The organism is Nonomuraea sp. NPDC049625 (genome assembly GCF_040675285.1).
Taxonomy (GTDB): domain Bacteria; phylum Actinomycetota; class Actinomycetes; order Streptosporangiales; family Streptosporangiaceae; genus Nonomuraea; species Nonomuraea angiospora_A.
Genome location: NZ_JBFAOQ010000003.1, coordinates 940,327 through 994,900 on the forward strand (window position 1 = coordinate 940,327; position 54,574 = coordinate 994,900).

Sequence of the window (54,574 nt, forward strand, 5' to 3'; positions counted from 1 at the left end):
GAGTGACCGGACCCGGAGTGAGTGACCGGACCCGGAGTGAGTGACCGGACCCGGAGTGAGTGACCGGACCCGGAGTGAGTGACCGGACCCGGAGTGGGCGGGCCGAGGGGTGGGCCGAGGGGTGGGCCGAGCCGAAGGCCCTGGGGGGTGAAGGCCCTGGGGGTGGAGGCGCTGGGGTGAAGGCTGGCCGAGAAGGCGCTGGCCGAGAAGGGATGAGGTGGGGGGCTATGAGACGGGGGGATCGGGTGGAAGTGAGGGTTATGAGGTGGGGGTCAGGTGGGCGCGGACCAGGAGGGCGGCGCCGGCTACGGCGGCGGGCATGGCGATGACCGCGACGAACGGCACCAGGAACAGCAGGAATCCCACCACCCCGAACCCCAACGCGCTGGCCTTGTTCGCGCGCAGCAGCGCGAAGCGTTGCTTGCGGGCCATCCCCCGCCGCTCCAGCGCCAGGGTGGTGAGCTCCACCGTCAGGAAGAAGCCCGAGACGAGCGCCCCGAGCACCGGCACCACCGTCTGGCCGACCACCGGCACAAAGCCCAGGAAGAACAGCGGGATCGTGAAAAGGAGCACGTAGAACAGCGTGATCAGGCTGTCTCTGAGCGAGCGCGGCAGGGTGCGCCACCACGGCTGCTCGTCGGCGTCCGGAAGGGGGTCCACCTCGGCCGACAGCCGCTCGTAGAACGGCTCCCCGATCGCCAGGGTGAGCGCGGTGAAGGTGAGTACGGCCAGCGCCAGCCCTCCGAGGAACAGCAGGATCCCCACCAGCGTCCGGAACAGGTCACGCCAGCCCCACGACTCCGCGAACGGCGTCAGGAACGCGGCCAGGTCGGTGGCGTGCGTGCCCAGCAAGATCAGCGCCGCGACGTACACCGCGAACGCGATCAGCGCCGGGATCAGCCCGAACAGCCACCACCGCCCATGTCTGGCGACCCACCCCAACCCCTGGAAGAAGAAGCCGACGCCGGACGTGAAGTCGCGCAGTGATCGCATGCCCGGCAGGCTAGCGCCAGAACGACGTCACCGCGTAGCCCAGCTCCGCGAACAGGTCGTGCAGCAGCGGCAGCGAGATGCCGATCACATTGCCGTGGTCGCCTTCGATGCCCTCGACGAACCAACCGCCGCGCCCGTCGATGCTGAAAGCCCCGGCCACGCTGAGCGGCTCCCCCGTGGCGATGTACGCGTCGATCTCCTCGTCGGACGGCCGGCCGAAGCGAACCACGGTGGTGGCGACCTGCGCCGCCTGCTTGCCCGCGGCAACGTCGATCACGCAGTGACCCGTCACCAGGCGTCCCGTGCGCCCGCGCATGAGCCGCCACCGCTCGGCGGCCTCCTCCGGCGTGGCGGGCTTGCCGTACGGGCGGCCGTCCAGCTCCAGGATCGAGTCGCAGCCGATGACCAGGCCCTCGTCGAGCTCGTTCGCGACCGCCTCCGCCTTGGCCTTGGCGAGCACGAGGCTGAGCGCCGCCGGGGTGTGCGCGGAGAACGAGTCTTCGTCGACGCCGCTGACGATCACCTTGGGGTCGAGCCCGGCGCTGCGGAGGAGGGCGAGTCGGGCGGGGGAGGCTGAGGCCAGAACGATCACCGCATAAGCCTACCGTTGACCTGCGCCGCGTCATTCACCAGTCGGGGTTGGAAGTGCCGGGGGCCACCTCGTGCGGGTCCCCCTCCTCATGACCGTCCGGGGCGCCGCGACGGCCCACGGTGCCGGCGTCGAGGCCGGTGTCACGGCCGGTGTCACGGCCGGTGTCACGGCCGGTGTCACGGCCGGTGTCGGAGCCGGTGTCACGGCCGGTGTCGGAGCCGGTGTCGGAGCCGGTGTCGGAGCCGGTGTCACGGCCGGTGCCGGTGCCGCGGCCGGTGTCAGGGCTGATGCCGGAGGGCGGGCGGGACTCGTACGGCCCGCCCTGCGCGGGCACCCCGCCGCCGAAGACGGCGTCCAGCAGCCCCTGGAGCAGCTCGCCCAGCTCCCCCGGGCAGGCCGGCTGCTCGCGGTCCAGGTCGTCGGCCAGAGCGCCCGCGTTCATGCCGCGGCTCTCGGCCCGGTTGGCGAGCAGGGACATGATCATGGGCGCGACGAGGGGCAGCAGCCTCATGATGATCCCCGAGTCGACTCCGGCGAACCGCGCCAGCGCGTCCGCGGCCTCCTCCGTTCCCCGGCCGCCCAGGACGTGGCCGAGGATGTTGTGCCCGTCGCGGGTCAGCGAGGCCACGTCGCCGGTGAACGGATCGGTGTCCACGTGGTCGTCCAGGGCCGCGCGCAGGGCGTCGGCGCCGTCCGGGTGACGGGCGTTGCGGGCCATGCCCCCGACGATGACGCCCGACACGGCCTCGACCACGTCGCGGGCCATGGTCGTGTCCGTGCCGAGCATCCCTGCGATCTGCTCCAGCCCTGAGTCTCCGAGCTCGGTGAGGAGCTCGTCCGTCAGTGTCACGACAGTCCCCCGATCGTTGTTCCGGGAGAGCTGCCCTGATCAGGGCCGGAGCAATGCCCGATTTGCGCTAATTCTCGGAAAAGCCGCTCACGGGGACGGGAGTGGCCGACGAGGCCAGGCCCGCAGCCGTGTAAGCGCCGGCCTCGTCGAGCGTCTCGTGTTCGAGCAGGGCCTTCACGATGGCGTCGAGCTTGTCGCGGTTGTCGGTGAGGATCTGGATCGCGCGCTCGTAGCACTCGTCCACGATCCGCCGCGCCTCCTCGTCGACGGTGGCGAGCGTCGCGGGCGAGGCCTGCGGCTGCTGTCCGTCGTTGGGGAGGATGGTCAGCGGGCCGACCTTCTCCGACATGCCCCAGCGCCCGACCATGCCACGGGCGATCATGGTGACCTGTTCCAGGTCGTTCTCGGCGCCCGTGGTGATGACCCCGTACACGACCTGCTCGGCCGCCATGCCGCCGAGCGCGCCGGTGATGCGCCCGCGCAGGTACTGCTCGTCGTAGGCGTACCGGTCGGTGTCGGGGGTGGACAGCGTGACCCCGAGCGCCCGCCCGCGCGGGATGATCGAGATCTTCCTGACCGGGTCGGCGCCCGGCTGGAGCATGCCGAGCAGCGCGTGACCGGCCTCGTGGAAGGCGGTCCTGGTGCGCTCCTCCTCCGGCATCACGATGCTGCGGGCCGCGCCGAGCTGCAGCTTCTCCAGCGCGTCGGCGAAGTCGGACATCGTGACCTTCTCCTTGCCGCGCTTGGCGGCCAGCAGGGCGGCCTCGTTGACCAGGTTGGCCAGGTCGGCGCCGGTCATGCCGGGGGTGGTCTTGGCGAGCTGGTCGGGGCTGACCTCGCCGTCCAGCGGCACGCCCCGCGTGTGCACCTGCAGGATGGCGGTGCGGCCGGCCGCGTCAGGCAGCCCCACCTGGACGGTGCGGTCGAAGCGTCCGGGACGCAGGAGCGCCGGGTCGAGCACCTCGGGACGGTTCGTGGCCCCGATGACGATCACGCCCTCGGCGCCGGAGAAGCCGTCCATCTCGGTGAGGATCTGGTTCAGCGTCTGCTCGCGCTCGTCGTGGCCGCCGAGGCCGCCGGCACCGCCGCGGGCCCGGCCGATGGCGTCGATCTCGTCGATGAACACGATCGACGGCGCCACCTTCCGCGCTTCCTCGAACAGGTCGCGCACCCGCGAGGCGCCCACGCCCACGATCATCTCGATGAACTCGGAGGCGCTGGCCGAGAAGAACGGCACCTTGGCCTCGCCCGCGACCGCCCTGGCCAGCAGCGTCTTACCGGTGCCGGGAGGACCGGCGAGCAGCACGCCCTTGGGCAGCTTCGCGCCGAGACGACGGTATTTCCCGGGGTCCTTGAGGTAGTCGACGATCTCGACGAGCTCGTTCTCGACCTCGTCGATGCCCGCGACGTCGTCGAACGTGACCCGCACCTGCCCGGCCTCGACCGGCTTGGCGGCCTTGGACCTGCCGAGCCCGCCCAGCCCGCCGCCCATCATGCTGGCGCCGCGGCGCATGACCCAGATCCACAGCCCGGCCAGCAGCAGCACAGGCAGCAGCGAGAGCAGCAGGTTGGAGAAGAAGCCACGGGTGATCGGCTTGGAGGTGATCTCGACCTGGCCGGTGGACAGCTGCTGGTCGAGCTGGTCGGTGTTGGCGAAGGCCGGGATCTCGGTCGCGAACTTCGTGTAGGACTCGTTGCTCTCGGGGTTCTTCGCCGCCGACCGCAGGTCGCCCTCGACGGACAGGCCCTGGGCGTAGATGTCCTTGACGTTCTTGGAGTTCACCTGCTTGGTGAACTCGGTGTACGAGATCGTCTCGACGGATCCGCTGTCGACGAACGACGACACGACGAAAAAGCCTGCGTACACCACGAGCAAGGTGACGACGAATCGCCACCAGTTGATCTTGGGCCGGCCTCCGGGCGTGCCGGGCAGGCCCTCCGAACGCCAGGGCGGCTTGCCCTTGCCGTTCTTCGGTGCCTGCGGCTGTCCCGAGCGTTCCACGGCGTCACTCCCCACATCGCCGCATACATGATCCTTTTAGCCTAGAACACGCACCCCGGCGACCACGCGGCTGATGTCACGCCACTGCTTGCGCTGCGAGTCAGGCACTGTGACGAACGCCAGCCCCGGCTTACTCATTCCCCCGTCCATCACGACGACGGCCGCCCGCGACTGATGCTTTCCGTATTTGACCCGATATACGAGCATCCAGCCGCGCTTGACCGGTTGCGAGGCAAGCCAGGTGATCCTGGAGCCTTCGGGGTGGTGGTTGAGCGTCCAGCGGGCCGCGAGCAGCGCCGTGTCACGAGGGGACTTCTGCCGCATGATCGGGAGCGGACATGTGACGAACATCCCACGCAGGCCGGCGCGCGTCTTGGGGAGCACCTGCTTGGAGGTGAACGGCGCCGCGCCGTACGACTTCCACGGCTTGGAGAGGTTCGGCACCGCCAGCCCGATGCGCTTGTCCTTGACGACCTTCCTGGACGGGGAGGCCAGGGACATCCGCTTGATCCGGCCCGTTAGCTTGGGGACGCGCGGGTCGGCGTACAGGGCCTGCATGGCCGTGTAACCGGGCGCGAGCGACGAGCCGGGCGAAGGCGTCGCCTCCGCTGCGGGGGTCACAGACGGAGGAGCCGCGGTGGAAGGCGCGGTGGAAGGCGCGGGGCCGGACGAGGACGGTGCGGCCGGCGGCGCGGTTACCGGCCCCGCCGCGACCTCGTCCGGCCCTGACGGGAGCACCACGACCAGCGTCGCAGCCGCGGCCACGACCAGGCCGATCGCGGCGAGCCCCCGGTACACCACCCGCATCCGGATATCTCCGATACGGGAGCGTTTGGGCGGAGAAGCAGGGGTTCCGGGCCTCGCCGCGGTCCTCACTTGGGAACCCTTGATCTCTTCTTCCCCATCGAGCACGAGCGGAGCGTACGACATATCCAGCCATTGCGCGTCGGAAGCTACCGAAGTGCAATCATGGACGGCGTGGAACAGGTTGAGCTGCGATTCGACCACGCCGCGCGAGCGGCCCAAACGCACACGAACCTCTCAGCGATCCGGCAGGGCTCCGCCGGGCTCTGGGTGGCCGGCGACGAGACCGCGACCTTCGAGCACCTGACCTGGCTGGGCGACCATTTCGGCGACCAGCGCACGTTCCCGCTGGCCGACTACGTCGAGCTGCCCGCGGGCCCCGAGGACGAGGCCGACATCGAGGGGCTGGCCCGCGCGAACGGCTACCTCTGGCTGGTCGGCTCCCACAGCCTCAAGCGCAAGAAGGTCAAGTCGAAGGACCCGGAGAAGGCCGCCGACCGGCTGGCCACGGTGGTCAGGGAGGAGAACCGGTTCATCCTGACCCGGCTGCCGCTCCACGACGAGACTCCCGGCCCTGGAACGATCCTCGCCGGCAGGGACAACCTGACCACGCATCTGCGCGACGACCGGCACCTGGCGCCGTTTCTGGAGCTGCCCGGCAAGGACAACGGGCTCGACGTCGAGGGCATCGCCGTCGTGTCCGAGCGGATCTACCTCGGGCTGCGCGGCCCCGTGCTGCGGGGCTGGGCGGTGCTGCTGGAGCTGCGGCTCGAGGAGGCGGGCAGGTCACGGCTGCGGCTGCGGGAGCCGTACCGCAAGCACTTCCTGGACCTGGGCGGGCTGGGCGTGCGGGACCTCTGCCCGGACGGGGACTCGCTGCTGATCCTCGCCGGCCCGACCATGGACCTCGACGGTCCCGTACGGATCGTGCGCTGGCGGCCCGGCACCAGGCAGGGGGTCGTCCCCGAGGGCGAGCTGGAGACGGTGATCGAGCTGCCCCACGGCGTGAAGTGCGACCACCCCGAAGGGCTGGCGCTGCTGGCCGACGGCAGGCTCATGGTCGTGTACGACAGCCCGTCGCCCGCGCGGTTCACCCCGGCGGGCGGCGTGCTGGCGGACGTCTTCACGATCTAGCGACGCGTCCGCGCAACCAGGGCGCCTTCACGATCTAGCGACGCGTCCGCGCAACCAGGACGCCTCGGCCACGAACGTGCACGAGCCCGGCTCGATCTCCGTGAACCCGGCATCGCGCACCACGGGGAGCCCCGCGGCGGCCATGGCGTCGAAGTCGCCCTGGGAGGCCGCGGTGCGCACGGACACCGCGAGCCCGCGGGCGCGCCAGGCCTCCCGCTCGGCCGCGTCACTGGCCCACCAGGCGAGCTGGGCGGCATGCCCGGCCTGCGCCATGGCCTTGCCCGCGGACATGGCCAGGCCCGGATTGGCCCACAGGACCGGCGGCTCCGCGGGCGGCGGATCGGCGGTGTCGCTCAGCTCGGTGCCGCCCACCTGCAGCCGCGCGAGGTCCCGCGGCCAGCCGTCGAGCGGCACGGGCGGATGTACGCGCACCTCGGCCGTACGGTGCTCGACGGTGCGTCCCGGCAGCGCGACCGCCCTGCGCCACTCGGCGCCCCTGGCCCGGCGGACCACCTTGCGGATCTTGCCGGTGGACTCCCAGGAGTGCAGCTCGGCGGCCCACTCGCCGGGGTCGTCCAGCAGGCTCAGCACGGCCATGGCGGCCGCTTCCAGCGCGTCGGTGCGTTCGGGAGGCGCGGCTCTCTCGATCCTGACGACCAGCGGCAGGACATAAAGCTCAGAATTCATCGCCCTCTAGCATGCACGATGGCCATGGACATGCCGGCGGCGAGGAGGCACAAGGCGCCGGCGCCGTACCAGGCGAGGTCGTAATTGCCCAGGTGGTCGCGGGTGAGCCCGGCGGCGACGGCGGCGAACGCGGCCCCCACCTGGTGCGAGCCGAACACCCACCCGAACACCACGGCTCCGTCGGCCCCGTAGATCCGCCGGCACAGCGCCACCGTGGGCGGCACGGTCGCCACCCAGTCCAGCCCGTAGAACACGATGAAGATCAGCATGCTGGGCTCGGTCGTGGCCGCGAACAGGCTCGGCAGCACCATCAGGGAGAGCCCGCGCAGCGCGTAGTAGACGCCGAGCAGCACCTTGGGGTCGACCCGGTCGCTGAGCCAGCCGGACGCGATCGTGCCCGCGATGTCGAAGATCCCGATGACCGCCAGCAGGCCGGCGGCCACGGGCTCGGCCATGCCGTGGTCGTGCGCGGCGGGGATGAAGTGGGTGCCGACCAGGCCGTTCGTGCTGGCGCCGCAGATCGCGAAGCCGCCGGCGAGCAGCCAGAACGGCCGGGTCCTGGCCGCCGAGGCCAGCACGGTGACCGCCCTGACCGCGGCGTTCACCTTGCTCGGGGGCGCGGCGCGGACCGCGTCAGGCTCCGCGCCGAGCGCCGTCGTGCCCACGTCGGCGGGGTGGTCACGCAGCAGCCACCACACGAACGGCACCACCGCCAGCGCCGCACCGGACACGGTCAGCGAGGCGAAGCGCCACCCCGGCCCCTCGGCGAGCTGGGCCAGCACGGGCAGGAAGATCAGCTGCCCGGTGGCGCCGGCCGCGGTGAGCACGCCCGTGACCAGTCCGCGGTGCCGGACGAACCAGCGGTCCACCACCGTCGCGGCGAACACCAGCGCCATCGAGCCCGTCCCGAGCCCGACGAGCACGCCCCAGAACAGCAGGAGCTGCCAGCTCGCCGTCATCAGCACGGTCAGGCCGCTGCCCGCGGCGATCAGCAGCAGCGCGAGGGAGACCACGCGGCGCATGCCGAAGCGGTCCATCAGGGCGGCGGCGAAGGGCGCGGTCAGGCCGTAGAGCACCAGGTTGATGGAGACCGCGAGGGAGATCGTGCCGGCCGACCAGCCGAACTCCTCCTGCAAGGGGGTGATCAGTACGCCGGGGGTGGCGCGGAACCCGGCCGCGCCCAGGATCGCCACGAAGGCGACGGCCGCCACGAACCAGGCCCGGTGCAGGCGGCGCGTGGGGGCGGTGGTGCTCAACGTCATGCGCCAATCCTGCTTTATCCCCTTACAAGGTCACGAGTGGCCGGATGGTCAATATGTGAAAGAATTCGGCCATGACACATCGCGTGGCAGTCGTCGTGCTCAACCACTTCGCCACGATCGACCTCGGCGTGCCCGGCCAGGTGTTCGGGACGGCCGAGACGGCGGACGGCGAGAAGTTGTACGAGGTGGTGACCTGCTCGGAGGGGCGGATGCCGGTCCGCTGTTCGGCGGGCTACAGCGTGCTGCCCGACCACGACCTCGACGTCCTCGACACCGCCGACACGGTCGTGGTGCCCGGCATCCACGCGGGCCGGGCGCTGCTCGACGGGACGATCTCGGACACGCTGGCCGCGGCCCTCCAAGGGCGGCGCAGGATCCTGTCGATCTGCACGGGGGCGTTCGTGCTGGCGGCGGCGGGCCTGCTCGACGGGCGCCCGGCCACCACCCACTGGCGCGAGGCCGACCGGTTCGCCCGGCTCTTCCCGCAGGTCAAGCTCGACCCCGACGTGCTGTACGTGGACGACGGCGACGTGCTGACCTCGGCGGGCGTGGCGGCCGGGCTCGACCTGTGCTTCCACGTGATCAGGAACGACCACGGCAGCGAGGTGGCCAACCGCGCGGCCCGCCGCTGCGTCATGCCGCCGTGGCGGGACGGCGGCCAGGCCCAGTACATCGACCGGCACCTGCCGGAGGCGGGCGGCGGCACGGCGGCCACCCGCGACTGGATGCTGGCCCACCTGGAGCGCCCGCTCGACCTGACCGCGCTGGCCGAGCACGCCAGGATGAGCGTGCGGACGTTCACCAGGCGCTTCCGCGACGAGACCGGCGTGAGTCCGGCCAGGTGGCTGAACGGCCAGCGGGTCCAGCACGCCAGGCACCTGCTGGAGACGACCGAGCTGGGCGTGGAGGAGGTGGCCAGGAAGGCGGGGTTCGGGACGGCGGTCTCGCTCCGTCAGCATCTGCACGCGGCCGTGGGGGTTTCGCCGCTGGCGTACCGGCACACGTTCCGGCGACTCTGAGTTCCTCCGGCAAAAGCCACATTTCGGCCCTACAATCGGCCCCAGGAAGATCGACTAGAAAGGGTCGTCACATGGCCGAGGCGGATCGCGTACCCGCCGGGATCAACCCGAACGTGCCCAGCGTCGCCCGCATGTACGACTACTACCTCGGGGGCCGCGACAATTTCGCCGCCGACCGCGAGGCGGCCGAGAAGATGATGGAGATCGGCCGGCGGATGGGCAACGACGCCCGCGAGATCGCCCTGGCCAACCGCGCCTTCATCGGTCATGCCGTACGCATGCTCGCCGAGGCCGGAGTGCGCCAGTTCGTCGACATCGGCGCGGGCCTGCCCACCCAGGACAACGTGCACCAGGTGGCCCAGCGGCACGCCCCCGGCTCCCGCGTCGTCTACGTCGACAACGACCCCATCGTTCTGGTCCACGCCCGCGCGCTGCTGGCCAGGGACCCGGACGTCCTGGCGATCGAGGGCGATCTCAAGGATCCCGACGCCATCCTGGACGACCCGCGCGTCGCGGAGCACCTCGACCTCTCCCAGCCGTACGCCGTGCTGCTGGTCGCGGTGCTGCACTTCATCCACGACGACGCCGAGGCCGATCGGATCGCCGCGCGCATCCGCGAGCGCCTGCGGCCCGGGGGCCACCTGGTGCTGTCGCACCTGCTGTACGCGGGCCACGACATGGACGACGTCGCGACGGCCGGCCAGCAGGTCTACTCCAGCACCACCTCGGGCGGCCTGGCGCGGCGCGGCTACGACGAGATCGCCTCCTACTTCGACGGGCTGGAGCTGCTCGGGCCGGGTGTCGTGCCGGTGGCCGACTGGACGCCCGAGGGCTCCCCCGGCGGCTCGTACGACCTCTCCAAGGGCGGCATCCTGGCCGGCGTGGGCCGCCGCCCGGCCTAGGCCGCCACCTCCAGGCCCTCGCCGAACCAGGTCCTCAGCGCCTCGTCGAGGGTCTCGTCGGGCTCGCCGGCCCAGGCGACGTAGCCGTCGGGGCGTACCAGGACGGCGCCGTCGCCCTCGAAGGGCACCACGTGCACGCGCCCGTGCCGCACCCGCAGGCCGCCCGTCCCGTCGAGCAGCACGGGCCACGCGCGCGCGGCCGGCTCGGCCGGCAGGTCGGCCAGGAACCGGCCCGCCAGCGGATGCGCCGGCGCGGGCACCGGGTAGGCCAGGTCCGCTCCGGCCATCATGGCGGCGATGCGGCGGCGGGCGCCGTCGTCGCCCAGCAGCTCGCCGAACACCTCACGCAGGGCCGTGATCTCGGGCCCCGGCGCGGCCAGCGCGAGCTGCGCCTGGGTGTGCACGGCGACGCGCAGGGCGGCCGGGCGGCGCTCGGCGTCGTAGGTGTCGAGCAGCCCAGGCGGCGCCCAGCCCCGCACCTCGGCGGCCAGCTTCCAGGCCAGGTTGGCGGCGTCCTGCAGGCCGAGGTTGAGGCCGGGCGCACCCATGGCCGAGTGGACGTGCGCGGCGTCGCCCACCACGAAGACCCTGCCCTCCCGGTAGCGGTCGGCGACGCGGGTGTTGCGGCCCTTGAGCCGCCTGAGCAGGTGCGGGCCCTCGCCGGTGGGCTCGGCGAGCGGCAGGTCGGCGCCGAGCACGCGGGCCAGGCCGGCGCGCAGCTCGCCGACGGTCATCGGCTCGTCGTCGTCGGGCGCGGAGGCGTCCCACTCCATGGCGCTGACCAGCAGGGTCCCGTGGTCCGCGGGGAGGATCGCGTACGCGCCGCGCTCTGTCCTGTGCCAGGCGTACATCACGTACGTGCCCAGCCCCGGCACCTCCAGCTCCACCATGCCGGGCCGGATCACCGCACCCGGCAGGGTGACGTGGGCGCTGCGGCTCACGACGTCGGTCGAGGTGACGCCGGGGAAGCCGATGCCCGCGAGCTTCCTGACCGTGCTGTGCGCGCCGTCGCAGCCCACCAGGTAGCGGGTGCGCAGCTCGTACGCGCCCTCGGGCCCCCGGAGCTCCACCGAGACGCCGTGGGGGTCCTGGGTGAAGCCGAGCAGCTCGTGCCCGCGCCTGATCTCCACACCCAGCTCGACCGCCCGCCGCTCGATCAGCTCCTCCAGGGCGGGCTGCTTGATCCCCATCCCGTACAGCGGGTTGTCCTCCAGCCCGGCCAGGTTCAGCGGCAGCGCGCCGAACACGAACCCCGGCATCGGCGCGTCCCCCACGGCGAGGCCGCGCTGGTGGAGCAGCCTGACGACCTGGCCGACAATCCCGTTGGCCTTGGGCTGGTCGCTGCGCCGGGGCAGGCGCTCGACGACGGTCGGGCGGACTCCGGCCAGGGCCAGCTCGCAGGCCAGCATCAGCCCGTTGGGGCCGCCGCCGATGATCACGATGTCCATGCGTTCTCCTCAGAGGGAAGGATCGGGCAGCCCCGCGGCCAGCGCGCCCAGGGCCTCGCGCAGCAGGGGCACGAGCGGGACCGGCGGGTCGGAGCGCAGCCAGTGGGCGACGGCCGCCTGCACGGCGGAGCCCACGGCGACGGCCACGAGGTGGGGGTAGAGGTCGCGGGCGGCGTCGGTGCCGGTGCGCTCGGCCACGGCCGCGGCCAGCTCGTTGTTCCCGGCGAACACCATCTGCAGCGACTCGGCCCGCAGCGCGGGCTCTTCCGCCAGCATCCTGATGCTCGCCAGCACTTCGGGATCGGGCGCCACCTCCGTGCGGGCCAGCGCCCAGGGCTCGACCATGGCCTCGGTCAGCGCCTCCCACAGCGGCTCCGCCAGCGGCCGGGACCGCAGCGCCGCCACCGAACGCGTGATGCGGTCGGTGTGGCGGGCGGCGATCGCCTCGTACTTGCTGGAGAAGTAGTTGTTGAACGTGCGGGGCGAGACGCCGACCTCGGCGGCGATGTCCTCGACGCGTACGCGCTCCAGCCCGCGCTCGTGAGCCAGCCGGAGGGCGGCCGTCATCAGCGCCTCGCGCGTGGCCTGCTTCTTCCGCTCTCTCAGCCCGCTCATGGGCTCACCGTATCGAAAAAAGTGCGGAGTCAGCAAATTTTCGGACCACGCATGTTTTTGACTAACGGATGACAGAGGCGAGGCGCGTTAGATTGGGAGCATGTCCCTGACCCTCGAATTCGTCAGCACGATCAGGGCCGAGCGGTCCGGATCGGTCGACAGGCTGGCCGACACGGACGGCATGACGGCGTGGGTGCGGACGCACGCGCCCGACCTCGGCGACCTCACCGTCACGGAGGAGCTGCGCCAGGAGACGGTGCGCCTGCGCCAGGCCGTACGCGCCCTGTTCGCCAAGGCCGTGGCGCCGGGCCCGCCGAGCCGGGCGGACGCGGCGGACCTGCCCGGGTTCGAGGAGTCGCTGGCCCTGGTCAACGCCACCGCCCTGGCCGCCCCCACCGCACCCCAACTGCACTGGAACGGCGAGCCGTCCCTCGCCACCGCGCCCGCGACGCAGGCCTCCCCCGGCACGCGACTGCTCGCCAGGCTCGCCACGGCGGCCGTGGAGTTCCTCGCGGGGCCGGACCGCGCACTGGTCCGCACCTGCCAGGCCCCGCGCTGCGTGCTCTATTTCGTCAAGGAGCACCCGCGCCAGGAGTGGTGCTCGACGGGCTGCGGCAACCGCGCCCGGGCGGCCAGGCACTACCGGGAGCACAAAAAAATCTAACGCTTGCAAGACCGAGTTGCCGTTATAGTATTTCTAACGGCAACTCGGCCGCGCATGCGTTAGAGGAGTGGGGAATGTCCTTCCAGACCGGGCACGTCGGGCTCAACGTCACTGATCTCGACAAGTCCAAAGAGTTCTACACGCGGGTCTTCGGCTTCACGGTGGCGGGCGAGTCGCAGGAGGACGGCCGCCGGTACGCGTTCCTGACCCAGGACGGCACGCTGGTGCTGACGCTCTGGCAGCAGAGCGAGGGCCGCTTCGAGGCGGGCCGGCCGGGCCTGCACCACCTGTCGTTCCAGGTGGCGGACCTCGACGCGGTACGCCGGGCGGAGACGGTGATCAGGGAGATCGGCGCGACCCTCTTCCACGACGGCGTCGTGCCGCACCGCGAGGGCGCCTCGTCGGGCGGCGTGTTCTTCGCCGACCCCGACGGCATCCGGCTGGAGATCTTCGCCCCGGACGGCGCGGGTGACCGGCCCGCGCCCAGCTCTGAAGCGCCGACCTGCGGGTTCTTCTAATGAGGCATCCGGGTGAGGTCGCCGTGCAGCGCCGGACGGGGGTGCGGCTGGAGGACCACGGGAGCTCGCGGACACGCCCGGAGATCCCGGAGCCGGCCGCCGAGTTCCTGCGGAACCAGCACATGATCGTCCTGGGCGCGGCAGACGACGGCGGGCGCGTGTGGGCGGGCGTGCTCACGGGCCCGGCGGGGTTCGCCTCCGCGGCGGACGACCGCACGATCGTGCTGCACGCCCTGCCGGGCGCCGACGACCCTCTCCACGGGCTGTTCGAGCATGAACGGGACGTCGGCCTGATCGCCATCGAGCCGCACACGCGGCGCCGGATGCGCGTGAACGGCACCGCCGTGCGGGCCGGCGACGCCCTGGTGGTGTGGACGGAGCAGGTCTACTCCAACTGCCCCAAGTACATCCAGACCCGCTCCCCCACCTCCGCTCCGGGCGAGCCGGCGGGGCTGGGGCGCGGGATCGCGCTGGCAGACCGGCACCGTACGTGGATCGCCGAGGCGGACACGTTCTTCATCGCCACGCGGGCCGAAGGGCTCGGGGCGGACGTGTCGCACCGGGGCGGCAATCCCGGATTCGTCCGGGTGACGGGGGCGCGCTCGCTGGAGTTCCCCGACTACCAGGGCAACGCGATGTACATGACGTTGGGCAACCTGGAGCTGGACCCGGCGGCCGGGCTGCTGTTCGTGGACTGGGAGCGTGGGGAGACGCTGCAGCTCACGGGCCGGGCCCGGGTGGAATGGGGGGACCAGCGGACGGTGCGCTTCGAGCTGGACGAGTACGCGCACCTGGGCGGGACCGTGTCGGCCGGCTGGACCGCCCCCGGCTATCACCGCTTCAACCCCCCGGTCGAGGCAGGCGCTTCTCGAACCAGTGATGCGCGTACGGCTCGTCGCTGAACGCCGCCACCTCCCGGTAGCCGCTCGCCCGATAGAGGGCGACGGCTTCCGTGAGCGCCCGGTTGGTCTCCAGCCGCAGCGTGCGGACTCCCTGGGCGGCCGCCTTCCCCTCCGCCTCGGCGAGCAGCCGCCGTCCCAGCCCCAGCCCGCGCACGGCCGGGTCCACCCACATCCGCTTGATCTCGGCGGACCCGGCCTCCGGGTGGAGCTTGAACGCCACGCACCCGACCGGCTCGGCGTGCAGCGCGGCGACCAGCAGCATCCCGGCCGGGAGCCGCAGCTCGGCGTCGGTGGCGGAGATGCTGCGGGCCGGGTCGAAGCCGCCCTCGAACCGGCGGGCCAGCTCGTCGGCGTAGGCCTGGAGGCAGCGGCGGGCGCCGGGATGGCGCGGGTCGAGCACGTCGATGGCGATCATGGAGGCGAGCAGCAGGCGCTCGACCTCGGACATGGCGGCCACGAGGCGGTCGCGCTGCGCGTCGGAGAGCGGTTCGAGGATGTGCGCCGCCGCCTCGTCGGACCGGCGATCCAGCTCCTCCCGCTCGGCGAGCCCCGCCGGCGTGAGCCGGGCCGTGCGAACCCGGCCGTCGGAGCCGCCGTCGTCCATGACCACCAGCCCGTCGGCCTCCAGCGACCGCAGCAGCCTGCTCAGGTAGCCGGAGTCGAGGTCGAGCCGCGTCCGCAGGACGCGCACCTCGCTGCCCTCCGCGCCGATCTCCCAGAGCACCCGCGACTGCCCGAGCGCCCGATCCCTGGCCAGGAAGCTGTCGTTGAGCGCCCCGATCCGCTGCGTCACGGTCCGCTGGAACCTGCGCACCTGGCCGATCGCCGCACCGTCCATATCTCTGACTTTAGTCAGGGAATCTCTCCTTCGCGAGGTCACATCCACGGACCGGCGACCGGCACCGTGCTGTAGTCCTCCCCCGTGACCGGCCGGATGTCCTTCCAGTGCACCCATCGCGCGCCCTCGCTCGCCTGCGGCGGCCAGAGCAGGAATCCCCATCGCACCCCTTCGGTGTCGTCGCCCCAGGCCAGCAGGTAGCGGGCCGCCGTGGCATGCTCCACGACGGGCGGGCGCCAGAGCTCGGGCAGGTCCTGCGTGTCGGTATCCATACCGATCATTATACGAACACGCATTCGATATCTCCAGGAGTGCTAGGCTATGACTGAATATCCGATCCAGTCATAGGGACACACATGGCTGTGGCATTCACGACCGAGGACCGGGCGCGCATCACCGCGTCCCTGCTCGACACCGCCGAAGAGCTCTTCGCCACCCAGGGCCTGAAGAAGACCTCGCTCGACGAGTTGGTCGCCGCCTCGGGCATCGCCAAGGGCAGCTTCTACGCGTTCTTCGAGTCCAAGGAGGAGCTGTACAAGGAGGTGATGATCCGCAGGGCGCCCATGCTCGGCAAGCGGCTGGCCACTGCCCTGGACCGGCCGCCCGGCGTCGAGGCGCTCGCCCACATCATGCGCGAGTTGATCGACGTGCTCTCCACCGACCCGTTCTACCGGCGGCTGCTCACCCGGCCCGAGGAGCTGGAGGCGGTGGCGCGCAGGGTCGGGGCCGAGGAGGTCGCCCGCGTCACACCTCACCTGCTGACGCCGCTGCTCGACTACCTCGCCCGTGGGCAGGCCGACGGCGTCTTCGTCGCGGACGTCCCGCCCGAGGTGCTGGTCGGCGTGCTGCGCACGGCCGGCCTGCTGGTGCTCAACCGCGACAGGTTCGGGCCCGACCACTCCCAGGTGGTCGAGGCCACCATCAACGCGCTGGCCAGGGGGCTCGTCGCATGAATGTGCTGAAGAAGTACGCGCAGGCCGCGGGCATGACGGACGAGGCGTGGAAGCGGCACGCCAACCCGTGGAGCGTCTGGACCCGGTTCGCCGCCATCCCGCTGATGATCGCGGCCATCTGGAGCAGGGAGTGGCTCGGCTGGTGGGCCCTCGTCCCGGTGAGCCTGGTCGTCGTCTGGCTGGCGGTCAACCCGCACGTCTTCCCGGCGATCGAGCAGCCCGGAAGCTGGTCGGCCCGGGGCATCTACGGCGAGAAGCTGTGGCTGCGCGACCGGTCGCTGGTCACCGGCGACCACCGCAACGTGCAGCGGCTGCTCATCGGGGTAGGCTCGGCGGGGTTCGCGCTGCTCATCTGGGGGCTGATCGCACTCGACATCTGGCCGACGGTGTTCGGCGCCACGCTGGTCACGCTCGGCCAGCTCTGGCGCATCGACCGGCTCGGCCAGCTCTACCTGGCCCACCGCGACACCGCCCGCGAGTAAGAACACCAGGACAACGCGAAACCGCCCCTGCCCATCAAGGTGAGGCAGAGGCGGTCAGGTCGGGGTGGAGCTATGGGGATTCGAACCCCAGACCTCCTCCATGCCATGGAGGCGCGCTACCAACTGCGCCATAGCCCCTTGCTGCGTGTACGAGTGTATCCGACTTACGGACCCCTCAAGCACACGTTAAAAAGTAAGCATACGCAGGGTAAAAGCTTGCTACTGTCCGTTGCCGTGCCCAGCGTGCAACCACTGCCCCTGACCCCGCGATGCGCCCAGCTCCTCGACCGCCGCGAGCATGCCGTGATCGGCGTCAGCGCGCTCAACGGGTACTTCACCCCCCGCACCATCAGACACCTGCTCGACTGGGCGACCAGGACGTTCGCCCGGGTGCACGTCCTCGTGCCCGGCGTCGAGCTGGCCGGGACGCTGGTCGCCAGGGGGTGTCCGGAGGCCAAGGCCGGGGCCAAGGCGAGGGCGGCGGCCAACAACACGCGCAACCGGGTGGTCCGCGCGCTCGACGCCCTCGACCCGCCCAACGCCACCGTGTTCGACTGGAACGAGCTGGCCTCCGTCCCGGCCTACGACTGCGCGCGGACGAGGCTGGAGCGGCTGTTCGCCACCGATCCGGTCTTCAGGGAGCACTGCATGGACGCGGTACGGCCCATCGTCGGCGCGCCGGAGCTCTCCCGCGAGCAGGCCGAGAACGCCCTGCCGTTCCTCCTGGCCGAGCTGCCCTTCGTGATCGACACCCCGTCGATCCTCGGCACGGGCTCGTCGGTGTTCTGCTACCCCAGGCCGATGCCGATGGTGGACCTGCTCTACGCCGGCCTGCTGCCGGTGCGCCCGGCATCCGCGCAGGGATTCGTCTCCACCGCATTGACACAGGCAGCCCGCCCCGCCGACCATCTCAGTAACACTCTGTAAAAACATCGTCACCTGAGGTGGCCGGCTATGGATGCGGATGCTCGAAATGCTGGACATGCGTTCGACACGAGCGACATGGATCACAACGGCTACCTCGACCACCGCGACATGATCGTGGTCGCGTCGGCGCTGTGCGCCCGGCTCGGGCTCTCGGGGCAGGGCGCACAGCGGGTCGCGGACGCGTACGAGCGGGTCTGGCAGTACGCCGTCCACAACATCGGCACCGACCCAGAGGGCCGCATCAGCAGGGAGTCCTACATCGGCTACGCGCTGGCCCCGGAGCTCGACCGCGCCGAGTTCGTGGCCAACGTGGTCAGGCCGATCACCGACGCCCTCTGGGACGCGCTCGACGACGACGGTGACGACCGGCTCGACCGGGCCGAGTTCCTGCGCCTGTGGTCGGCGTACGACGTGGCGGGGGCGGCGTCACGGGCGTCCTTCGATCGGCTGCGCGGCAACAAGGTGGCGCACGTGTCGAAGGACGGGTTCGCCCAGGCGATGTACGACTTCTACTACAGCTCCGCCACCGCCGCCCCCATACTCGGCTGAAGCCCCTACCCCACCGATCGGGCCTGGTCGATGAGCTGGACCAGCTCCGTCACCATCGGGTCCTCGGTGGCCGGCGCCAGCCGGGCGGCCTGCTCCTTGAGCTCGGGCAGGTCCATGCCGAACGCCTTGCGGTCCCGCAGGTAGACCGCGAACGCGGCCACCACCACGTCCACCTGGAACCGGACCGGCGCCTTGTCCAGCGACGCGGCCAGCTCGTCGGCCCGCAGCGACTTGCTCGCCTCGGAGGCGGACCGGGTGTCGGGGTCCTGCCAGCGCACGGTGGCCTGGGCGAGCTGCCCGTCGGCGCCCGGCTTGAGCCGCAGCGAGTAGAGCGCGGTCACCGAGTGGCCGGGGCCGATCTCGCCGCCGTCCTGGGTGTCGTCGCGGAAGTCCTCCGTGTTCAGCGCTCGGTTCTCGTACCCGATGAGCTGGTAGCTCTCCACCACCGACGGGTTGAAGACCACCTGGGCCTTGGCGTCGCGCGCCCGCAGCTCGATGTTCGCGGGCAGTTGCGTGGTGAAGATCTTGTCGGCCTCCTCCTGGCTGCTGACGTACACGGCCATGCCGTCGCCGTTGTCGGCGAGCTGCTCCATCAGCTCGTCGCCGTAGTCGCGGCCGACGCCGACGGTGAGCAGCGTGACCTGCTTGCCCGCGTACTCCTTGACCTGGTCGAGGATGGTACGCCACTCGGTGGAGCCCTGGTTGGCCAGGCCGTCGGAGAGCAGGATGACCCGGTTGGTGGCGGCGGGACGGAACGCCTTGGACGCCTCCTGGTAGCCGGTGACGAGCCCGGCCGAGAGGTTCGTGCCGCCCGAGACGGTCAGCTCGTTCACCGCGTCGCGCAGCTCCTGCCGCGCTGTCAGCGGGGTCATCGACGCCAGCACCTCGGCGTCGTCGCTGAACGACACGATCGACACCTGGTCGCCGGGCGCGAGCTGATCGAGCAGTTTGAGCAGGGCCGACTTGACCAGGTCCAGCCGCCCGGTCTCGGCCATCGAGCCGGACACGTCCACGACGAACGTGAGGTTGGCGGGCCGCCGCGCCGCCGCGTCCGATCCGCGTGTCTGCAGGCCCACGCGCAGGATCGCCTGGTCGCGCTCCTGCAGCTTCGCGCCGTCCACGTGCACCGCGAAGCCGTCGTCCGACGGCGGCGCGTAGTCCTGCCGGAACGCGTTGATCCACTCCTCCGGGCGAATCTCGCCGGGCGCGGGCCAGCGGCCTCCCCGGAGGGTCTGCCGGGCGTAACCGTACGAGGCCGTGTCCACGTCGAGGGCGAACGTGGAGATCTGGGCCGTGGTCGTGTCCTCCTCGCCGTTCGTCTTGGCGGGTGACGCGGACGGGCGGACCGGGGCCGGTTCCGCGTTCGCCGGAGCCTTCGCCGCGCGTTCACCGCTGCTCGAGCTTCCGGAGCCGCCTCCGCACGCAGAGAGGGCGAGCAGCGCAACAATGCCGATTCCCGCCACTAAAGGGCGAAATTTCATTGCAACCACCTCCATGCCCTACGACGGAACTTGATCTGCCCAGGCCGAGCCGGTGACGTAAGCGAGCACAAACCGCGATCGACGCGTGATCAGTCGTGACAGCCGCGACAGCTGGGGTGACCAGGAGTACGTCCCGGCCATCGGGCTGTGGCCCTAGCGTGACAATGCCGCGTCCTCGACCCGCACCCGTACGGTGAGCAGCACCGCGTTGGCGGCGGCGAAGGCCGTCGCGGTGAGCCAGGCCGAGTGCACCAGCGGCAGCGCGAGGCCCTCGGCGACCACGGCCACGTAGTTGGGGTGCCGCAGCCACCGGTACGGCCCCCGGCGCACCAGCGGCATTCCCGGCACCACGACCACGCGGGTGTTCCACTGCCTGCCCAGCGTGCCGACGCACCACCAGCGCAGCCCCTGGGCCAGGACGACGACCGCCAGCATCGGCCAGCCCAGCCACGGGACGAAGGGCCGGCCAAGCAGCCACACCTCGGCGGGCGCCGCCGCGAGAAGCGCCGCGTGGGCCAGGACGATCCAGGGGTAGTGCCGCCGGCCGTACTCGACGCCGCCCCTGGACCTGGCCCAGGCCAGGTTGCGGCGGGCCACCGCCAGCTCGGCCAGCCGCTCCAGCGCGACCAGCCCGATCAGGACGAGGTACGCGCTCACCAGTGCAGCAGCAACAGCTCGGCGGAGAACCCCGGCCCCAGCGCGAGGAGCACGGCGGGCGTGTCCGGCCGGCCCCGCGTCTCCTGGAGCACGTGGAGCACCGAGACCGAGGACAGATTGCCGTGCTCGCGCAGCGACCGCCAGGTCACGTCGAGCGCCTTGGGAGGCAGGTCGAGGGTCCGCGCGATCGTCTCGATGACCTTGGGACCGCCGGGATGGCAGACCCAGGTGGCGACCTGCCCGGGGGTCAGGCCGTAGTCCGCCAGGAACGCCTTGATGTCACCGGCCAGCACCTGCTCCACGAACGTGGTCAGGTCCGGGTCCAGCACGATCCGGAACCCGTGCGGCCCGACCTCCCAGCCCATGAGGTGCTCGGTGTCCGGATAGAGCCGGCTGCGGGTGGCGACGACCTCGGGGCCCTGGCCGCGCCCGGTCGCCACGACGGCCGCCGCGCCGTCCCCGAACAGCGCGCTGGCCACCAGGTTCGCGACCGAGGTGTCGTCCCGCTGGATCGTCAGCGAGCACAGCTCGACGCACACCAGCATCGCGACGTGGTCGGGCCAGCCGCGCAGGTAGTCGTGCAGGCGCGACAGCCCCGACGCGCCCGCCGCGCACCCGAGGCCGAACACGGGCACCCGCTTGACGTCCGGCCGCAGCCCCACGCGCTGGGCCAGCCTGGCGTCGAGCGAGGGCGTGGCGATGCCGGTGGTCGAGCAGAGCAGCAGGTGATCGACCCGCTCCGGGCGCACGCCGGCCTTGTTCAGGGCACCCTTGACGGCCTGTTCGGTCAGGTCGAGGGCTGTTTCGAGGTAGATGTCGTTCGCGCGGGCGAAGGAGTCGAGCTTGGTGTAGTCGGCCAGCGGGAGCGCGAGATTGCGGCCCTCCACGCCGGCCGCCGCATGGAATCGGCGCAGCAGCTCCTCGTCGCAGTCGGTCAGCCGGGAGAACGCCTCGGTGATCTCCACCTGCGCGTAGCGATGATCCGGCAAAACGGTCTGCACAGCCGATATATGCATATACCTCTCTTGCCGCTGAAAGGCTGGGGCTAACATGCGAGGCATGCTCCTGCCGTATCCCTCCAGGCCGCACCGGGTGGCCGTGCTGGCGTTCGACGGCATGGCGCCGTTCGAGCTCGGCTGCGTCGTGGAGTTCTTCGGGCTGGCCCGGCCCGAGCTGGACCTCCCGTGGTACTCGCTCGCGGTGTGCGCGGAGACGCCGGAGCCGCTGCGGGTGGTGGGCGGGTTCACCATGCAGGCGGCGCACGGGCTGGACGTGCTGGCCGAGGCCGACACGGTGATCGTGCCCGGGGTGGCGGACGTGCGCGGCGAGGTCTCCGGCGCGCTCGTGTCCGCGCTGCGGCTCGCGCACTCGCGCGGCGCGCGCCTGGTGTCGATCTGCTCGGGCGCGTTCGCGCTGGCGGCGGCCGGGCTGCTGGACGGGCGCGAGGCCACCACCCACTGGAAGTACGCCGAGCTGCTCCAGGAGCGTTTCCCGCTCGTCCGGGTCAACCCCTCGGTCCTGTACGTGGACGGCGGCGACGTGCTGACCAGCGCGGGCAGCGCGGCGGGCCTCGACCTGCTGGTCCACCTCGTACGCGGCGACCACGGGCCGAACGTGGCCAACTCCGTGGCCCGCCGCCTGGTCATACCGCCGCACCGGGAGGGCGGTCAGGCGCAGTTCATCCAGGCCGCCGTGACACCGGTGGCGGACGACGGCGGGGTGGCCAGGGCGATGTCGTGGGCCCTGGAGCATCTGGCCGGGCCGATCGCCGTGGCGGACCTGGCCAGGGTGGCGCACATGTCGGAGCGCTCGTTCATCAGGCACTTCAAGCGGCAGACCGGCACCAGCCCGCTGCGGTGGGTGATCTCGCAGCGGGTGGCGGCCAGCCTGCCGATGCTGGAGTCCACCGGGGCGCCGGTGGAGGAGATCGGGGCGGCGGTCGGTTTCGAGAGCGCGGTGACGTTCCGGCACCACTTCACGCGGGCCATGCGGACGTCGCCGTCGGCGTACCGGCGGGCCTTCAGCGCGTGACCCTCAGGTTGTGAGCCTCCACAGGGAGGTGACCTCGGCGGCGCGGGCCTCGTGCAGCGGGTCCTGCTCGTCCTTCGGCCGGTGGTGCCGGGGCGGGACGTCCAGGCGCCCGGCCACGCGCAGCCCCGCCCGCTCGAACGCGGCCGACAGGTCGGCCCTGGTGCGCAGGCCAAGGTGCTCGGCCAGGTCGGAGAGGATGAGCCAGCCTTCGCCGCCCGGCTCCAGATGCCCGGCGAGACCGTCGAGGAACCCGTTCAGCATCCGCCCGCCGGGATCATAGACGGCCTGGTCGAGGGGCGAGACCGGCTTGGCGGGCAACCACGGCGGGTTGCACACGACCAGCGGCGCCCGGCCGGGCGGGAAGAGGTCGGCGCGCACGACCTCCACCCGGTCGTCCAGCCCGAGGCGGGCGAGGTTGTCCTCGGCGCACTCGACGGAGCTCCGGTCGAGGTCGGTGGCCACGACCCGGTGCACGCCCCGCCTGGCCAGCACGGCGGCCAGCACGCCGGTGCCGGTGCCGATGTCGAAGGCCAGCCGGTGGTCCTCCGGCAGCGGCGCCCGCGCGACCAGGTCGACGTACTCGCCCCTGATCGGCGAGAACACGCCGTGGTACGGGTGGATGCGGGCCTCGAGCGCGGGGACGTAGACGCCCTTGTGCCGCCATTCGTGGGCCCCGATCAGGCCGAGCAGCTCGCGCAGCTGGCCGACCGCCGGCGGGGCCTCGGCGCCGTACACCTCGGCGCACGCCTCGCGCACGTCCGGTGCCCTGCGCAGCGGCACCACATGGTCCTCCGCGAACGGGACGAGCAGCATGCCCAGCGTGCGGGCGCGCTGGGAGCGGGCCTGGCGGTAGCGGTGGAACCCGGCGCCGGGGGCGGCGGGCTTGCACCGGCGCCCCATGGCCGCCAGCAGCTGGCGAGCGTTCTGGAAGTCGCCCTGCCAGAGCAGCGCGGTGCCCTCGCAGGCCAGCCGGTAAGCGGTGTCGGCCGTCATCCGGTCGTCGGCGGTGACCACCCGCCTGGGTGGCGGCGCGCCCAGCGCGGAACGCCAGATCGCCGACCGTTCCTGCCCTGCCTCGGTCCAGTGGATCATCAGAACCCGACCGTTTCACATGCCGCGCCCGCGCGGCCACCCATTTACGGCAACAGGCCGTCCACCAGGGCGCGCAGCCCGCGGGCGTAGGTGTCCTGCGCGGTCAACTCCTCCCACCGTACGCCCACCGCGCTGATCAGCGGAAACTCTTCGGGATCCAGCTCGGCGAACACCCGCTCCCGATACGTCGGCCCCCCTTCCGCCCGCCGCTTCCCGGCCGCCGCCCGGGAGCCGAGCTCCCCCGCCGTGTAGTGCCAGATGATCCGGTACGCGTCCACGGCCCGCTCGACCGACAGCCCGGCGCGTACGGCGGCGTCGACGATCTTCTCCGGATACCAGAGCGCGCCGACCGAGAGCAGGTCGTCGGCCCTGAGCACGTCCACGATCCACGGACAGCCGGACAGCCCGTCGCGCATGGCAGTGGCCACGGCCACCACGCGCTCGCGCGGCTCGTCCGGCAGCTCGGGCCTGGGCATGCCGGCGGCGTAGTCGTCGAGGAGGAGCAGGAGCAGCTCCTCCTTGTCGCGTACGTGGTGGTACAGCGCCATCGCCGTGCTGCCGACCTCCTTGGCGAGCCTGCGCATGGTGAGGCCGCCGACTCCGTCCTCCTCGATGACGCGGTGAGCGGCGGCCACGATCTCCGCCCGGGAGATCCTGGGCGGCCTTCCTGTACGTGCGGGCATCCTGCCATGCTACTTTCTATACATGTACGAAAACTCGGCGCGGCTCGTCGCCTGGGGTGACGAGCTGATCAAGCTGCACGACGGTTTCCGGCGCGACCTGGCCGACCTGCGCTCGTCGCGCGGGACGGACCTGCGTACGCACTGCCTGGCGTTCTGCGACGCCCTCCACGCCCACCACGAGGGAGAGGACGGCGCGCTCTTCCCCCACCTCGCGGGCGAGCACCCCGAGCTGGCAGAGGCGCTGGAGCGGCTACGGGCGGAGCACGTGGTGGTGGCGCGGCTCATGGAGCGCATCCGCGTCCTGCTGAACGAGGACGGCGACGGCGTGGCGGCCGAGCTCGACCGCCTGGCCCGCGAGCTGGAGGCGCACCTGGACTACGAGGAGGAGCAGCTGGTGCCCATCCTGAACACGATGGAGACCCTCCCGGACGAGGTCTGACCCGGACTATCCGGCGCGCAGGGCGTCGAGGCTCAGCGTGAAGTGGCGGCGCCACCGCTCGGGATCGGCCTCCGCCACCCGCGAGCTGGCCATCATGAAGAACGCCAGGTCGATCGGCCCGACGTCCGCCCGCAGCGCCCCCGCCCGCTGGGCCCGCTCGACCAGCCGGACGATCAACCGGTTGACCTCGGACTCGTCGCTCCGGTGCGCCAGGCACACCAGCTCGGTGAAGGCCCGGTCCCTGGCCTGAAGCTCGCACGTGCGCCTCCACGAGGTCGTCCTCGGCGACCTGGCCACCGTCAAGGCGGCGATCAGCACGCTCTGACGGTCATTTTTCGCGTTCGGCCGTGACGAGCTCGCGGGTGGCCGGAGCGACCTCGGCCGCGAACAGCTCCACCACCGAGGGGTCGTCCGCCATCAGGATGAACGTGCTGACACCGTGGTCCAGGGCGAGGCCGGCGAGCTCTTCCGCCCACTGGTCCGGCGGCCCGTCGAGCAGGCCTCGGCTGGAGCTCGCGAAGCGGCCCGAGAGGTTCAGCAGCCGGCGTACGTCGGCGGGCGAGCGGCCGGCGGACAGCGCGGCCTCGTCGATGTGCTTGTTCCCCTCCGTGAGGTCCCCGGGGCCGCCCTGCAGGTAGGACAGCGACGGCAGCCAGCCGTCGGCGGCGCGGCCGGTCAGCTTGAGCATCTTCGGTTTGTAGGCGCCGAGCCAGACCCCGATGTCATGGGCCGGGGCGGGGCCGCGTTTGGCGCCTTTGACCTGGTAGTACTCTCCGTCCACCCGGACGCCGCCCGGCTCGTCGGCCGCCCAGATCTCGCGGAAGATCCGGATCGCCTCCTCCAGCGCGTCCACGGCCTGGCCGGGGGACAGCCGCCGGCCGCCCATGGCCTCGATGGCGTCCCAGAACCCGCCCGCGCCGATGCCCAGCTCGAAGCGGCCGCCGCTGAGCAGGTCGAGGCTGGCCGCGCTGCGGGCCAGCACGGCCGGGTGCCGCAGCGGCAGGTTGAGCACGTTGCCGCTGAGCCGGACGCGCTCGGTGCGGGCGGCGACGTAGGACAGCAGGGTCCAGGTGTCGAGGAACTTCGGCTGGTACGGATGGTCCTGGAACGTCACCAGGTCCAGGCCGGCGCGGTCGGCCGCCACGGCCACCTCCACCGCGTGGGTGGCGGGCTGCGCCGTGGGGGTGACGAACGCGCCGAACAGCAGGTCGTGCCCGTAGTCGGTCATCTATGACTCCTCAGGTCGGATGTTGAAGTTGTCGCGGAAGACGTTGTCCGGGTCGTACCGTGCCTTGAGCTCGCGCAACCGCCGCAGGGTGCCCGGAGGGAACGCGTCGCCCAGCCGCTCGGGCCGCCCGTCGGTCTCGAAGCTGAGGTAGAGGCCGTTGACGTACGGCTCCAGCCGGGCCCACTCCTTGTCCACCCGCTGCCGGTTCGCCCCGAACGCGATGACCGAGAAGTTGGCGGAGCGGTGGGCGTAGGCGGTGGCGTCGGCAGGGACGTCGGCCACCGCGCCGCCGACCGAGCGGATCTGGAAGAAGTAGACCGCGCCGCTGTGGATCAGCCGCGCCGCGGCGGCGGCGAACTCCGGGGTGATGTGCTCGACCAGCCCGGAGCGGGTGACCGGCTCCCCCTGGCCGTTGTGGCCGTCGCCGGCCGCGTTGGCCATGACGGCGGCGTACGAGGTGATCACGACCTGCTGGTCGAGCAGCGGGGCGATGTCCGCCATCGGCTGGAGCCGGTCGATGACGGTCTCCGGCACGCCCGCGTTGACCATGGCCATCACGTGCCCGGTCGCCGGACGTCCGGCGCGCGGCGGGCTCACGATGAGGAAGCTCGTGAGGTCGCGCGGGGCCGCCTCCTGGACCGCGCCCCACCTCTCGAGGAAGGTAGCCGTGTCCCTGGCGTCCATGACGAGCTGCGCCCACCCGACGTCGCCGACCTCGTCCACCTCGAACTCGAACGCCGTGACGACGCCGAAGTTCGCGCCCGCGCCGCGTACCGCCCAGAACAGGTCCGCGTTCTCCGCCTCGCTCGCCCGCACCACCGAGCCGTCGGCGAGCACCATCTCGACGGCGCGCAGGTGGTCGATGGTCAGGCCGTGGTCGCGGGCCAGGAACCCGAGGCCGCCGGCGGTGGCCAGGCCGCCGACGCCGACCCCGCCGTAGTCGCCGGAGCTGAGCGCCCACCCGTACGGCTCCAGGGCCGCGGCGACGTCCGTCCAGCGCGCACCGGGCCCGATCCTGACCAGGCGGTTCGCCCGGTCGAGCACCTCGATGGAGTTCAGCCCGGACACGTCGACGACGATGCCGCCGTCATTGGTGGAGCGGCCGCTGATCCCGTGCCCGCCGCTGCGCACCCCCAACGGCAGGTGCGGGTGGGCCCGCGCGAACGCCAGCGCCTCGGCCACCTGGCCGGCGTCGCGCGGCCGGATGACCAGCCCCGGCGCCCCGCCCCGCAGGTAGGTCGACCTGACCCGCGAATACCCCGGGTCGCCCGGCTCGATCACCGGGAGGGACGCGGGCACCAGGTCGTAGTCGATCCCGGCTCGCCGCACGGCGCGCACGGAGGCGCGGCGCAGCTGACGGCCGGTCGGTCCCACGGCCTCGCGCAGCGCGGGCGCCACCTCCAGGGCGAACCGTTCGACGGCCTCCGGGTCGTCCGACCTGAGGATGAACGTCCCGATCCCGTCCTCGACGGCCAGCGGGAGCAGGTCTTCCACGCGGGACCGCGCCGGGACGTTGACCAGCCGGCGGATCTCCCGGGGATCGCGCCCGGCCGCCACCGCGGCCTCGTCGATGAGCTTGTTCCCGGCCCTGATCCGGTCCGGCCCGCACTCGTCGAGGGACACCAGCCAGCCGTCCGCCCGCTCCCCCACCAGCCGCAGCGAGCCCGCGTCGTCCGCGCCCAGCCAGATCGGCACGTCGTGCGCGGCCGGCGGCCCCGGCTGCGCGCCCCCGAGCCGGTAGTGCTCGCCGTCGAACCGCAGCGGCCCGCCGTCCTCGTTCCACATGCCGCGGATCACGTCGATCGCCTCGCCGGCCCCCTCAGCGGCGCCCAGCGCGAGCGACAACCGGCCGCCGGACAGCAGGTCGAGGCTGACCGCCGCGCGGGCGAGCACGGCGGGCGGGCGCAGCGCGAGGTCCAGGACGTTGGCCGACAGGCCCACCCGCGAGGTCCGTCCGGCCACCCATGACAGAAGCGTCCACGTGTCGAAGGTGTCCGGATGATCCGGGAAGGTGACCAGGTCGTACCCCAGTTCCTCACTCCGGACCGCCAGCGACACGGCATCGGCTCCGGGGGTGATGAACGTGCCGAACGTCAGTGGATGGCCGTAGTTCATCCGAGCCCTCTCACACAATTAGGTTGATGCATCAACCATACTAGACTGTCGTCATGTCCACGCTCTCCACCCGTCAGGCGGCCCAGTGGGCCAGCTATCAGCGCATGCGCGTGCAGCTCACGGGGCGGATCAACCGGGAGCTCGCCGGGGCCACCGGCCTGTCGGAGGCCGACTACGAGATCCTCGCCCACCTCACCGAGTCGCCCGACGAGTCGATGCGGGCGCTGGCGCTGCGGTGCGGGCTGGCATGGGAGAAGAGCCGCCTGTCCCACCAGTTGCGGCGCATGGAGCAGCGCGGGCTGGTCACGCGCGCCGAGTGCGAGGAGGACAACCGGGGGTCGGTCATCCGGGTCACCGAGGAGGGCCGCCGGCTCGCCGCCGAGGCCAGGCTCCACCACGAGAGGGCCGTACGGCGCTACGTCGTCGACGTGCTGACCCCGGCCCAGTTGGAGGCGCTGGGCGCCATCGCCGAGACCGTGCTGGGGCAGCTCACGGATGAGGAACACCAGGCATAGGACGATTGTCATGCGAAGGTCAGGATCGATGGCACCGGTCAACGCCGCGAAATCGCCGGACCATCGAGGCATGAGAAGAATCCTCCTGGCCCTGGGGCTGGCCCTGCTCTCCCCGCTCGTCGCGGAGTTCCTGCTCGGCGACTTCCCCCTGACGTACCTGTACTTCCTGCTCCTGCTCGCCCCCACCTACGGCGGCGCCGCCGTGGTGATCCGGGAGGTGGCCAGGAGGAAGGGGCTCGGGTGGCCGAGCATCGTGCTCATGGCCCTCGCCTACGGCGTGTTCGAGGAGGGCATCATGACGATGTCGCTCTTCAACCCCGACTACGCCGGGCAGCGGCTGCTCGACCCCGGCTACGTCTCCGCGCTCGGGATCGGGGTGCCGTGGACGCTGTTCGTGCTGGCCCTGCACACGGTGTGGAGCGTGAGCGTGCCCATCGCGGTCATGGAGGAGCTGGCCGGCGAGCGGCGGACCACCCCGTGGCTGGGCAGGGCCGGTCTCAGCGTGGCGGCGGCGCTGGCCGCGCTGGGAGCCGCGTCGACCACGCTGTTCTCCTACCAGAACGGGCACTTCCTCGCGTCCGTGCCGCAGCTCGTGTCCATCGTGGTGATCGTGGTCCTGCTGGTGGTGGCGGCCTTCCGGCTGCCGCGCCCGGGCCGGGCCCCAGAGTGGGCCACAGGGCGGGCGCCGTCACCGTGGCTGGTGCTCGGGGCGGCACTGGTCGCCGGGCTGGTGTTCGAGCTGCAGACGGTGATCCAGGGACTGCCCGTCTGGCTGACCATCGCCGGGCTCGTCGCGGCCGAGGCGGGCATCGCCTGGGCGGCGCTCACCTGGTCGGCGCGCGAGGGGTGGGACGGCAGGCACCGGATGGCGCTGGCCGGCGGGGCGCTGCTGACCTACGCCTGGCACGCGTTCTTCTCCCACCCGCTGGTGCCGTCGTCCCTCGGGCTCGACCTCGCCAGCCACCTGGTGTTCGGGCTGGGAGCGGTGGCGCTGCTGGTCGTGGCGCTTCAGAGGGTGAAGTCGAATGTGTAGGAGTGCGAGCCGTCAGGGGCGATGATGATGTCCATCTCGCCCCTGAGCCCCCGCAACTCCCCCGTCGCCGAGTCGGGGACGACCGAGATTCTCAGCGACCGCTCGCCGCGGTCGCTGACCGCGTTGTGCTGCACGACGAAGGCCCCCGCGAGGCCGTCGAGGGTGCCCTCGATGCGCTCCAGCGCCACGTACGACCTCGAGTCCTCGACCTGCGTCGAGGCCGTCAGCAGGTGGACGACGCTGGTGGCCGTCAGGTCCCCGTGGAAGGTCTTGGACATGGTCACGAGCCCGATCGAGACGCCGTCACGCTCCACGAACGGTGCTTTGGCGTCCCAGCCTGCGGTGTCGAAGGTTCCCTTGGCGGTCATGGCTCCATCGTGCCGGTCATACCTGTCAGGTCCCGTCAGGTACCGGTGAGGCGTTCCACCACGGGCGCGAACTCGTCCAGGTACTGGGCGTTCACCGACACGTACGAGACGCCGAGCCGGTCGCGGCGCCTGCGCAGCGTGTCCGCCATCTCGTCCGCGGTGCCCAGCAGGACGCCGGTGCCGCCGGCCGGGACGTTCAGCCACGAGGGCGGCTCGGCCCCGGCGGCCGCGAGGTTCATGCTGAGCTCCAGGTCGTGGAAGCGGTCGCCGGCCAGCTCGTACAGCTCGTCCAGCTTCGCCGCCACCTGATCCTCCGTGTAGTGCGGCGGCAGCCCGAGCGCCACGGTGTCGGCCTGCTGGGCGGCGAGCTTGAGGAGCCTGGTCCCGGACGCGGCGACCAGGACGCGTACGTCCTTGACCGCTTCGATCGTCCGGGCGACGCGCTCGATGCGCTGGCCGGGCGTGCCGTACCCGACGCCGAGCGCCGCGGCGTCCCGCTCCGCGTCCGGGCGTCCGGCGCCCAGACCGAGCTCGAAGCGCCCGTCGGTGAGCGCGTGCAGGGTGGCGGTCTCCCACGCCACGGCCTCGGGAGTCCGGTTGGCGGCGCTCAGCACGAACGTGCCGACGCGCAGGGTCGTCGTGGCCGTCGCGGCCACGGCGGCGGCGACGAAGGGCGACAGCGTGCCGAGCGTGTCGGGGACCAGCAGCGTCGAGTAGCCGAGGCTCTCAGCCCTGCCGGCCAGGCCGGTCCACGCGCCGGCGTCGGTGGCATGTCCGGCGACCGCGCCGAACCTGAACGGGTGATCGGTCATGCCACCAACGATCGCGGATCCGCGCCGCGGCGACATCGTCCCCCGGACCGGTGGTCTCCTACATCCGGGGGCGCACGCCCGCGCGAGAGTGCTACTCCTGCAGCAGTATCCGCGTGAAGTCGTTGGCGAACTTGCCCTCGGGGTCGAGCCGCCGTGCCAGCGAGCGGAACTCGCCGGGGCACTCGGGCCGGCGGGTGAACAGCTTGCCCCAGTGCGGCCTGGGCGCGAACGGCGCCAGCGTCTCCTCCACCAGCTCCAGCACCGGCAGCACCGCGGCCACGTCCCTGATCCAGGTGAAGTGGATGCCGACGCTGTCGCGACCGCGGAAGGGGCTCAGCCACAGGTCGTCGGGCGCGATCGAGCGCACCTCGGAGATCTGCAGGACCGGCCGGATGCGGTCGCCGATCGCGTACAGCTCGCGCAGCGCCTTGACCGCGTGCTCCCGGGGCAGGATGAGCTCCGACTGCAGCTCGTTGCCCGCGCCGCTCGGCTCGGCGTCCGGCCGGAAGTGCGGCAGCCGCTCGTGCCACGGCCCGGGCACGCCGAGCTGGACCGTGCAGTTCTCCGCCGACATCGCGGGCAGGGGGTGGCGGGGGCCGTCGGCCGGGGTGGTGCCGTGCCAGTCGGCGTCGGTCAGCTCCTCGGTGCTCTTCAGCCAGACGCGGGTGTCGCGCCAGTCGGTGAAGAGGCTGACGCTGTAGGCGGCGGACATGATCTGGTCGAAGTCCGCGAGCGCGGCCACGGTCAGGCCCTCGCGTACGTACTGGCGCAGCTCGAAGGCCGGCACCAGGTCGAGGGTCAGCGAGGTGACGACGCCGAGCGCGCCGAGGGCCACCACCGCGCCGGGGAAGTCGGCGTCGCCGCGGGAGAGCGTGAGCACGGAGCCGTCGGCGGTGACGAGGTCGAGCGAGGACACGGCCGAGGCCAGGCCGGGGATGGCGTCGCCGGAGCCGTGCGTGCCGGTCGCGACCGAGCCGGCCACGGAGATGTGCGGCAGCGAGGCCATGTTCGCCAGCGCGAACCCGGCCCGGTGCACCTGCGGCGCGAGCCGCGCGTACGTCATGCGCGCGGGCACCCGCACCGTGGCCGCCGCGCTGTCGATCTCCACCGCGTCCGGCATCCGGTCGAGCACGACGAGGTCGCCGTCGGTGTCCGCGACGTCGTTGAACGAGTGGCCGCTCCCCAGCGCCCGCACGCGGGAGCCGGCCGAGACGAGCCGCTGGAGCTCGTCGAGCGAGGTCGGGTGATGGACATCTTGCGCCCGAAATGCGGTGTTTCCCGCCCAATTGGTCAGCGTCACGGCATTACCTTCCCACAAACCACCTTGTCAGCCCCGCCCGGGTGCCGCTAGCTTCGGGAGCCGCTGACGGAGGTGTGCCGTGCTCTACCTGTCCGAGGCTGTCGGCCTTGTCACGCTCGTGCTCTGGCTCTACTGCCTCTTCGACGCGATCACCACGCCCGACGTGCTCTGCAGGAACCTGCCGAAGATCGTCTGGGTGGTCGTCGTGCTGCTGTTCCCGCTGATCGGGTCCATCGCCTGGCTGGTGGCGGGCCGCCCGGACCGGTCGCAGGCGGCCACCCGGCCGAACGCCTTCCCCGAGTACGACCGCCCGGGCCGCTTCGCCGCCGGCAACCCGGACGACGACGAGGAGTTCCTGCGCCGCTGCCGCGAACGCGCCGAGGAGCAGCGCAGGAACGCCCCCAAGAAACCGCCCGAGGACTAGAAGCCCTGGGCCAGGCGGTAGTACGCCTGGTTCCAGCGGATCTCCTTGGTGAACCGCTCGGTCGTCGTGTCGGCGTCGATGATCAGCAGCTCCACACCGAGCATGTCGGCCAGGTCGGTCAGCTCCGCGCGGCCGATCGCCGTGGAGAGCACCGTGTGGTGCGGCGCGCCCGCCGTGAGCCACGACTCCGTGGACGTACGCAGGTTGGGGCGGGGGTTCCAGACCGCGCGGGCGACCGGCAGCTTGGGCAGCGGCTGGGGCGGGGCCACGAGGTCGATCTCGTTGGCCACCAGCCGGAACCGGTCACCCATGTCGGCCAGGCCCACCACGATGCCGGGGCCGGGCTCGGCGTCGAACACGAGCCGGACCGGGTCCTCCCGGTTGCCGATGCCCAGCGGGTGGATCTCGCACGACGGCGTGCCGGAGGCGATCGAGGGGCAGACCTCCAGCATGTGCGCGCCCAGGATGAGCTCCTGGCCGGGCGACAGGTCGTAGGTGTAGTCCTCCATGAACGACGTGCCGCCGGGCGCCATGGACTTCAGGGTGCGCAGGAGGACCGAGGTCTTCCAGTCGCCCTCGCCGCCGAAGCCGTACCCGTCGGCCATGAGCCGCTGCACGGCCAGGCCCGGGAGCTGGCGCAGGCCGCCGAGGTCCTCGAAGTTCGTGGTGAACGCCTTGAAGCCGCCCGCCTCCAGGAAGCCGCGCAGGCCCAGCTCGATCCTGGCCGCGTAACGCAGCGACTCGTTGCGCTCGCCGAGCAGCTCGGGAGCGACGGTGTACTGCTCGGCGTACTCCTTGACCAGCGCCGTCACGTCCGCGTCCGAGGCCGCGTCCACGGCCTCCACCAGGTCGTTCACGCCGTACGTGTTGACCGAGACGCCGAAGCGGAGCTGCGCCTCCACCTTGTCGCCCTCGGTGACCGCCACGTCGCGCATGTTGTCGCCGAAGCGGGCCAGCTTCAGCGTGCGCACCTCGGCCAGGCCCTTGGCGGCCCGCACCCAGGTCAGGATGCGCTCGCCCACGGACGGGTCGCTGACGTGCCCGGCCACGGTCTTGCGCGGCACGCCCAGCCGCGTCTGCACGAACCCGAACTCGCGGTCGCCGTGCGCGGCCTGGTTGAGGTTCATGAAGTCCATGTCGATGGTGCTCCACGGGAGCTCCACGTTGGCCTGCGTGTGCAGGTGCAGCAGCGGCTTGCGCAGCGCGTCGAGCCCCGAGATCCACATCTTGGCCGGGGAGAAGGTGTGCATCCACGCGATCACGCCGGCGCACGAGTCGTCGGCGTTGGCCTCCAGCATCACGCGCCTGATCGCCGCCGCGTCGGTGAGCACGGGCTTCCACTCGACGGGCATGGGCAGCTGCTCGGCGATCCGCTGAGACTGCTCGGCCACCTGGCGCAGCGTGTCCTCGCCGTACAGCCCCTGGCTGCCGGTCAGAAACCAGATCTTCAACGCGGGCTCCTCTGTCCGTAGACGTTCTGATAGCGGTCGTACAGGCGGTCGATGTCGTCCTGCGGGATCGGCAGCGGCTCGCCGAGCTGCCTGGCCACGTGGACGGTGCGGGCCACGTCCTCGCACATGACGGCGGCCTTCACGGCCGCCTTCGGGTCCTTGCCGATGCTGAACACGCCGTGGTTCTGCATGAGGACGGCCTTGGAGCGGTGGCCCTTGAGCGTCTCGACGATGCCCTGGCCGATCGAGTCGTCGCCGATCAGCGCGAACGGGCCGAGGGGGATCTCGCCGCCGAACTCGTCGGCCATCGCGGTCAGCACGCAGGGGATGGCCTCGCCGCGCGCCGCCCAGGCGGAGGCGTAGGTGGAGTGGGTGTGCACGACGCCGCCGACGTCGGGCATGTTGCGGTAGACGTACGCGTGCGCGGCGGTGTCGCTGGACGGCGAGTGCTCACCCTCCACGAGGTTGCCGTCGAGGTCGCACACGACCATGTTCTCCGGGATCAGCTCGTCGTACGAGACCCCGGACGGCTTGATGACGAACAGGTCCTCGCCCGGGACCCGGCCCGAGACGTTGCCCGCGGTCCAGACGACCAGGTTGTAGCGGACCAGCTCCGCGTGCAGGTCGGCGACGGTCTTCCTCGTTGTCATGCCTGGGCCTCGTTCCTGATCGCGCGGAGGGTGTGCAGCATCTTCCCGTCCCCGAAGAAGTCGTGGAGCCTGTGGTACTCGGCGTAGAGCCGGTCGTAGGCGTCGGCACTGGCCTCGTCGGGCACGTACGCGGCCTCGGTGCGCTTGCCCATGGCCGCGGCGGCCTCCTGGATGCCCGGGTAGGCGCCGGCGGCGACGGCCGCGTGGATGGCCGAGCCGAGCGCGGGGCCCTGGTCGGAGCCGATGACCGACAGCGGGCGGCGCAGCACGTCGGCGTAGACCTGCATGAGGAAGCGGTTCTTCAGCAGGCCGCCGGCGACCACGAACTCCTCGACCGGCACGCCCGACTTCTCGAACGTCTCCACGATCATCCGGGCGCCGAACGCGGTGGACTCGATGAGCGCCCGGTAGACGTCCTCGGGCTTGGTGGCCAGCGTCTGGCCGATGATCACGCCGGAGAGGTTGTGGTCCACGAGCACGGAACGGTTGCCGCCGAACCAGTCGAGCGCGACCAGGCCGTGCTCGCCGACCGCCTGCTTCTCGGCCAGCGCGGTGAGGCTCTCGTGGTCGAGGTCGCCCCCGAAGTTGTCCACGAACCAGGCGAAGATGTCGCCGACCGCGGACTGGCCGGCCTCGTAGCCCCAGAGGCCGGGCACGATGCCGTCGCGTACGACGCCGCACATGCCGGGCACTTCGGCGAGCTGGTCGCTGGGCATGATGTGGCAGGTGGAGGTGCCCATGATGGCCACCATCTGGCCGGGCCCGACGGCGTCGGCGGCGGCCGAGGTGACGTGCGCGTCCACGTTGCCGACGGCCACGGCCGCGCCCTCGGACAGGCCTGTCCACTGCGCGGCCTGCGCGGTCAGGCGCCCGGCGAGGCCGCCGAGGGGGGCCAGCGTGGTGCCGTTGACCTGGTCGCCGACCTGACCGGTGGCCAGCTTGCTCGCGAACCCGGCGAATCCGGGGTTGAGCTCGGCGAGGAACTCCTCGGACGGGTAGGAGCCGTCCTGGAAGATCCCCTTGTATCCCACAGTGCAGATGTTGCGGCTCTCGACGCCGGTGAGCTGCCAGATGATCCAGTCGGCGGCCTCGATCCAGCGCTCGGCCCTGGCGTACACCTCGGGGGCCTCCTCCAGGACCTGCAGGCCCTTGGCGAACTCCCACTCCGAGGAGATCTTGCCCCCGTAGCGCGGCAGCCAGCTCTCCCCCCGGCGCGCGGCCAGCTCGTTGATCCGGTCGGCGTGCGACTGCGCGGCGTGGTGCTTCCACAGCTTCGGCCACGCGTGCGGCTCGGACGGGGTCTCGACGCACAGCGGCGTGCCGTCCGCCGTCGTGGGCAGCACGGTGCAGGCGGTGAAGTCGGTGCCGATGCCGATGATCTGCTCGGGCGCGACGCCCGAGGCGGCGACCGCCTGGGGTACGGCGATCTTCAGCACGTCGATCCAGTCCTGCGGCGACTGCAGCGCCCAGTCCGGGCCCAGCCTCTCGTCGGATCCCGGCAGGCTGTGCTCGATGACGCGGTGGGCGTACTCGTGGACGGCGCTGCCCAGCTCCGCGCCGTCACTCACGCGGACGACGACGGCACGCCCCGAGAGCGTGCCGAAGTCGACTCCGACCACGTAACTGTTAGCGTTCACATTCCACTCCAGGGGATTTTTTCTGTGGCCTGCACATCATCTACCGCCGAGCCGAGGTACTCGACCTCACGACGAAGCTGGGAGGGACGACCAGGCGCTCGTACGCGGTGGGCCCGGCGTCGATCTGGCGCAGCAGCACCTCGATGCAGTGCCTGCCCACCACGTCGAAGTCCTGCCTGACCGTGGTGAGCGGCGGCGAGAAGAACTCCGACTCGGGGATGTCGTCGAAGCCCACCACGCTGATCTGGTCGGGCACCCGCACGCCCGCCTCGCTGAGCGCGCGCAGCACGCCCAGCGCCATCTGGTCGTTGCCGGCGAACACGGCCGTGACGCCCTCCATCGCCGCCAGGCTCTTGCCGGCCTCGTAACCCGCGCGCGGGCTCCAGTCACCGGCCAGCGGCTCGGGCACCGGACGGCCCGCCTCCTCCAGGGCCGCGCGCCAGCCCTCGATCCGGCCCTCGGTCTCCAGCCAGTCGGGGGCGCCGCTGACATGCCAGACGGTCTCGTGACCCAGCTCGAGGAGATGGCGGGTGGCGAGCCTGGCGCCCTGGACCTGGTCGATGCAGACCACCGACACGTCGGCGGCGTGAGTGCCCTCGACCGCGACCGCCGGCATGCCGCTCGGCAGGTTCTCCAGTGCGCGCCCGGCCGAGCGCTGCGGCGCGACCACCACGACCCCGTCCACGCCCTGCTCGGCGAGGTAGTCGATGGCGTCGCGCACGCTGGCCGCGTCGATGGACTTCAGGCTGACGATGCTCACGAAGTAGCCCGCGGTCCTGGCCGCCTGCTCGATGCCGTAGATCGTGCTGGCCGGGCCGTACAGCGTGGTGTCGAAGCTCACCACGCCGAGCGTCCTCGACCGCTTGGTGACCAGGGCGCGGGCGACCAGGTTACGTCGGTAGCCCAGCCGGGTGATCGCCTCCTCCACCCGGGCGCGGGTGTCCGCCCGGACGTTCGGGTGGTCGTTGAGCACCCGGGAGACCGTCTGGTGCGACACGCCCGCCTCCTTGGCCACATCGGCCATGACCGGCAGGCGGCGCTTGGGGGTCGTCACGGTCTCTCCTTTCGCTGGGCTCAGGGGATCTTACTAACGCGCGGCACCTGCCCTGCGCTTGGTCCACACGTCGAACGCGACGGCCGCCAGGAGGACCGCTCCCTTGACGAGCATGACCCGCTCGCTGGGCGAGCCGATCAGGGACATGCCGTTGTTGATGACCGCCATGATCAGACCGCCGGTGATGGCGCCGACCACCTTGCCGACACCGCCCTGGACGGCCGCGCCGCCGATGAAGGCCGCGGCGATGGCGTCCAGCTCGAAGCTGTTACCGGCGGTGGGACCCGCCTGGTTGAGCCGGCCGGCGAAGATGATGCCGGCGATGGCCGACAGCACGCCCATGTTGACGAAGATCCAGAAGACCACCGACTTGACCTTCACACCGGACATGACGGCCGCCTGGAGGTTGCCGCCGATGGCGTAGATCTGCCGGCCGAAGACCGTGCGGTTGGCCATCAGCGAGTAGCCGAGTACGAGCACCGCCAGCAGCACCAGCACCCACGGGAGGTTCTTGAAGCGGGCGAGCTGCACGACCAGGAAGAGGATCAGCGCGGCCCCCGCCGCCAGCTTCAGCACGAACAGCGCCATCGGCTCCACGGCCTGCCCGTAGCCCTGGCGCGCGTTGCGGGTGCGCCACTGGGAGACCGCCATGCCGGCGATGGCCACGACGCCGATCAGCAGGCTGAACAGGTCGGCGCCGCCGAGCGGGCCGAGGCCGACGTTCTTGAGGTAACCGTTGGTGAAGCCGTTGGCCAGCGTGCGGACCTGGTCGGGGAACGGGCCGATGCCCTGGTTGCCCAGCACGGTCAGGGTCAGCGCCCTGAACAGCAGCATGCCGGCCAGCGTCACGATGAACGCCGGGATGCCGAAGTACGCGATCCAGTAGCCCTGCCAGGCCCCGATCAGCGCCCCGGCCACCAGCGTGACGAGCAGGGCCAGCGGCCAGGGCCAGCCCATGTTCACCATGAGCACGGCCGCCAGCGCTCCCGTGACCGCCACCACCGAGCCGACCGACAGGTCGATGTGCCCGGCGATGATGATCAGGATCATGCCGATCGCGAGGATCAGGACGTAGGAGTTCTGGACGATGATGTTGGAGATGTTCTGCGGCGTGAGCATCGCGCCGTCGGTCAGCACCGAGAACAGCACGACGATCAGCGCGAAGGCGATGTAGATGCCGCTGGATCGCAGGTTGAGCGACACTCCGCCGAGCGACACCCTGCCCGGCTGCCGTGGAGCTCCTCCGTCGCCCTTGGCGCCGACCTCCACGTCGGTGGGCGTGATGCTACTCATTTTTCCTGTCCCTTGGTCATCAGGTACATGAGGTGTTCCTGGGTGGCCTCCTGGCGCGGCACCTCGCCGGTGATCCGGCCCTCGGAGAGGGTGTAGACGCGGTCGCACAGACCGAGCAGCTCGGGCAGCTCAGAGGAGATCACGAGCACGGCCTTGCCCTGGTCGGCCAGCCGGTTGATGATCGTGTAGATCTCGTACTTGGCGCCGACGTCGATGCCTCTGGTGGGCTCGTCGAGGATGAGCACGTCCGGCTCGGTCAGGATCCACTTGGAGAGCACGACCTTCTGCTGGTTGCCGCCACTCAGCTTGCCCACGATGCTGTTGACGGTGGGCGCCTTGATGTTCATGCTCTTGTGGAACTGCTCGGCGACCTTGTACTCCTCGTTCTCGTTGACCCAGCCGCGCTTGGACAGCCCGGTGAGCCCGGCCGCCGAGATGTTGCGCTTGATGTCCTCGATGAGGTTGAGGCCGTACCGCTTGCGGTCCTCGGTGGCATAGGCGATGCCGTGCTTGATCGCGTCCTGCACGTTGCGGATCTCGATCGGCTTGCCGTCCTTGAAGATCTTGCCGGAGATGTGCACCCCGTACGCGCGCCCGAACACGCTCATCGCCAGCTCGGTGCGCCCGGCGCCCATCAGCCCCGCGAGGCCGACGATCTCGCCCCGGCGCAGCGTGAGGGCGGCGCCGTCGACCACCTTCCGGCCCGGCTGGCTGGGGCTGTAGACCGTCCAGTCCTCGATGCGCAGCACCTCGTCGCCGATGGTCGGCTCGTGCGGCGGGAAGCGGTTGTCGAGCGCCCGGCCGACCATGCCGGCGATGATGCGGTCCTCGGTGACGGCGTCGGTGGCCATGTCGAGGGTCTCGATCGTCTGCCCGTCGCGGATGATCGTGACGGAGTCGGCGATGGCGGTGACCTCGTTCAGCTTGTGAGAGATGATCACGCAGGTGATGCCCTCGTCCCGCAGGCCGCGCAGCAGGTCGAGCAGGTGGGCCGAGTCGTCGTCGTTGAGGGCGGCGGTCGGCTCGTCGAGGATGAGCAGCTTCACCTCCTTCGAGAGCGCCTTGGCGATCTCGACGAGCTGCTGCTTGCCCACGCCGATGTCGGCGATCGGCGTCGTCGGGTTCTCACGCAGGCCGACCCGCTTCATCAGCTCGCCGGCCTCGTAGTTGGTGCGGTTCCAGTCGATGAAGCCGCGCTTGGCGCGCTCGTTGCCGAGGAAGATGTTCTCGGCGATCGACAGCTGGGGGCTGAGCGCCAGCTCCTGGTGGATGATGACGATGCCGGCGTGCTCGCTGTCGCGGATGCCGCCGAACTCGACCGTCCTGCCCTCGAAGGTGATCTCGCCCTCGTACTCGCCGTGCGGGTAGACCCCGGAAAGCACCTTCATCAGCGTCGACTTGCCGGCGCCGTTCTCGCCGCAGATGGCGTGGATCTCGCCCCGCCGGACGGACAGGTTGACGTTCTGCAGCGCCTTGACGCCGGGGAAGGTCTTGGTGATCCCGCTCATCCGCAAGATGTGCTCGGTCATATTTCCCTCGCTCAGAGAGGAAGCCCCGGGGACCCCTGGGTCCCCGGGGCTCTGGCCCTTACTTGAGCTGGTCCTCGGTGTAGTAGTTGCCGCCGATGATGACTTCCTTGTAGTTGCTCTTGTCCACGATCACCGGGTCGAGCAGGTACGACGGGACGACCTTGTTGCCGTTGTCGTAGTCCTTCTCGTTGTTGACCTCGGGCTTCTGGCCCTTGAGCACGGAGTCGGCCATCTTCACCGTCTGCTCGGCGAGCTTGCGGGTGTCCTTGAAGATGGTGGAGTACTGCTCACCGGCGATGATCGACTTCACCGACGCGAGCTCGGCGTCCTGGCCGGTCACGATCGGGTACGGCTGGCCGCTGGTGCCGTAGCCGGAGCTCTTGAGCGCCGACAGGATGCCGATCGACAGACCGTCGTACGGCGACAGCACGCCGTCCACCTTCTTGCCGCCGTAGGTCTTGGTGAGGATGTCCTCCATGCGCTTCTGCGCCGTGGCGGGGTCCCACCGCAGGATGGCGGCCTGCTTGAAGTCGGTCTGACCGCTCGCGATCTTCAGGGTGCCGTCGTCGATCTTCGGCTTGAGCACCGACATGGCGCCGTTCCAGAAGAACGTGGCGTTGTTGTCGTCGGGCGAGCCGCCGAACAGCTCGACGTTGAACGGGCCCTTCTTGCCGTCCTCGACGCCGAGGCCCTTGAGCAGCGAGGTCGCCTGCTGCACGCCGACCTTGAAGTTGTCGAAGGTGGCGTAGTAGTCGACGTTCGGGCTGTTGCGGATCAGACGGTCATAGGCGATGACCGGGATCTTGTTGTCGGCGGCCTGCTGGAGCTGGGAGGTGATGGCGGTGCCGTCGATCGAGGCGATGATCAGGAGCTTGGCGCCCTTGGTGATCTGGTTCTCGATCTGGTTGGCCTGCGTCGGGATGTCGTTCTCCGCGTACTGGAGGTCGACCTTGTAGCCCAGCTTCTCCAGCTGCTGCTTGACGTTGTCGCCGTCGTGGATCCAGCGCTCCGACGACTTCGTGGGCATGGTGACGCCGATCAGGGCGCCCCCGCTTCCGGCGGAGGCCGAGGCGGAAGCCTGGGCGTCGACGGTCTTCGTGCTCGACCCGCAGGCCGTCATCGTCGCGGCGAGCGCGATGACGGATACCACGCCCCCGATTCGTCCCAACCTCATGTCATCTCCTTGCGATGGGGGTCCGGCAGCGCTGGACGCGGCAACTGCCGGTAGAGCGAGGAATTCGATTACAGAAAGTAACGAATCAGAACATAATTCTCGTTCGCTTCCGCCGATTGTTATCGCTAACAACGCTCGTGTCAACGGGCGCGCATAACCTACCGGAAACTTTCAGGTAACTTTCACCGCAGGTCAGCGCCTCGCACGGGCCGAAAACAGGCGCTGCAGCAAGATGAAGACGAAGAGCAACATTCCGATGAAGATCTTGGTCCACCATGAGGACAGTGTCCCCTCGAAACTGATGATCGTCTGGATCAGGCCCAGCACGAGCACCCCGAGGACGGTGCCCAGCAGGAAGCCGCTGCCGCCGGTCAGCAGGGTGCCGCCGATGACGACCGCCGCGATCGCGTCCAGCTCCATGCCCACGGCGTGCAGCCCGTAGCCGGAGAGCATGTAGAACGACAGCAGCACGCCGCCCAGCGCCGAGCAGAACCCGCTGATCGTGTAGACCGCGATCTTCGTCCGGCCCACGGGCAGCCCCATCAGCAGCGCGGACTGCTCGCTGCCGCCGGTCGCGTACACCGCGCGGCCGAGGCGGGTGTAGTGCAGCACGTACGCCGCCACCAGCACGACCACCACGGCGATGATCACACTGGGTGATATCCACATGTCGGCGAACAGGTCGATCCTCGCCTGCGCGAACGCCGTGAAGGTGGGATCGTTGATCGGGATCGAGTCCGTGCCGATCGTGTAACACAGCCCCCGCGCCAGGAACATGCCCGCCAGCGTCACGATGAACGGCTGGATGTCGAAGGCGTGCACGATGTACCCCATCACCAGCCCCAGCCCCGACCCGATGACCAGCACCAGCGGGATCACCAGGTACGGCGGCCACCCCGGCCCCGCCATGAGGCTGGCCGAGATCATCGTGGACAGCGCCACCACCGACCCCACCGACAGGTCGATGCCCCCGGTCAGGATCACGAACGTCATCCCGACGGCCACCACCAGCAGGAAGGCGTTGTCGATGAAGACGTTGAGCACCACCTGCCCGCTGGCGAACCCCTCGTAGCGGATCCCGCCGACCACGAACATGGCCAGGAACAGGCACCCGGTCACGAGGACCGGCAAATACTTGGCGGGCACGCTCGCCCGCCCGATCGTCAGCGTGCTCATGTGGTCACTCGCACCTTCTCCTCGGCCACCGGACCGGCGGGCGCGGCGCGGCCGCGTCTGCGGAACGCCTTCTCACGGAAGGACGGGGACTGGATGAGGCAGACCGCCGTCACGACCAGCGCCTTGAACAGCAGCGTGGTCTCCGGTGGCACGCCGATCGAGTAGATCGTCGTGGTCAGGGTCTGGATGATCAGCGCGCCCAGCACGGTGCCGCCGAGCGAGAACCGGCCGCCGGACAGCGACGTGCCGCCGATCACGACGGCCAGGATGGCGTCCAGCTCGATCCACAGGCCGGCGTTGTTGCCGTCGGCGCTGGAGACGTTCGAGCTGATCATCAGCCCGGCCACGCCTGCGCACAGCGCGGCGAACGCGTACACCATGATGATGATCCCGCGTGCCCTGATGCCCGCCAGCCGGCTGGCCTCGGCGTTGCCGCCGACCGACTCGATCAGCATGCCCAGTGCCAGCCGCCGGGTGAGGAACGCCGTGATCGCCAGCACGCCGAGCACGATGATGATGCCGAACGGCACGGTCAGCCAGTAGCCGCCGCCGATCACCTTGTACGCCGGGCTGTTGACGGTGATGATCTGCCCGTCGGTGATGAGCTGGGCCAGGCCGCGCCCGGCCACCATGAGGATGAGCGTGGCGATGATCGGCTGGATGCCGACGGTCGCGACCAGGAACCCGTTCCAGGCGCCCAGCACCAGGCAGAGCCCGAGCGCGGCCGCCACGGCGGTGAACAGGCTCGCGTCCTCGCTGATCTGCAGGCAGGCCAGCGCCCCCGAGATCGCCACCACCGAGCCCACCGACAGGTCGATGCCGCCGGTGGCGATGACCAGCGTCATCCCGAGCGAGACCAGGATCAGCGGGGCGCCGAAGCGCAGGATGTCGATCAGGCTCCCGTACAGGTGGCCTTCCCTGACCTGGATCGAGAAGAAGCTGGGCGTGAAGAACACGTTCAGCGCCAGCAGCAGTACGAGGACCACCACCGGCCAGAGCAGCCGCCTCATGAGGTCCGGCCTCCGCTCGCGATCGTTTCCATGAGCACGTCCGTCGTGAGCTCGTCGTCGTTGGGCAGCTCGGCCACCAGCCGCCGGTCGCGCAGCACCTCGACCTTGTGGCTGAGCCGCAGCACCTCCTCCAGCTCGGCCGAGATGAACAGCACCGCCATGCCGCCGTCGGACAGCTCGGCCACCAGGCGCTGGATCTCGGTCTTCGCCCCGACGTCGATGCCCCGGGTGGGCTCGTCCAGGATGAGCAGGCGCGGCTCGAGGATGAGCCATCTGGCCAGCACGACCTTCTGCTGGTTGCCGCCGCTGAGGTTGCGTACGAGGTGCTCGGGATTGGGCGGGCTGATCTTCAGGGCCTTGACGTACCTGCCGACCAGCTCGTCCTGCTGCTCGCGCGGCACCGGCCTGGTCCAGCCCCTGGTGGCCTGGAGGGCGAGGATGATGTTCTCGCGCACGGTGAGGTCGGGGATGAGGCCGTCGGCCTTGCGGTTCTCGGAGCAGAACGCGATCTTGTGGTTCATGGCCGCGCGGGGCGTGCGCAACGACGCCGGGGTCCCGCCGACCGCGAGCTCGCCCGTGCCCGCGTGGTCGGCGCCGAACAGCAGCCGCGCGATCTCCGTACGGCCGGAGCCGAGCAGCCCGGCCAGGCCCACCACCTCGCCCTCGTGGATCGTGAGCGTGAACGGCTCGATGGCTCCCGGCCGGCCCAGCTCGCGCGCCTCGACCAGCGGCCGGTCGAAGACCTTGGCCTCACCGTGCAGCCGTTCCAGCGCGGCCAGCTCCTGGCCGATCATCTTGGCGACCAGCTCGACCTGCGGGAGCCGATCGGTGAGGTACTCGCCGACGAGCCTGCCGTTGCGCAGGATCGTCATGCGGTCCGAGATCTCGTAGATCTGGTCGAGGAAGTGGGAGACGAAGAGGATGGCGATGCCCTCCTCCTTCAGCCGCCTCATCACCCGGAAGAGCTGCTCGACCTCGTCGGCGTCCAGGCTGGAGGTGGGCTCGTCCAGGATGAGCACCCTCGCCTCGATGTCGATCGCCCGCGCGATGGCCACCATCTGCTGGACGGCCAGCGAGTACGTCGACAGCGGCGCCGACACGTCCACGCTCAGCTCCAGCCGGGACAGCAGCTCGGCGGCCCTGGTGCGCATCCGTTTCCAGTCGATGCGTCCCCTTTTCCGGGGCTCGCGGCCGATGAAGATGTTCTCGGCCACCGAGAGGTTCGTGCAGAGGTTGACCTCCTGGTAGACCGTGCTGATGCCGGCCTGCTGCGCCTCCAGGGGGCTGCCGAACGCGACGGGCGCGCCGCCCAGCTCGATGGTGCCCGCGTCGGCGGGGTGGACGCCGGTGAGCACCTTGATCAGGGTGGACTTGCCCGCGCCGTTCTCTCCCATGAGCGCGTGCACCTCGCCCGGTAGCAGCCGCAGGTCGACGCCGTCCAGGGCTTTCACGCCAGGGAACTGCTTGCCGATCCCGCTCATCGTCAGGACCGGCGCGGGTGTGACCATGTCTCTCCTCATATGGCAGGAAAACCGCGCCTTGCCTCGTCACTACGCCTCCCTTGCGCCCCGGTCCAGGGCCCGGGGGCGTCCGGAAGGACGGCCGCGCCCCGCGCACCCCGGCTGGTGGAAGTGCCCAGGACCCCGGCCGGAGTACGGAGGCGCTTTCGCCACTCCCTCCATCCCAAGGGACCCCGGCCGGAGTACGGAGGCGCGCGGCCGGAAGGCGGGTCAGTACTGGCGGGAGGAGAGGACCTGCTTGGCCTGCTCCTGCGTGAACGTGGTCTCCTCGGTCACCACGCGGGCCGGCACCTGCTCACCCTTGACGACCTTCTTGGCCAGGTCCATGAGCTGCGGGCCGAGCAGCGGCGAGCACTCGACGATGTAGTTGATCTTCCCGTCGGCGAGCGCCTGCATGCCGTCCTTGACGGCGTCCACGGTGATGATCTTGATGTCCTTGCCGGGCACCTTGCCCGCGCCCTCGATGGCCTCGATCGCGCCCAGGCCCATGTCGTCGTTGTGGGCGTAGAGGACGTCGATGTCCGGGTTCGACTTCAGGAAGGCCTCCATGACCTCCTTGCCCTTGGCCCTGGTGAAGTCGCCGGTCTGCGAGGCGATGATCCTGAACTTGGGATCGGCCCCGATGACCCCCTGGAAGCCGGACTTCCGGTCGTTGGCCGGGGCCGAGCCCGTCGTGCCCTGCAGCTCGACGATGTTCACCGGGTCCTTGGCGTCCTTGTACTCGTTCACCAGCCACTGGCCGGCCTTCTTGCCCTCCTCGACGAAGTCCGAGCCGAGGAAGGTCTTGTAGAGGGAGGTGTCCTTGGAGTCCACGGCGCGGTCGGTCAGGATGACCGGGATCTTCGCGTCCTTGGCCTCCTTGAGCACCGTGTCCCAGCCGGACTCCACCACCGGCGAGAAGGCGATGATGTCCACCTTCTGCTGGATGTAGGAGCGGATGGCCTTGATCTGGTTCTCCTGCTTCTGCTGGGCGTCGGAGAACTTGAGCGTGATGCCCGCGGTCTTGGCCGAGTCCTGCACGGACTTGGTGTTCGCGGTGCGCCACCCGCTCTCCGCGCCCACCTGGGAGAAGCCCATGGTGATCGAGCCGCCGCCACCACCGCCGCCACCGCCGCTGCCGCAGGCGGTCATGGACATCGCGGTCAGACCGGCGAGAACTAAAGCCGAGATCCTCTTCAACACGTGGGGGTTCCCTTCTCATGTGAGCGCTAACATCCCAATGCGGGACGCCGGCGCCTTCCTGCCTTGCGCAACGGCCTACGCACCGGCCACACCGGTCCCCGAGGGCGTCGCCGACGCCTACTTTTCGATGTGCTGAGGATGCTTGAAGTGCTTGGTGAGCTCGCCCCGACTGTGAACGTTAACAACCGGTCTCGTCAAGGGGCCGCCTGATTACGGTCGGATCACATGGGCTGGGCCTTGACGAGGGTCTGGGCCAGTCCTTAACTTGTCGCGGATCGCCGTTGTTAACGCTCACTCGCCTTGTTAACGCTAACAACCTTGAGGAGCCCCCCGCTCATGACGCGAATCGCCTTATCCGCCCTGCTCCTGGCGGCCTCGCTGGTGGCGCCACCGCCGGCGACCGCGGCGGCCTCGCTTGCCGAGCCCATCCCGGACGGCGCAGTGGTCGACCAGTTCGACGGCACCGCGCTCGGCGAGGACTGGACGGTGTTGTCGCCGGACAGCTCCCGCTGGTCGCTGTCGGGCGGCGCGCTGCGTGTGGAGAGCCTGACCGGCGACACGTACCAGGGCACCAACACCGCCAGGAACCTCTTCCTCGTGGACGTCCCCGCCGGCGACTTCGAGGTGATTACCAAGCTGAGCGCCCCGGTCGCGCTGGACTACCAGAGCGCGGGCCTGCTGGCCTGGCAGGACTGGGACAACTACATACGCAGTGGGCTCGCCCACGTCGGGTCCGCGGGCGGGCCGGTGATCGAGACGGACACCGAGGTCGGGGCCTCGTTCAACGCGAGCTTCGCGGCCCGGCCCGGCTCGACCGGCGAGATCGTCAAGCTGGCCAGGACCGGCGACGAGTTCGTCTCCTCGTACTGGGACGGGTCAGCCTGGGTGCAGGCGGCCAAGGTGAGCGCGAAGCTGGACGTCAAGCAGCTCGGCCTGTTCGCGCTGTCGGCGCAGAACGGCACCTCGATGACGGCGGCGTTCGACTACATCGCGATCAAGGCGAGCGAGGGCAGGCCGGTGGTGCCGTCCGGGGCGTTCACGCTGCGCTCCGGCGCGCTGCCGTACCTGTCGGCCGGCCCGTCGGGGGTGGTACGGGCGTCGGCGAAGGCGGGGATGACCAGCCTGGCCCTCACGGCCACGGCCGCCGGTGACGGCGTGACGCTGAAGGACGTTACGAGCGGCGAGTTCCTGCGGGTCGCCGCCGGGAAGGTGCGGCTGGGCGGGACCGCGTCGGTCTTCCGGCTCAAGGACGCGGGCGGCGGCAAGGTCGTGCTCTCCTCGGGCGGCCAGAACGTCTCCGTCGGCGACGGCACCCTGGTCGTGGGGAGCGCGATCACGAAGTTCAGGGTCGAGGGCTACAGCTCGGGCAAGCTGGCCGTGGACACCGGGGCCAGGGGCACCGAGGTCAGCCCCGACCTCTACGGGGTCTTCTACGAGGACATCAACCACGCCGCCGACGGCGGGCTCTACGCCGAGCTGGTGCAGAACCGCTCGTTCGAGTTCAACAGCATGGACGAGCGCTCCTACACGGGCCTGACCGCGTGGTCCAAGGCCGAACGCGGCGCCACCGCCGAGCTCGCGATCGGCACCGACCGGCCGCTGAACGCCGCCAACCGCAACTACCTGCGGCTCGACGTGACCGGCGACGGCACCGCGGGCGCGAGCAACGCCGGGTTCAACCGCGGCATCCCCGTGAAGCAGGGCAAGCGGTACGACATGTCGCTCTGGGCCAGGCGTGACGCGGCCGGGCCGCTGACGGTCTCGGTCGAGAGCGGCTCCACCGTGCTCGGCACGGTCACGCTGCGGGTGAAGGCCGGCGGCTGGGCGAAGTACACCGCGTCGTTCACGGCCTCGGGGACGACGGACGCGGGGCGGCTGATGGTGCTGGCGCCGGGCGGGCGGACCGACCTGGACATGGTGTCGCTGTTCCCGCGTGACACGTTCAAGGGGCACGGCATGCGGACGGACCTGGCCAGGATGGTCGCCGGCCTGAAGCCCAGGTTCCTGCGCTTCCCCGGCGGGTGCGTGACGAACGTCGGCACGTACGACCCGTACGCGGACAACCAGGACCGGCGGCGCATCTACCAGTGGAAGGAGACGATCGGCCCGGTCGAGGAGCGGCCGACCAACTTCAACTTCTGGGGCTACAACCAGTCCTACGGCCTCGGCTACTACGAGTACTTCCAGTTCGCCGAGGACATCGGGGCGCGGGCGCTGCCGGTGCTGTCGGTGGGCGTGAACGGGTGCGGCGAGAACCGGCCGCTGACCGACGAGGCCAAGCTGGCCCGGTGGGTGCAGGACACGCTCGACCTGATCGAGTTCGCCAACGGGCCGGTCACCTCGGAGTGGGGCGGGAAGCGGGCCCGGCTCGGGCATCCGAAGCCGTTCGGGCTGGAGTACATCGGGCTCGGGAACGAGGAGATCTACCCCGAGTTCTTCGCGAACTACCCGAAGTTCGCGGACGCCATCAGGGCCAGGTACCCGGACGTCAAGATCATCAGCAACGCGGGGCAGACGTCACAGGGCGCCTGGTTCGACCGGATGTGGCAGTTCGCCCGCGACCAGAAGGCCGACCTCGTCGACGAGCACTACTACAACAGCCCGGAGTGGTTCCTGACCAACAACCACCGCTACGACGCCTATGACCGCGGCGGGCCGAAGGTGTTCGTGGGCGAGTACGCCTCGCGCGGCAACACGTGGCACAACGCGCTGGCGGAGGCGTCGTACATGACGGGCCTGGAGCGCAACTCCGACGTCGTGCGGCTGGCGTCGTACGCGCCGCTGCTGGCCAACGTGGACTACGTGGACTGGACGCCGGATCTCATCTGGTTCGACAACGACCAGGTCTACGGCTCGCCGAACTACTACGTGCAGCGCCTCTTCTCCGCCAACGTCGGCGACCGGGTGCTGCCCAGCACCTTCACGGGCGAGGGCAGGACGGTCGAGGACATCGGCGGCGCGGTGGGGCTCGGCGCGTGGAACACCGCCGTCCGGTACGACGACGTGAAGGTCACCGCGGCCGACGGGACCACGCTGCTGGCGGACGACTTCTCGGCCGGAGCCGGCAGGTGGACCCCCGGCCTGGGGACCTGGGCCGTGCAGGACGGCGCCTACGCGCAGACCGCCCAGGTGACGGACGCCAGGTCCACGGCGGGCTCGGCCGGCTGGTCGAACTACACGATGGAGGTCACCGCCAGGAAGACCGCCGGGGCCGAGGGCTTCCTGATCATGTTCGGGGTCAAGGACACCGGCAACTTCTACTGGTGGAACCTCGGCGGCTGGGGCAACACCCAGTCCGCCATAGAGAAGGCCGCCAACGGCGCCAAGTCCTCGATCGCCACCTCCGCCACCGCGATCGAGACCGGCCGCGACTACCGGATCAAGATCCAGGTGAGCGGGCGGCGGATCACGACCTGGCTGGACGGGCAGAAGATCAACGACTTCGTGGACGACGCCGTCGTGGAGCCGCTCTACCAGGTGGTGTCCAGGGACGGGAAGTCCGTGACGCTCAAGGTCGTCAACGTGCGGGACACGTCCGTACGCGGCAGTGTGGACCTCGGCGCGGCGCGGTTCCGGCCGGTCGCCACGGTGACCACGCTGACGGGCTCGCCGTCCGACACGAACTCGCTCTCCGAGCCGGAGCGGGTGGCGCCGGTGGAGCGGCAGGTGCACGGCTTCTCCTCGGCCTTCACCTACGACTTCCCCGCGCACTCGGTGACGTTCGTACGGCTGACCGAGCGATGACGGCGCGGGCGGGCCTGCTCCTGGAGGCCCGCCCGGCGGCTACGCGACGACCCGGTAGTGCGTGGTCATCCGGCCCGTGTCGTCGAGCACGTGGAACGCGATCGCCGGCGGGAGATCGTAGTCCGCGCAGTTGGCGAACGTCGTGCCGCCCTCCCACGGCAGCTTCAGCGTGGACACGACGCCGGGGGCGGCCAGCAGCGGGCGGCCGGCGAAGGTGGTGGCGGCGCCCGTGTGGGCGTGGCCGACCAGCACGGCGGGCACGTCCGGATGCCGCCCGAGCAGCTCTTCCAGAGGCTCGGACCGGTGCAGCCTGATGCCGTCGACCACCTGGCTGTGCAGCAGCGTGGGCGGGTGGTGGAAGGCCACGAACACCGGCCGGTCCGCGCCCGCGAGCACGTCGTCCAGCCAAGCCAGCGTCTCGTCGTCCAGGTGGCCCGAGTTCTCGCCGGGGATGGAGGAGTCGCACATGGCGTAGACGGCCCTGTCCGTGCGCAGGACCTGGTTGATCGGGCTCGCGCCGCCGCTCCGGTCGCCCAGCAGGACGCGGCGGAACTGCTCCCGCACGTCGTGGTTGCCCGGGCCGACCAGGACGGGATGGCGGGAGGAGAGCAGCTTGCGCGCCTCCTCGTACTCCTCGGGGAGGCCGTGGTCGGCGATGTCGCCGGTGACGAGCACGGCGTCGAGGTCGGCGGGGAGCGCGTCGAGGTAGCGCATGACGGAGGTGGCGCGGTCGACGCTCTGGGGCGTCGCGCCGATGTGGATGTCGCTCAGGTGAGCGATCACGATCATGTTGACGTCGTCCTTCCGGGTTCTGCCTGCTCACCTACCGTAGGCCCGGGTACCGGACCATGCGTAAGATCCGGTTCTGTGCGGAAAGATTGGGCCGGTTTCGGGGTGGACCTGCATCTGGAGGTCTCCACCGGCGGCGGGCGGCGGCGCGGGCTGGAGGAGGCGCTGCGGCAGGCGGTCCGGGACGGGCGGCTGCCGCGCGGCACGCGGCTGCCTTCGACGCGGTCGCTGGCGGCGGAGCTGGGGCTGTCGCGCGGCACGGTGAGCGCGGCCTACGACCAGCTCGTCGCCGAGGGCTACCTGGCCACCCGCCCGGGCTCGGCCACCGAGGTCGCCGACGTGTCCCCCACCACACCGTCCCGTCCGGAACCGCCGCCCGAGCCCTCCCCGGGGCCGGGCCACGACCTGCGGCCGCCGTCCGAGCCCTCCCCCGGGCCGGGGTATGACCTGCGGCTGCCGGCCGGACCCCCTGGGGCGCCGCTGCATGACCTGCGGCCCGGGCAGCCCGACGTGTCGGCGTTTCCGGCGCGGGCGTGGCTGCGGGCCACCCGGCACGTGCTCTCCACCGCACCCGCCGAGGTCCTCGGCCCGTGCGACCCGCGCGGCCGGATCGAGCTGCGGGCGGCGCTGGCCGGCTACCTCGCCAGGACGCGCGGGGTGATCACCACGCCGGACCTGATCGTGGTCACGACGGGGTTCGTCCAGGCGCTCAACCTGCTCGTCCAGGTGATCGACGGCCCGATCGCCACGGAGGAGCCGGGGCACGACTTCTACCGCGAGGTGCTGCGCCGTGCCGGGCGCGAGACCGTACCGCTGCCCGTGGACGGGCTGGGCGCCCAGGTGGACACGCTCACCGGCGCGACCGCGGCGGCCGTCGTCACGCCCGCGCACCAGTACCCCACGGGCGTGCCCCTGCACCCCGCCCGCCGCCGCGCGCTGCGCGAGTGGGGCGGGCTCGTCGTGGAGGACGACTACGACGGGGAGTTCCGCTACGACCGGCAGCCGGTCGGCGCGTTCCAGGGGACCGCGCCCGATCGGGTCGTGTACGTCGGCACCACCTCCGAGTCCCTCGCCCCGGCCCTGCGCCTGGGCTGGATGGCGGTGCCTCCGTCCTTGATCGGCCCCGTGGCCGAGGCCAAGCTGCACACCGACACCCACACCGAGGTGCTCGGCCAGCTCGTGCTGGCGAGGCTGATCGAGACCCACGACTACGACCGCCACATCCGCGCCGCCCGCCTGCGCTACCGCCGCCGCCGCGAGCTGCTGCTCGCCCGGCTCGGCCCCGGGCCCGGCCAGCCGCTGCCCGGCGTCGCCCTGCCCGGGGTGGCCGCGGGGCTGCGCGCGCTCCTCCTGCTCCCGGAGGAGGGTCCCGCCGAAGGGGACCTGCTGGCCGAGTGCGAGCGCAGGGGCATCGCGCTGCGCGCCGCCTCCCCGCTCTGGCGCGGCGACGGCCCCGGCGGCCTGCTCATCGGGTACGCCGCCGCGTCCGAACGCGCCTACCCGCACGCCCTCGAAGCCCTGGCCCGGGTACTCGCCGGAACCTGACGGCGGCCCCGTCCGTTGTCAGGGTGAGCGCACAAACGGCGAAGGAGGGACATGGGCTGGCACTACCGCAAGACCATCAAGGTGGGCCCGTTCCGGATCAACCTGTCACGTCGCGGCGTCGGCCACAGCTACGGCAACCGCCGCTTCCACGTCACGACCACTCCCGACGGCCGCCGCCACGTCTCCGTGCACCTGCCCGGCGGCTTCCACCTCGGCAAGTCGTTCGGCGGCCGGCGCCACCGCGGACATTACTGACCCAAGGCGGTCGATCGACCGCTCGACATAGACGGGCCGGAGGCGGCAAAGCCTCCGGCCCGTCCCCTTTCCCGACGCCCGCCAGGCGATCAGAGTGGGCGGATGAGCGGTCACATGAGCCCCGAGGAGTTCCGCCGCCACGGCAGGCAGGTCGTCGACTGGATCGCGGACTATCTCGCCGGCATCGAGTCCCATCCCGTGATGTCCCAGGTGAGACCGGGGGACATCCGCCGCGAGCTGCCGGCCGCGGCGCCCGAGCACGGCGAGCCGTTCGAGGCGGTGCTGTCGGACCTGGGGCGGATCCTGCTGCCCGGCATCACGCACTGGCAGCATCCTGGCTTCTTCGCCTACTTCCCCTCCAACGCCAGCGGCCCGGCCATCCTGGGCGACCTGCTGTCCGGCGGGCTCGGCGTGCAGGGCATGCTCTGGGTGACCAGCCCGGCGTGCACGGAGCTGGAGACCGTGGTGGTCGACTGGCTGGCCGGGCTGCTCGGCCTGCCGGAGCATTTCCGTACGGACCGGGCGGGCGGCGGCGTCATCCAGGACTCGGCGTCGAGTGCCTGCCTGGTCGCGCTGCTGGCCGCGCTGCACCGGGCGAGCGGCGGCCGGGTCGCCTCCGACGGCGTCACCCGGAGGTACACGATCTACGTGTCGTCCCAGACGCACTCGTCGCTGGAGCGGGCGGCGCGGATCACGGGGCTGGGGGCGGCCGGCGTACGGGTGGTGGACGTCGATCCCCGTACGCTGGCCATGGACGCCGGCCACCTGCGGGCCCTGCTGGACCAGGACGAAGCGGACGGCGCCGTGCCGGTCATGGTGTGCGCCACCGTCGGCACCACCTCCACCACCGCCGTCGACCCGGTACCCGCGATCGGCGAGCTGTGCCGCGAACGCGGGATCTGGCTGCACGTGGACGCGGCCTACGCCGGGGTCGCGGCGATCTGCCCCGAGCTCCGGTGGCTGAACGAGGGCGTGGCCGAGTACGCCGACTCCTACTCCACGAACCCGCACAAATGGCTGCTGACCAACTTCGACTGCACCGTGCTCTGGACGGCCGACCGCGCCCCGCTGCTCGACGCGCTGTCGGTCATGCCCGAGTTCCTCAGGAACCCCGCCACCGCGACCGGCTCCGTCGTCGACTACCGGGACTGGCAGGTGCCGCTGGGCCGGCGCTTCAGGGCGTTGAAGCTGTGGTCGGTGATCCGCTGGTACGGGGCCGAGGGGCTGCGCGCGCACATTCGCAAGGGGGTGGCGCTGGCGCAGGAGCTGGCGTCGTGGATCTCCGCGGACCCGGGCTTCGAGGTGCACGAGCCGCACCCGCTCGGGCTCGTGTGCTTCCGCCCGGTGTGGCCGGGCCTGGCGGCGGACGAGGCGGACCGGGCCACGATGCGGCTGCTGGAGCTGCTCAACGCCGGCGGGTCCATGTACATGACGCACACCAGGATCGATGACCGGGTGGTGCTGCGGATGGCCATCGGCGGCGTGGCGACGGAGCGGCGGCACGTGGAGCGGGCGTGGGAGCAGATCCGGTGGGAGCACGCGGCCCTGTCGGCCACGCTCCCCTGACGGCTCAGGCCCTCACAGCTCAGGCTCTCACAGCTCAGGCCCTCACAGCTCAGGCCCTCACAGCTCAGACGCGGTAGCGCTCCACGAGCTCGGACCCGATCCTGGCCAGCTGGACCCTGACCTCCTCCGGCTCCACGACCTCCACCGTCGCACCCCATCCGGCCAGCTGCTCGGCGATCGACAACGCCATGGGCGCCGCCACGCGTGCCCTGACCCGCCCGTCCTCCTCGACGCGCTCGACCTCGCAGTGGCGCCCGAACTGGTGGCGCAGCACCGGCAGGAACCGCTCGGCGATGAGCACGGTCGCGGACAGCAGCGAGCGCCGCCGCTCCATCTCGTCCACGACCTTCCCCCACGCCTCCGACAGCACGAACCCCTCCGGCCGCTCGAAGGTCAGCTCCGTCACCTCGGCCTCGGCGATCCGGTCCACCCGGAACGTGCGCTGCCCGGCCTCGGTGCCGGCGATCAGGTACCAGACGTCGTCCTTGTCCACCAGGCCCCAGGGGTCGACGAGCCGGTGCGTACGTTCGCCGGAGCGGCCCTCGTACCCGAGCCTGACCTTGCGGCGTCTCACGGTGGCGCTCTGCAGGACCCGCACCAGCTCGGGCCGGTCGGGGTCGCGCTCGCCCCAGCCGGTGGGGTCGATCACCACGGCGTCGGCGGCGGCCTCGGCGTCGTCC

Annotated in this window: 53 protein-coding genes, 1 tRNA gene and 1 pseudogene (1 of these 55 cut by a window edge); 19 read left to right on the forward strand and 36 right to left on the reverse strand. The window is 71.0% G+C overall.

Translation table 11 applies throughout. The features are described from left to right. Positions 1–258: 258 nt before the first annotated feature. From AB0J87_RS17800 to AB0J87_RS17820, 5 genes are all read right to left on the reverse strand, one after another. Positions 259–993 carry an EI24 domain-containing protein gene (locus AB0J87_RS17800; protein WP_355204747.1) on the reverse strand — a complete coding sequence of 245 codons (735 nt, stop codon included), beginning with the start codon at positions 991–993 and terminating at the stop codon, positions 259–261. A 10-nt stretch (positions 994–1,003) separates the two neighbouring features. Beyond that, positions 1,004–1,585 (reverse strand): Maf family protein, encoded by a 582-nt coding sequence (locus AB0J87_RS17805; RefSeq protein ID WP_363966369.1) that lies wholly within the window; start codon positions 1,583–1,585, stop codon positions 1,004–1,006. Between the two features lie 34 nt (positions 1,586–1,619). Then, positions 1,620–2,435: a DUF937 domain-containing protein gene (locus AB0J87_RS17810; protein WP_363966371.1), complete on the reverse strand. Its 816-nt coding sequence runs from the start codon at positions 2,433–2,435 to the stop codon at positions 1,620–1,622. Between the two features lie 67 nt (positions 2,436–2,502). Next, positions 2,503–4,437: an ATP-dependent zinc metalloprotease FtsH gene (ftsH, locus tag AB0J87_RS17815; protein WP_363966373.1), complete on the reverse strand. Its 1,935-nt coding sequence runs from the start codon at positions 4,435–4,437 to the stop codon at positions 2,503–2,505. Between the two features lie 36 nt (positions 4,438–4,473). Continuing rightward, positions 4,474–5,244 carry a hypothetical protein gene (locus tag AB0J87_RS17820; RefSeq protein ID WP_363966375.1) on the reverse strand — a complete coding sequence of 257 codons (771 nt, stop codon included), beginning with the start codon at positions 5,242–5,244 and terminating at the stop codon, positions 4,474–4,476. Between the two features lie 171 nt (positions 5,245–5,415). Here AB0J87_RS17820 and AB0J87_RS17825 point away from each other — a divergent pair, with 171 nt between their 5' ends. Further along, positions 5,416–6,375, forward strand: coding sequence for a DUF3616 domain-containing protein (locus AB0J87_RS17825; protein WP_363966377.1), 960 nt, complete (start codon positions 5,416–5,418; stop codon positions 6,373–6,375). A gap of 27 nt (positions 6,376–6,402) precedes the next feature. Here the strand turns inward: AB0J87_RS17825 and AB0J87_RS17830 are convergent, their stop codons facing one another. After that, on the reverse strand, positions 6,403–7,062 hold the full coding sequence (locus tag AB0J87_RS17830; protein ID WP_363966379.1) for an aminoacyl-tRNA hydrolase: 660 nt from the start codon (positions 7,060–7,062) through the stop codon (positions 6,403–6,405). Continuing rightward, positions 7,059–8,324, reverse strand: coding sequence for an MFS transporter (locus AB0J87_RS17835; RefSeq protein WP_363966381.1), 1,266 nt, complete (start codon positions 8,322–8,324; stop codon positions 7,059–7,061). Before AB0J87_RS17835 ends, AB0J87_RS17830 begins: the two co-directional genes overlap by 4 nt. A 71-nt stretch (positions 8,325–8,395) precedes the next feature. On the opposite strand from AB0J87_RS17835, the gene AB0J87_RS17840 reads away from it, so the two are divergent. Beyond that, positions 8,396–9,343: a helix-turn-helix domain-containing protein gene (locus AB0J87_RS17840; protein WP_357748180.1), complete on the forward strand. Its 948-nt coding sequence runs from the start codon at positions 8,396–8,398 to the stop codon at positions 9,341–9,343. 71 nt (positions 9,344–9,414) lie between these two features. After that, positions 9,415–10,245, forward strand: coding sequence for an SAM-dependent methyltransferase (locus tag AB0J87_RS17845; RefSeq protein WP_363966384.1), 831 nt, complete (start codon positions 9,415–9,417; stop codon positions 10,243–10,245). On the opposite strand, the gene AB0J87_RS17850 is transcribed toward AB0J87_RS17845, so the two are convergent. Together AB0J87_RS17850 and AB0J87_RS17855 are read right to left on the reverse strand one after the other, a co-directional pair. Continuing rightward, positions 10,242–11,693 carry an FAD-dependent monooxygenase gene (locus tag AB0J87_RS17850; protein WP_363966386.1) on the reverse strand — a complete coding sequence of 484 codons (1,452 nt, stop codon included), beginning with the start codon at positions 11,691–11,693 and terminating at the stop codon, positions 10,242–10,244. The genes AB0J87_RS17845 and AB0J87_RS17850 overlap by 4 nt on opposite strands. A 9-nt stretch (positions 11,694–11,702) precedes the next feature. Beyond that, positions 11,703–12,308 carry a TetR family transcriptional regulator gene (locus AB0J87_RS17855; RefSeq protein ID WP_363966388.1) on the reverse strand — a complete coding sequence of 202 codons (606 nt, stop codon included), beginning with the start codon at positions 12,306–12,308 and terminating at the stop codon, positions 11,703–11,705. A gap of 100 nt (positions 12,309–12,408) precedes the next feature. Here AB0J87_RS17855 and AB0J87_RS17860 point away from each other — a divergent pair, with 100 nt between their 5' ends. The 3 genes from AB0J87_RS17860 to AB0J87_RS17870 all read left to right on the forward strand — a co-directional run bounded on the left by AB0J87_RS17860 (position 12,409) and on the right by AB0J87_RS17870 (position 14,392). Then, complete coding sequence (locus AB0J87_RS17860) at positions 12,409–12,972, forward strand: ABATE domain-containing protein (protein WP_363966390.1); 564 nt, start codon at positions 12,409–12,411, stop codon at positions 12,970–12,972. 74 nt (positions 12,973–13,046) lie between these two features. Beyond that, positions 13,047–13,490: a VOC family protein gene (locus AB0J87_RS17865; protein WP_363966392.1), complete on the forward strand. Its 444-nt coding sequence runs from the start codon at positions 13,047–13,049 to the stop codon at positions 13,488–13,490. Then, entirely contained in the window at positions 13,490–14,392 is a 903-nt protein-coding gene (locus AB0J87_RS17870; protein ID WP_363966394.1) for a pyridoxamine 5'-phosphate oxidase family protein, read from the forward strand. Before AB0J87_RS17865 ends, AB0J87_RS17870 begins: the two co-directional genes overlap by 1 nt. On the opposite strand, the gene AB0J87_RS17875 is transcribed toward AB0J87_RS17870, so the two are convergent. Beyond that, entirely contained in the window at positions 14,331–15,230 is a 900-nt protein-coding gene (locus AB0J87_RS17875) for a bifunctional helix-turn-helix transcriptional regulator/GNAT family N-acetyltransferase (RefSeq protein WP_363966396.1), read from the reverse strand. The two genes, AB0J87_RS17870 and AB0J87_RS17875, sit on opposite strands and share 62 nt — an antisense overlap. 38 nt (positions 15,231–15,268) lie before the next feature. Then, complete coding sequence (locus AB0J87_RS17880; RefSeq protein WP_363966398.1) at positions 15,269–15,502, reverse strand: hypothetical protein; 234 nt, start codon at positions 15,500–15,502, stop codon at positions 15,269–15,271. 84 nt (positions 15,503–15,586) lie between these two features. On the opposite strand from AB0J87_RS17880, the gene AB0J87_RS17885 reads away from it, so the two are divergent. Further along, the gene (locus AB0J87_RS17885) at positions 15,587–16,183 is read left to right on the forward strand and encodes a TetR/AcrR family transcriptional regulator (protein WP_363966400.1); all 597 of its coding nucleotides are present in this window, start codon (positions 15,587–15,589) and stop codon (positions 16,181–16,183) included. Then, entirely contained in the window at positions 16,180–16,665 is a 486-nt protein-coding gene (locus AB0J87_RS17890) for a DUF6653 family protein (protein WP_363966402.1), read from the forward strand. Before AB0J87_RS17885 ends, AB0J87_RS17890 begins: the two co-directional genes overlap by 4 nt. 65 nt (positions 16,666–16,730) lie before the next feature. Here AB0J87_RS17890 and AB0J87_RS17895 read toward each other — a convergent pair. Then, positions 16,731–16,803 (reverse strand) — tRNA-Ala (locus tag AB0J87_RS17895). Positions 16,804–16,908: 105 nt separating this feature from the next. Between AB0J87_RS17895 and AB0J87_RS17900 the strand changes: the two genes are divergently transcribed. Next, positions 16,909–17,592: a tRNA-dependent cyclodipeptide synthase gene (locus tag AB0J87_RS17900; RefSeq protein WP_355204794.1), complete on the forward strand. Its 684-nt coding sequence runs from the start codon at positions 16,909–16,911 to the stop codon at positions 17,590–17,592. A gap of 75 nt (positions 17,593–17,667) precedes the next feature. Beyond that, complete coding sequence (locus AB0J87_RS17905) at positions 17,668–18,141, forward strand: hypothetical protein (protein ID WP_350741768.1); 474 nt, start codon at positions 17,668–17,670, stop codon at positions 18,139–18,141. Positions 18,142–18,146: 5 nt separating this feature from the next. On the opposite strand, the gene AB0J87_RS17910 is transcribed toward AB0J87_RS17905, so the two are convergent. The 3 genes from AB0J87_RS17910 to AB0J87_RS17920 all read right to left on the reverse strand — a co-directional run bounded on the left by AB0J87_RS17910 (position 18,147) and on the right by AB0J87_RS17920 (position 21,340). Next, positions 18,147–19,622 (reverse strand): von Willebrand factor type A domain-containing protein, encoded by a 1,476-nt coding sequence (locus AB0J87_RS17910; RefSeq protein ID WP_363966404.1) that lies wholly within the window; start codon positions 19,620–19,622, stop codon positions 18,147–18,149. A 153-nt stretch (positions 19,623–19,775) separates the two neighbouring features. Then, positions 19,776–20,279, reverse strand: coding sequence for an isoprenylcysteine carboxylmethyltransferase family protein (locus AB0J87_RS17915; protein WP_363966406.1), 504 nt, complete (start codon positions 20,277–20,279; stop codon positions 19,776–19,778). Next, positions 20,276–21,340, reverse strand: a complete 1,065-nt coding sequence (locus AB0J87_RS17920; RefSeq protein ID WP_363966407.1) for a 3-oxoacyl-[acyl-carrier-protein] synthase III C-terminal domain-containing protein — start codon at positions 21,338–21,340, stop codon at positions 20,276–20,278. The genes AB0J87_RS17915 and AB0J87_RS17920 overlap by 4 nt, the downstream gene beginning before the upstream one ends. Here AB0J87_RS17920 and AB0J87_RS17925 point away from each other — a divergent pair. Next, positions 21,339–22,310 (forward strand): helix-turn-helix domain-containing protein, encoded by a 972-nt coding sequence (locus tag AB0J87_RS17925; protein WP_363966408.1) that lies wholly within the window; start codon positions 21,339–21,341, stop codon positions 22,308–22,310. The two genes, AB0J87_RS17920 and AB0J87_RS17925, sit on opposite strands and share 2 nt — an antisense overlap. A 3-nt stretch (positions 22,311–22,313) precedes the next feature. Here AB0J87_RS17925 and AB0J87_RS17930 read toward each other — a convergent pair whose 3' ends face one another. Together AB0J87_RS17930 and AB0J87_RS17935 are read right to left on the reverse strand one after the other, a co-directional pair. After that, on the reverse strand, positions 22,314–23,402 hold the full coding sequence (locus AB0J87_RS17930; RefSeq protein WP_363966410.1) for a class I SAM-dependent methyltransferase: 1,089 nt from the start codon (positions 23,400–23,402) through the stop codon (positions 22,314–22,316). A gap of 44 nt (positions 23,403–23,446) precedes the next feature. Continuing rightward, positions 23,447–24,085: a helix-turn-helix domain-containing protein gene (locus AB0J87_RS17935; RefSeq protein ID WP_363966412.1), complete on the reverse strand. Its 639-nt coding sequence runs from the start codon at positions 24,083–24,085 to the stop codon at positions 23,447–23,449. 22 nt (positions 24,086–24,107) lie between these two features. On the opposite strand from AB0J87_RS17935, the gene AB0J87_RS17940 reads away from it, so the two are divergent. Beyond that, positions 24,108–24,524, forward strand: a complete 417-nt coding sequence (locus AB0J87_RS17940; protein WP_363966414.1) for a hemerythrin domain-containing protein — start codon at positions 24,108–24,110, stop codon at positions 24,522–24,524. A 6-nt stretch (positions 24,525–24,530) separates the two neighbouring features. Here AB0J87_RS17940 and AB0J87_RS17945 read toward each other — a convergent pair whose 3' ends face one another. From AB0J87_RS17945 to AB0J87_RS17955, 3 genes and pseudogenes are all read right to left on the reverse strand, one after another. Continuing rightward, positions 24,531–24,842 carry a hypothetical protein gene (locus AB0J87_RS17945; protein WP_363966416.1) on the reverse strand — a complete coding sequence of 104 codons (312 nt, stop codon included), beginning with the start codon at positions 24,840–24,842 and terminating at the stop codon, positions 24,531–24,533. 19 nt (positions 24,843–24,861) lie between these two features. Continuing rightward, positions 24,862–25,752, reverse strand: a pseudogene (locus AB0J87_RS17950) (LLM class flavin-dependent oxidoreductase); the annotation flags it as partial. After that, positions 25,753–27,867, reverse strand: a complete 2,115-nt coding sequence (locus AB0J87_RS17955) for an LLM class flavin-dependent oxidoreductase (protein ID WP_363966418.1) — start codon at positions 27,865–27,867, stop codon at positions 25,753–25,755. Between the two features lie 53 nt (positions 27,868–27,920). Here AB0J87_RS17955 and AB0J87_RS17960 point away from each other — a divergent pair, with 53 nt between their 5' ends. Then, positions 27,921–28,382 (forward strand): MarR family transcriptional regulator, encoded by a 462-nt coding sequence (locus AB0J87_RS17960; RefSeq protein ID WP_350741750.1) that lies wholly within the window; start codon positions 27,921–27,923, stop codon positions 28,380–28,382. A gap of 70 nt (positions 28,383–28,452) precedes the next feature. Beyond that, positions 28,453–29,415, forward strand: coding sequence for a hypothetical protein (locus tag AB0J87_RS17965; RefSeq protein WP_363966420.1), 963 nt, complete (start codon positions 28,453–28,455; stop codon positions 29,413–29,415). Here AB0J87_RS17965 and AB0J87_RS17970 read toward each other — a convergent pair. The 3 genes from AB0J87_RS17970 to AB0J87_RS17980 all read right to left on the reverse strand — a co-directional run bounded on the left by AB0J87_RS17970 (position 29,391) and on the right by AB0J87_RS17980 (position 31,895). Further along, the gene (locus tag AB0J87_RS17970; protein WP_350741746.1) at positions 29,391–29,783 is read right to left on the reverse strand and encodes a DUF3224 domain-containing protein; all 393 of its coding nucleotides are present in this window, start codon (positions 29,781–29,783) and stop codon (positions 29,391–29,393) included. The two genes, AB0J87_RS17965 and AB0J87_RS17970, sit on opposite strands and share 25 nt — an antisense overlap. A 35-nt stretch (positions 29,784–29,818) precedes the next feature. Then, a complete protein-coding gene (locus tag AB0J87_RS17975; protein ID WP_363966422.1) occupies positions 29,819–30,595 on the reverse strand; it encodes an LLM class flavin-dependent oxidoreductase in 777 nt (258 codons plus the stop codon). Positions 30,596–30,686: 91 nt separating this feature from the next. Next, on the reverse strand, positions 30,687–31,895 hold the full coding sequence (locus AB0J87_RS17980; protein WP_363966424.1) for an FAD-binding protein: 1,209 nt from the start codon (positions 31,893–31,895) through the stop codon (positions 30,687–30,689). A 79-nt stretch (positions 31,896–31,974) separates the two neighbouring features. Here AB0J87_RS17980 and AB0J87_RS17985 point away from each other — a divergent pair, with 79 nt between their 5' ends. Beyond that, positions 31,975–32,319, forward strand: a complete 345-nt coding sequence (locus tag AB0J87_RS17985) for a PLD nuclease N-terminal domain-containing protein (RefSeq protein WP_363966426.1) — start codon at positions 31,975–31,977, stop codon at positions 32,317–32,319. Here the strand turns inward: AB0J87_RS17985 and araA are convergent. The 11 genes from araA to AB0J87_RS18040 all read right to left on the reverse strand — a co-directional run bounded on the left by araA (position 32,316) and on the right by AB0J87_RS18040 (position 45,995). Continuing rightward, the gene (araA, locus tag AB0J87_RS17990) at positions 32,316–33,770 is read right to left on the reverse strand and encodes an L-arabinose isomerase (RefSeq protein WP_363966427.1); all 1,455 of its coding nucleotides are present in this window, start codon (positions 33,768–33,770) and stop codon (positions 32,316–32,318) included. The genes AB0J87_RS17985 and araA overlap by 4 nt on opposite strands. Beyond that, on the reverse strand, positions 33,767–34,420 hold the full coding sequence (locus tag AB0J87_RS17995) for an L-ribulose-5-phosphate 4-epimerase (protein WP_363966429.1): 654 nt from the start codon (positions 34,418–34,420) through the stop codon (positions 33,767–33,769). The genes araA and AB0J87_RS17995 overlap by 4 nt, the downstream gene beginning before the upstream one ends. After that, positions 34,417–36,039, reverse strand: coding sequence for a ribulokinase (gene araB / locus AB0J87_RS18000; RefSeq protein ID WP_363966628.1), 1,623 nt, complete (start codon positions 36,037–36,039; stop codon positions 34,417–34,419). The genes AB0J87_RS17995 and araB overlap by 4 nt, the downstream gene beginning before the upstream one ends. A 58-nt stretch (positions 36,040–36,097) precedes the next feature. After that, positions 36,098–37,081, reverse strand: coding sequence for a LacI family DNA-binding transcriptional regulator (locus AB0J87_RS18005; RefSeq protein WP_350741823.1), 984 nt, complete (start codon positions 37,079–37,081; stop codon positions 36,098–36,100). 63 nt (positions 37,082–37,144) lie between these two features. Continuing rightward, positions 37,145–38,404 (reverse strand): multiple monosaccharide ABC transporter permease, encoded by a 1,260-nt coding sequence (mmsB, locus tag AB0J87_RS18010; protein ID WP_363966430.1) that lies wholly within the window; start codon positions 38,402–38,404, stop codon positions 37,145–37,147. After that, positions 38,401–39,933: a multiple monosaccharide ABC transporter ATP-binding protein gene (mmsA, locus tag AB0J87_RS18015; RefSeq protein WP_363966432.1), complete on the reverse strand. Its 1,533-nt coding sequence runs from the start codon at positions 39,931–39,933 to the stop codon at positions 38,401–38,403. The genes mmsB and mmsA overlap by 4 nt, the downstream gene beginning before the upstream one ends. A 58-nt stretch (positions 39,934–39,991) precedes the next feature. After that, positions 39,992–41,107 (reverse strand): multiple monosaccharide ABC transporter substrate-binding protein, encoded by a 1,116-nt coding sequence (gene chvE / locus AB0J87_RS18020; RefSeq protein WP_363966434.1) that lies wholly within the window; start codon positions 41,105–41,107, stop codon positions 39,992–39,994. 192 nt (positions 41,108–41,299) lie between these two features. Then, entirely contained in the window at positions 41,300–42,283 is a 984-nt protein-coding gene (yjfF, locus tag AB0J87_RS18025; RefSeq protein ID WP_363966436.1) for a galactofuranose ABC transporter, permease protein YjfF, read from the reverse strand. Then, positions 42,280–43,293 carry an ABC transporter permease gene (locus AB0J87_RS18030; RefSeq protein WP_363966438.1) on the reverse strand — a complete coding sequence of 338 codons (1,014 nt, stop codon included), beginning with the start codon at positions 43,291–43,293 and terminating at the stop codon, positions 42,280–42,282. The genes yjfF and AB0J87_RS18030 overlap by 4 nt, the downstream gene beginning before the upstream one ends. Continuing rightward, positions 43,290–44,801, reverse strand: coding sequence for a sugar ABC transporter ATP-binding protein (locus tag AB0J87_RS18035; protein WP_350741724.1), 1,512 nt, complete (start codon positions 44,799–44,801; stop codon positions 43,290–43,292). Before AB0J87_RS18035 ends, AB0J87_RS18030 begins: the two co-directional genes overlap by 4 nt. A 222-nt stretch (positions 44,802–45,023) precedes the next feature. Continuing rightward, positions 45,024–45,995 carry an ABC transporter substrate-binding protein gene (locus AB0J87_RS18040; RefSeq protein WP_363966440.1) on the reverse strand — a complete coding sequence of 324 codons (972 nt, stop codon included), beginning with the start codon at positions 45,993–45,995 and terminating at the stop codon, positions 45,024–45,026. Positions 45,996–46,331: 336 nt separating this feature from the next. Between AB0J87_RS18040 and AB0J87_RS18045 the strand changes: the two genes are divergently transcribed. Next, complete coding sequence (locus AB0J87_RS18045) at positions 46,332–49,739, forward strand: alpha-L-arabinofuranosidase C-terminal domain-containing protein (protein WP_363966442.1); 3,408 nt, start codon at positions 46,332–46,334, stop codon at positions 49,737–49,739. Between the two features lie 39 nt (positions 49,740–49,778). Here AB0J87_RS18045 and AB0J87_RS18050 read toward each other — a convergent pair whose 3' ends face one another. After that, entirely contained in the window at positions 49,779–50,528 is a 750-nt protein-coding gene (locus AB0J87_RS18050; RefSeq protein ID WP_363966444.1) for a metallophosphoesterase, read from the reverse strand. Positions 50,529–50,606: 78 nt separating this feature from the next. On the opposite strand from AB0J87_RS18050, the gene AB0J87_RS18055 reads away from it, so the two are divergent. From AB0J87_RS18055 to AB0J87_RS18065, 3 genes are all read left to right on the forward strand, one after another. After that, positions 50,607–52,073 carry a PLP-dependent aminotransferase family protein gene (locus AB0J87_RS18055; RefSeq protein ID WP_363966446.1) on the forward strand — a complete coding sequence of 489 codons (1,467 nt, stop codon included), beginning with the start codon at positions 50,607–50,609 and terminating at the stop codon, positions 52,071–52,073. A gap of 51 nt (positions 52,074–52,124) precedes the next feature. After that, the gene (locus AB0J87_RS18060) at positions 52,125–52,328 is read left to right on the forward strand and encodes a DUF4236 domain-containing protein (protein ID WP_355204864.1); all 204 of its coding nucleotides are present in this window, start codon (positions 52,125–52,127) and stop codon (positions 52,326–52,328) included. A 102-nt stretch (positions 52,329–52,430) separates the two neighbouring features. Next, positions 52,431–53,894, forward strand: coding sequence for an aminotransferase class I/II-fold pyridoxal phosphate-dependent enzyme (locus tag AB0J87_RS18065; protein ID WP_363966448.1), 1,464 nt, complete (start codon positions 52,431–52,433; stop codon positions 53,892–53,894). 64 nt (positions 53,895–53,958) lie between these two features. Here the strand turns inward: AB0J87_RS18065 and AB0J87_RS18070 are convergent, their stop codons facing one another. Beyond that, positions 53,959–54,574 carry the 3' portion of a WYL domain-containing protein gene (locus tag AB0J87_RS18070; RefSeq protein WP_363966450.1) on the reverse strand. 329 nt of this gene lie beyond the right edge of the window, so only the last 616 of its 945 coding nucleotides appear in the window; the start codon falls outside the window, past its right edge — the gene reads right to left on this strand; its stop codon occupies positions 53,959–53,961.

What these genes read in the sequence shown, in the direction of transcription:
- AB0J87_RS17800 (WP_355204747.1), bottom strand. Translation starts at nt 993, where the DNA reads ATGCGATCACTGCGCGACTTCACGTCCGGCGTCGGCTTCTTCTTCCAG.
- AB0J87_RS17820 (WP_363966375.1), bottom strand. Translation starts at nt 5,244, where the DNA reads ATGCGGGTGGTGTACCGGGGGCTCGCCGCGATCGGCCTGGTCGTGGCC.
- AB0J87_RS17830 (WP_363966379.1), bottom strand. Translation starts at nt 7,062, where the DNA reads ATGAATTCTGAGCTTTATGTCCTGCCGCTGGTCGTCAGGATCGAGAGA.
- AB0J87_RS17835 (WP_363966381.1), bottom strand. Translation starts at nt 8,324, where the DNA reads ATGACGTTGAGCACCACCGCCCCCACGCGCCGCCTGCACCGGGCCTGG.
- AB0J87_RS17840 (WP_357748180.1), top strand. Translation starts at nt 8,396, where the DNA reads ATGACACATCGCGTGGCAGTCGTCGTGCTCAACCACTTCGCCACGATC.
- AB0J87_RS17845 (WP_363966384.1), top strand. Translation starts at nt 9,415, where the DNA reads ATGGCCGAGGCGGATCGCGTACCCGCCGGGATCAACCCGAACGTGCCC.
- AB0J87_RS17850 (WP_363966386.1), bottom strand. Translation starts at nt 11,693, where the DNA reads ATGGACATCGTGATCATCGGCGGCGGCCCCAACGGGCTGATGCTGGCC.
- AB0J87_RS17855 (WP_363966388.1), bottom strand. Translation starts at nt 12,308, where the DNA reads ATGAGCGGGCTGAGAGAGCGGAAGAAGCAGGCCACGCGCGAGGCGCTG.
- AB0J87_RS17860 (WP_363966390.1), top strand. Translation starts at nt 12,409, where the DNA reads ATGTCCCTGACCCTCGAATTCGTCAGCACGATCAGGGCCGAGCGGTCC.
- AB0J87_RS17865 (WP_363966392.1), top strand. Translation starts at nt 13,047, where the DNA reads ATGTCCTTCCAGACCGGGCACGTCGGGCTCAACGTCACTGATCTCGAC.
- AB0J87_RS17870 (WP_363966394.1), top strand. Translation starts at nt 13,490, where the DNA reads ATGAGGCATCCGGGTGAGGTCGCCGTGCAGCGCCGGACGGGGGTGCGG.
- AB0J87_RS17875 (WP_363966396.1), bottom strand. Translation starts at nt 15,230, where the DNA reads ATGGACGGTGCGGCGATCGGCCAGGTGCGCAGGTTCCAGCGGACCGTG.
- AB0J87_RS17880 (WP_363966398.1), bottom strand. Translation starts at nt 15,502, where the DNA reads ATGGATACCGACACGCAGGACCTGCCCGAGCTCTGGCGCCCGCCCGTC.
- AB0J87_RS17885 (WP_363966400.1), top strand. Translation starts at nt 15,587, where the DNA reads ATGGCTGTGGCATTCACGACCGAGGACCGGGCGCGCATCACCGCGTCC.
- AB0J87_RS17890 (WP_363966402.1), top strand. Translation starts at nt 16,180, where the DNA reads ATGAATGTGCTGAAGAAGTACGCGCAGGCCGCGGGCATGACGGACGAG.
- AB0J87_RS17905 (WP_350741768.1), top strand. Translation starts at nt 17,668, where the DNA reads ATGGATCACAACGGCTACCTCGACCACCGCGACATGATCGTGGTCGCG.
- AB0J87_RS17910 (WP_363966404.1), bottom strand. Translation starts at nt 19,622, where the DNA reads ATGAAATTTCGCCCTTTAGTGGCGGGAATCGGCATTGTTGCGCTGCTC.
- AB0J87_RS17925 (WP_363966408.1), top strand. Translation starts at nt 21,339, where the DNA reads ATGCTCCTGCCGTATCCCTCCAGGCCGCACCGGGTGGCCGTGCTGGCG.
- AB0J87_RS17920 (WP_363966407.1), bottom strand. Translation starts at nt 21,340, where the DNA reads ATGCCTCGCATGTTAGCCCCAGCCTTTCAGCGGCAAGAGAGGTATATG.
- AB0J87_RS17930 (WP_363966410.1), bottom strand. Translation starts at nt 23,402, where the DNA reads ATGATCCACTGGACCGAGGCAGGGCAGGAACGGTCGGCGATCTGGCGT.
- AB0J87_RS17935 (WP_363966412.1), bottom strand. Translation starts at nt 24,085, where the DNA reads ATGCCCGCACGTACAGGAAGGCCGCCCAGGATCTCCCGGGCGGAGATC.
- AB0J87_RS17940 (WP_363966414.1), top strand. Translation starts at nt 24,108, where the DNA reads ATGTACGAAAACTCGGCGCGGCTCGTCGCCTGGGGTGACGAGCTGATC.
- AB0J87_RS17955 (WP_363966418.1), bottom strand. Translation starts at nt 27,867, where the DNA reads ATGAACTACGGCCATCCACTGACGTTCGGCACGTTCATCACCCCCGGA.
- AB0J87_RS17960 (WP_350741750.1), top strand. Translation starts at nt 27,921, where the DNA reads ATGTCCACGCTCTCCACCCGTCAGGCGGCCCAGTGGGCCAGCTATCAG.
- AB0J87_RS17965 (WP_363966420.1), top strand. Translation starts at nt 28,453, where the DNA reads ATGAGAAGAATCCTCCTGGCCCTGGGGCTGGCCCTGCTCTCCCCGCTC.
- AB0J87_RS17970 (WP_350741746.1), bottom strand. Translation starts at nt 29,783, where the DNA reads ATGACCGCCAAGGGAACCTTCGACACCGCAGGCTGGGACGCCAAAGCA.
- AB0J87_RS17975 (WP_363966422.1), bottom strand. Translation starts at nt 30,595, where the DNA reads ATGACCGATCACCCGTTCAGGTTCGGCGCGGTCGCCGGACATGCCACC.
- AB0J87_RS17995 (WP_363966429.1), bottom strand. Translation starts at nt 34,420, where the DNA reads ATGACAACGAGGAAGACCGTCGCCGACCTGCACGCGGAGCTGGTCCGC.
- AB0J87_RS18005 (WP_350741823.1), bottom strand. Translation starts at nt 37,081, where the DNA reads ATGGCCGATGTGGCCAAGGAGGCGGGCGTGTCGCACCAGACGGTCTCC.
- mmsB (WP_363966430.1), bottom strand. Translation starts at nt 38,404, where the DNA reads ATGAGTAGCATCACGCCCACCGACGTGGAGGTCGGCGCCAAGGGCGAC.
- mmsA (WP_363966432.1), bottom strand. Translation starts at nt 39,933, where the DNA reads ATGACCGAGCACATCTTGCGGATGAGCGGGATCACCAAGACCTTCCCC.
- chvE (WP_363966434.1), bottom strand. Translation starts at nt 41,107, where the DNA reads ATGAGGTTGGGACGAATCGGGGGCGTGGTATCCGTCATCGCGCTCGCC.
- yjfF (WP_363966436.1), bottom strand. Translation starts at nt 42,283, where the DNA reads ATGAGCACGCTGACGATCGGGCGGGCGAGCGTGCCCGCCAAGTATTTG.
- AB0J87_RS18030 (WP_363966438.1), bottom strand. Translation starts at nt 43,293, where the DNA reads ATGAGGCGGCTGCTCTGGCCGGTGGTGGTCCTCGTACTGCTGCTGGCG.
- AB0J87_RS18035 (WP_350741724.1), bottom strand. Translation starts at nt 44,801, where the DNA reads ATGGTCACACCCGCGCCGGTCCTGACGATGAGCGGGATCGGCAAGCAG.
- AB0J87_RS18045 (WP_363966442.1), top strand. Translation starts at nt 46,332, where the DNA reads ATGACGCGAATCGCCTTATCCGCCCTGCTCCTGGCGGCCTCGCTGGTG.
- AB0J87_RS18050 (WP_363966444.1), bottom strand. Translation starts at nt 50,528, where the DNA reads ATGATCGTGATCGCTCACCTGAGCGACATCCACATCGGCGCGACGCCC.
- AB0J87_RS18060 (WP_355204864.1), top strand. Translation starts at nt 52,125, where the DNA reads ATGGGCTGGCACTACCGCAAGACCATCAAGGTGGGCCCGTTCCGGATC.
- AB0J87_RS18065 (WP_363966448.1), top strand. Translation starts at nt 52,431, where the DNA reads ATGAGCGGTCACATGAGCCCCGAGGAGTTCCGCCGCCACGGCAGGCAG.